This is a genomic window from Rhizobium sp. NLR10b, assembly GCF_019685435.1.
Classification (GTDB): Bacteria; Pseudomonadota; Alphaproteobacteria; order Rhizobiales; family Rhizobiaceae; genus Rhizobium.
In genome coordinates, this window is record NZ_JABDWV010000003.1 from 164,574 (window position 1) to 219,063 (window position 54,490).

Consider the following 54,490-nt stretch of genomic DNA (forward strand, 5'->3'; position numbering starts at 1 on the left):
TCAGCTGGCGTGACCAGGCCGTTGGCGCCCGGAACCACGGCGATCATGTTCTCGCCGTCGGCGCCGACCAGGATCAGCGCCGTGCCCGTGGGGCCGTCGACATGCTTCACGAGGGAGAGATCGGTTCCCGCCGCATCGAGCAGGGCAAGTGCATCGGCGGCAAAAGCATCCTTGCCGACGGCGCCGACCATGTGCACATAGCGGCCGGCGCGGCGGGCTGCCAGCGCCTGGTTGGCGCCCTTGCCGCCGGCAGCCGTGGCAAAACCGTTGCCGGCCACCGTCTCGCCGGGCTTCGGCAGTCGCTCGGTCGTGGCGATGAGATCCATGTTGATGGATCCGAAAACTGTGATCATCAGGCTGTCCCGTCTTTTAGAGCATGCGAATGACATCATGCCCCTGCTATTCCATGGGGCGAGACACTGCCCGAAGCGGTCACTCCTCGTCAACCACCCGAAGCTTGAGAAGGCCGGTACGGCTTTCCACCGATTTGGCCGGAGCCTCGCCATCGCGGGCGGGCTTGGCGTCACCGCCTGCCTCGAATTCCAGCGCCTCGATCTTGGCGCCGCGCCTGGTGAGCTTGTCGGCTGACGTGACCACCATGTCGATATCTTTCTGCGCCATGGCGAAGTGGCCCTGCAGCTTGCGCACCCGCTCGTCGAGGCGGCCGAGATCGTCCATCAGCAGTGCCACCTCGCCCTGGATCAGATGCGCCTGCGCCTGCATGCGCTGGTCTTTCAGCACCGCCTGGATGACCTGGATCGACAGCATCAGAAGTGATGGCGAGACGATGACGATGCGCGCTCGGTGTGCCTTCTGCACCAGCGGCTCGAAGTTCTCGTGGATCTCCGCGAAGATCGATTCCGACGGCACGAAGAGAAAGGCCGTCTCCTGGGTTTCCCCCTGAATCAGATATTTCTCCGAAATATCCCGGATATGGATCTCCATATCGCGGCGGAACTGCTGGCCGGCGATCTTGGCGGCCTCGGGGCTGCCGGCGTCACGGATGGCGTTCCAGGCTTCGAGCGGGAACTTCGCATCGATGACAAGCGGCGGCGCGCCGTTCGGCATGCGGATCGTGCAGTCCGGCCGCGAGCCGTTGGAGAGCGTCTGCTGGAAGGCATAGGCGCCCATCGGCAGGCCGTCGGCGACGATCGTCTCCATCCGCGACTGGCCAAAGGCGCCGCGCGTCTGCTTGTTCGAGAGAATCGCCTGCAGTCCGACGACGTCCTTGGCGAGCGTCTGGATATTGTTCTGCGCCGCATCGATGACCGCCAGCCGCTCCTGCAGCCGCTGCAGATTCTCATGCGTCGATTTCGTCTGCTCGGTGATCGTCGAGCTGACGCGCTGCGACATGCCGTCGAGACGTTGGCTGATTGCCTGATTGAGCTCGCTCTGACGCGCGCCGAAAACCTCGGCCATGGCCGTGATGCGGCCCTGCATCTCCGCCTGGATCTTCAAAAGCTCGGCCATGCGCGCCTCGCTTTCGCCAGCCCGCAGGCTCGCCTCCTCCGCCTGCTCGCGGCGGAGGCTGATGCCGCGCAAGAGAAGGATGATCACCAGAAGCACAAAGGCGATGAGAACGCCGCCGGCAAGCGCCAGCATGGCCGGACTGAGCGAGGCGACGGAGAGGGCGAGCGATTCGGGATGAACGGTCATGCCGCAACCATAACAGAAGATGGGGCAATATATAGATCAAAACGTGAACAAAATCGGCAATTCCCAATATCCTCTCTGTCGCTTTCCTCGCCGACGCGGAAAATCGCTGCCAGTTTAATCATTGCTCAACCATATTGGCCAAAATCTGTGCCAATGAATTCCCTCCCGCGCCGTTGCGCCAAGTACAGAGATTTCCATGACATCCCAGCAGACCGACAGTGCCCTCAGACAGCGTCTCGATTTCATCGAACTGGACGAGGCGACGCGCCGGTCGATGCGGGATATCAGCCCCGTCATATCAGAGCTGATCGGCGCTGCCCTCGACAAGTTTTATGCCAAGATCGCCAGGACCCCCGCCGTATCGGCTTTTTTCGCCGATAAGAACCATGTCGCCCACGCCAAGAAGCACCAGCAGGATCATTGGAGCAAGCTTGCCGGCGGCGCCTTCGACGAGAGCTATGTGGACGGCGTGACCGCGGTCGGCCGAACGCATGCCCGCATCGGGCTGGAGCCGCGCTGGTATGTCGGCGGCTACGCCCTTGTCATGTCCGAACTCGTCAAGGGCATCATGGAGAAGCAGTGGCCGTCGGTCTTCGCGCGCCAGCAGGGCAAACTGCTCGCCGAGAAGCTGTCGGCGGTCATCAAGGCGGGCATGCTCGACATGGATTATTCCATCTCGGTCTATCTCGAGACGCTTGAAGCCAAACGCCAGGCTCTTGAAGAGCAGCGCGCCCAAGCCCAATCCGACCAGGCGCTTGCGCTCGAGCAGCTGCGCCGCGGCCTGGAGGCGCTGTCGAACGGCGATCTCGAGGCTACCCTGCCGTCCGACCTGCCAGGTGATTTCCGGCAAATGGCCGAGGATTACAATCGTGCCGTCAAGGCGCTTCGCCAGTCCTTTGCATCGGTGCGGGACACGTCCGGCCATATCATGAACGGCGCCGACGTCATTTCCAATGCGACCAACGACCTGGCGTTGCGCACTGCCCAGCAGGCGGCGGGCGTCGAGGAGAGCTCGGCCGCCCTGCAGCAGCTTTCCGTCAGCGTCGGCCAGACGGCCGCCAATGCCGAGAAGGCTTCGGACGCCGTACGCGAGACGCAGCAGAAGGCGAAGAATTCGGGTGAGCTCGTCACCAGCGCCGTTTCGGCGATGGCCGGCATCGAGAAATCCTCGACGGAGATTTCCAAGATCATCGGCGTCATCGACGAAATCGCCTTCCAGACCAATCTTCTGGCGCTGAACGCCGGCGTCGAGGCAGCGCGCGCCGGCGATGCCGGCAAGGGTTTTGCCGTTGTCGCCCAGGAAGTGCGCCAACTTGCCCAGCGCACGGCCGAGGCTGCCAAGGAGATCAAGAACCTGATCTCGCAGAGCTCGACCCAGGTCAATGAGGGTGTCGGCATCGTCTCCAGCACTGGCGAAGCGCTGAACGACATGATCGGCCGCATCGACATCATCAACCGCTTCGTCGCCGATATCGCCGCCGCCGCTCGCGATCAGGCGACCGGCGTCAACGAGGTCAGCGTGGCAATCCGCAGCATGGGCGAGATCACCCAGCAGAATTCCGGCATGGTTGAGCGCACGTCGGCGGAAACCGGTCGCCTCAAGGACGAGGTGGACCAATTGATCGAATTGCTGCGCCGCTTCCGCGCCCGCTCGGAAGGCCCTGCCGTCGTCGCGGCTCGCCGGGTGGCGTGAGGCGAATATGGCGAAATTCCGGGCGGGGATGCAAAAAAGCGCCTTCCCCGCGCGCCGGATAATTCCATAGCGGGAAAAGATGGGTTATGGGAACGCCCATGACCATCAAGCCACTCATCATTCTTCCCGACCCCGTTCTTCGTCAGCTCTCCAAGCCGATCGAGCGTGTGGATGCCGACCTGCAGCGCCTTGCCGACGACATGCTGGAAACCATGTACGACGCGCCGGGCATCGGCCTTGCCGCAATCCAGATCGGCGTGCCGCGCCGCATGCTGGTCATCGACGTCTCCCGCGAGGGCGAGGAAAAGCAGCCGCAGGTCTTCATCAATCCGGAGATCGTCAAATCGTCCGACGAGCGCTCAGTCTATGAGGAAGGCTGCCTGTCGATTCCTGATTATTATGCCGAGGTCGAGCGGCCGGCTGCCGTCTCGGTCAAGTATCTCGACCGCAACGGCAAGGAACAGACAGTGGAAGCCGACGGGCTGCTCGCCACCTGCCTGCAGCACGAGATCGACCACTTGAACGGCGTGCTTTTCATCGACCATATCTCGCGGCTGAAGCGGGAGATGGTGATCAAGAAGTTCACCAAGGCTGCGAAATCCAAGGCGCTCTGATAACGCAATGAGAATTGGTCGGGAACGGCGCACTGCTCGCCACCCGCAGGACCAGAGATTTCGAGGGGCTTGATCTCAAGCTCGTAAACCCGTTTGAAGACGGCTGATCCTCAACTGGCGAGATAAAATGTCTCTTCGCATCATCTTCATGGGAACCCCGGAGTTCTCGGTTCCGACCCTGCGCCTGCTCGTCGATGCCGGCCATAGCATCGTCGCCGTCTATACGCAGCCGCCGCGGCCGGGGGGCCGGCGCGGGCTCGATCTGCAGAAATCGCCGGTGCATCAGGCGGCCGAACTGCTCGGTCTGCCGGTCTTCACGCCGGTCAATTTCAAGGATCCAGAGGAGCACGAGAAGTTTGCCGCGTTCAAGGCCGATGTCGCCGTTGTCGTCGCCTACGGGCTGCTGCTGCCGGAGGCGGTTTTGAACGGCACCCGCGAGGGCTGCTATAACGGCCATGCCTCGCTGCTGCCGCGCTGGCGGGGTGCCGCACCGATCCAGCGGGCGATCATGGCCGGCGATGCAAAGACCGGAATGATGGTGATGAAGATGGACAAGGGGCTCGACACCGGCGCTGTCGCGCTGACCCGCGAGGTCGAGATTGGCCCGAACATGACGGCAGGCGAACTGCACGACCGACTGATGCAGGTCGGCGCCAAGGCGATGGCGGAAGCCATGGTGAAGCTTGAAATGAACGACCTGCCACTGACGCCTCAGCCGGAAGACGGCGTGCTTTATGCCGCCAAGATCGACAAGGCCGAGACGCGCATCGACTTCGCCAGGCAGGCGCGGGATGTGCACAACCATATCCGCGGTTTGGCGCCGTTTCCGGGCGCCTGGTTCGAGCTTGAGATCGGCGGCAGGCCTGAACGGGTGAAGGTCCTGGGCTCAGAGCTGGCTGAGGGGCAGGGGACGGCCGGACAGTTGCTGACCGACGATCTGGTCGTCGCCTGCGCCTCTGGCGCAGTGCGGCTGACACGGCTGCAAAAAGCAGGCGGCAAGCCGCTCGCCGCGGCCGATTTCCTCAGGGGCACGCCGCTTGCGGCGGGCACGAGGCTTTCCTGATGCCGCGTTTCCGCATGACCGTCGAATATGACGGCGGCTCCTATGTCGGCTGGCAGCGGCAGGAGAATGGGCCCTCGGTGCAGGGGGCGATTGAGGCGGCAGTACTGTCGCTGACCGGCGAGACCGTGCCGATCCGCGGCGCCGGCCGCACCGATTCCGGCGTCCATGCCATGGGACAGGTGATCCATGCCGATCTTTCCAAGGCCTGGTCGCCTTACAAGCTGCAGAACGCGTTGAATGCGCATCTGAGGCTTGCCGGCGAGCGTGTCTCCATTCTCGACGTCGAGGCGGTTCCCGATTTTTTCGATGCCCGCTTTTCGGCGCTGCGGCGCCATTACCTCTATCGCATCGTCAGCCGCCGGGCGCCGCTGGCGCTCGAAGCCGGCAAGGCCTGGTGGGTGCCGAAGGCGCTCGATCACGAAGTCATGCACGCCGCCGCCCAGAAGCTGGTCGGCCGGCATGACTTCTCCACCTTCCGCTCCACCCATTGTCAGGCGAACAGCCCGGTGCGCACGCTCGACCGGCTTGATGTGACGCGCAGCGGCGAACTGATTGAAATCCGCGCCACCGCGCAGAGCTTCCTCCACAACCAGATCCGTTCCTTCGCCGGCACGCTGAAGCTCGCCGGCGAAGGCAAATGGACGCCCGAAGATGTGCAGGCAGCGCTGGAGGCGCGCGACCGCAAGGCCTGCGGCCCGGTGGCGCCGCCCGAAGGGCTCTATTTCATGCAGGTGGATTATCCCGAGGTGATCACCGACCGGCGCAGGCCCGCCGATGAAAACGACGATGATCTGTCGTAAAGCCTCCGCCGAGGCTGGTCAGGCCGGATAAATGCCGAGGAAGTGCTGCAGATATTCCGAAAGGATCATCGACGGCACCAGCAGCACCAGCGTCAGCGCCCCGACCATCAGCGCGTGATCGTGGCAGATCATTCTGAGAATGCGCGCCAAAGCGAAGACTTGCGCCAGCATGAAGGCGAGCAGCAGCAGCGAGACGAGGCCGACGGTGCCGGGCAGGAAGAACACCAGAGCCAGCAGCAGACCGTTGATATAGGAGAGCGGTACGCCGAGCCAGTTGACGCTGACGACGACGGGGGCGAAGCGCTCGCCCATGCGGAAGGCAAGCAGCAGCAGTCCGGCAAAGACCAGCGGCACGAACCAGTTGGCGACCTCGACGAGGCCGAGCCTGATGTAGAAGGCAAAGTCGACATCGGCCTCCGGCGGCATCGACCGCAGGAAGGCCTGTCGCCACCAGAGCCAGGAAATGCCCATCGGCGGCAGGCACCAGGCCATTGCCCAAAACGATCGGTTGACGCCGCGCTCCGACAGATCGAGGAAGCGGAAGCCGCGCGGATCCATCCGGATCAGCAGCCAGAGGCCGGCCAGGTAATACTGGACTTCCCTAAGACCCGGCATGGGCGAACCAGCGGTCGATGAAAGTCTCGTAGATCGCCGTCAGCGTCTCCAGATCGGCAACAGTGACGCGTTCGTCGACCATGTGCATCGTCTGGCCGACCAGGCCGAACTCGACGACCGGGCAATAGTCCTTGATGAAGCGCGCATCCGACGTGCCGCCGGTGGTCGAAAGCGCCGGGGACCGGCCGGCCACACTTTCGACGGCAGACGACAGCGAAGCGATCAGGGCGTTGTTGCGGGTCAGGAAGACATGGCTTGGCCGGTCGGCCCAGACGATATCGTATCTGACCGGCTCGCGGCCCGGACGCAACTGGCCATGGCCGGCGGCGGCTTCGAGTCGGCGCAGGATTTCGGCGCGCAGCGTTTCGACGGTCCAGCTGTCGTTGAAGCGGATGTTGAAGCTTGCCGATGCCTTGGCCGGAATGACGTTCGTCGCAGGATTGCCGACATCGACCGTCGTCACTTCGAGGTTCGACGGCTGGAAATCGTCGGTGCCGCCGTCGAAAGGCGGATCCATCAGCGCCTGCGTCAGCTGCAGCATGCCGCGCACAGGATTGTCGGCAAGGTGCGGGTAGGCGGCATGGCCCTGAACGCCGTGTACGATGATCCTGCCCGACAGCGAGCCGCGCCGGCCGATCTTGATCATGTCGCCGAGCCGGTCCGGATTGGTCGGTTCTCCCACAAGGCAGGCGTCCCAGCGTTCGCCGCGCTCCGCCGCCCATTGCAGCAGTTTGATCGTGCCGTTGATCGCCGGGCCTTCTTCGTCGCCGGTGATCAGGAAAGAGACCGAGCCGGCCGGCGGCCCGTGTTTTTCGATATGGCGGGCGACGGCGGCGACGAAACAGGCGATGCCGCCCTTCATGTCGACGGCGCCGCGTCCGAAGAGCTCGCCCTTTGATATCTCCGCGGCAAAAGGCGGGTGCGTCCAGGCAGCTTCATCGCCAACTGGCACGACATCGGTATGGCCGGCAAACATCAGATGCGGTCCGTCGCCGCCGAGGCGGGCATAGAGGTTCTCGATGTCGGGTGTTCCCTCTTCGCTCGCCTTCACTTTGTCGACGTTGAAGCCGAGCGGTGCGAGCATCGCTTCCAACGCCGTCAGCGCGCCGCCTTCGGCTGGTGTGACGGAGGGGCAGCGAATCAGCGTCTGCAGATTGGCGACGGGATCGGTAGCGGTCATGGCGGTCGAACTATCCGGCGGGAATGGCAAAGACATGGCAAGGCGAGGCCGCCTCGCCCAAAAAGACGTCGCCTGTTTACCGGATCAATGCCCCGGTGTCATCAATCTCTGAGCAGCTCGTTGATACCGGTCTTTGAGCGGGTCTGTTCGTCGACGCGCTTGACGATGACGGCGCAGTAGAGGTGTGGCGCCGGCTGGCCGTTTGCCATCGTCGCATTGGCCGAGGCCATCGAGCCGGCGACGACGACCGAATAGGGCGGCACCTCGCCGTACATCACCTCGCCGGTGGCGCGATCGACGATCTTGGTCGACTTGCCGATATAGACGCCCATGCCGAGCACCGAGCCTTCGCGGATGATGCAGCCTTCGACCACTTCGGAACGGGCGCCGATGAAGCAATTGTCCTCGATGATGGTCGGGCCGGCCTGCATCGGTTCCAGCACGCCGCCGATGCCGACGCCGCCGGAGAGATGCACGTGTTTGCCGATCTGCGCGCAGGAGCCGACCGTCGCCCAGGTGTCGACCATCGTGCCTTCGCCGACATAGGCGCCGAGATTGACGAAGGAGGGCATCAGGATCGCATTCGGGGCGATATAGGCCGAGCGGCGCACGACGCAATTAGGCACGGCGCGGAAGCCCGCGGCGCGGAACTGGTTTTCGCCCCAATTCTCGAACTTCGAGGGAACCTTGTCCCACCAGGTGGAGTTGCCGGAGCCGCCCTTGACCACCTCCATGTCGTTGAGGCGGAAGGACAAGAGCACCGCCTTTTTCAGCCACTGATTGACCGTCCAGGCACCGTCGGCGCCGCGGGTCGCGACGCGAGCCTTGCCGGAATCGAGCAGATCGAGGGCCGCTTCGACCGCATCACGAACCTCGCCCTTCGTCGACACGTTCACATTGTCGCGATTGTCGAAGGCCGCTTCGATGGTCTTTTCCAGGGATGCAAGGTCGGTGGCGCTCATGAGAATTCCTTAAACTTCGATCTTTATCGTGGAGACGGCGGAGTCTCCGGAGATGCGATCGGCGTGGGTTTGTCCTGCTCTACAGCATGCACCCGTAGAACGGAATGATTTTTCGAACAAGATCATACCTGGATTCAAGGCGTTATAGCGACATATCCGGTTTCACGGCCGGCAATACTGAAAGGCATTTCGACATGGCAAAGGGACGAAACGGCGGTTCGCGGCGCAAGGACGGCGTATGGGACCCGTTGAAGAGCAGCTCGACCGACAGGCAGCGCGCCGAAGCCGTGCCGAAGACGCCGCAGACGTTGTCGCCGGCCTATCGCCTCGCCTATGTCGACGAGGATTTCCTCTGCCGCGAGGAGTTGCGGCCGATCCGGCTGCAGCTGGAACTCTTGAAGACCGAGATGATGCTGACCGAACGCGGCATCCGCTCGACCGTCGTCATGTTCGGCGGTGCCCGCATTCCCGCTCCCGGCCAGAGCGCCTGGGCGGCGCGCAACGAGATCCAGCGCGCCAATCTGGAGGCGGCCTCCGTCTATTATGACGAAGCGCGCAAATTCGCCCGGCTCTGCTCGAAATATTCGGCGGGCTTCGATTTCCAGGAATATGTCATCGTCACCGGCGGCGGCCCCGGCGTCATGGAGGCGGGCAATCGCGGTGCGGCCGACGAGGGCGCACCCTCCATCGGTCTCAACATCGTGCTGCCGCACGAACAGGCTCCGAACGTCTATGTCACGCCGGAACTCAGCTTCAACTTCCACTATTTCGCCATTCGCAAGATGCATTTCATGGTGCGCGCCAAGGCAATCGCGGTCTTTCCCGGCGGCTTCGGAACGCTCGACGAATTCTTCGAATGCCTGACGCTGATCCAGACCGGCCGCATGGAACGTCTGCCGCTGATCCTTTTCGGCGAGGCCTTCTGGCGCCGCATCATCAATTTCGAGGCCTTGGCCGAATTCGGCACGATCGCACCCGACGATGTCAAGCTGATCAGCTTCGTCGACACCGCCGACGCCGCATGGAAGATCGTCCAGGATTTCTACGAACACTCGTAAGACACGTCTCTTTCCCCGTCGCAACGGGGAAAGAGCAAGGGCAATGGTTCGTCCGCCCTTACAGCAGCGGCCGATCCGGCATGTCGTCGATCGAGATGACGCCGTCCTTGTCGCGGTCCATCCGCGTAAACAGCTTGTCGAAGGCGGCGACCGCCTCCTGTTTGGAAATCTGGCCGTTTTCGTCGGTGTCGATCCGATGCATCATCATCGAGGCGTGCATGATGTTGCCGCCGTGGCGCATCCAGCGATGACCATCATGGCCGTCGCGCGGCGGCCGCCCGGATTCGCTGTCCGGCATGTCGGGCGCGGCGTTCGCGTCCTTCTCGTCGCCGGCGTCCTGCTTGTGCTGATCTCTCATCGCCTGCAGCTGCGTCTGGCGGTACTGGCGGATTTCGCCGGGCGTCAGCGACCCGTCATTGTTGGTGTCGATCGCAGCGAAGATCTTGTCGAGGCCGCTGCTCGCCTCCTCCTTGGAGACCTTTCCGTCCTTGTTCGCGTCGAACTCCTTGAGCATGCGGACATAGGTGATTTCAAGGAAGGCGTCGCGGCCCGGTCGGTCCATGCCGGCATGATGCGGGCGCGGTCCGTCGCCCGGTGCGGCAAAGCTTGCCCCGGCTGCGACGCCGAAGATAAGGACGGAGGAGAGCGCTGCCAGTATCGGCTTGTTGCGGTACATCGTATTTCCCTTTCGTAAGGTGTCCCCTCACGAAAGACGCTACGGCAGCGGGCCTCAAAGACCCAGTTAAACATCGGTAAGTTGGGTGAAACTTTCGTAACCTGGCGGTCAGCCGCCGGATCTGGTCACCTTGCCGAGAAATGCAACGAGGTCGTCGGTGACGAAATCGATGTGATCCTCGTCGCCGCTGGTCTTTTCCCACCATTCGACGACGGTCTCTTCCAGATTGCGCGGCACCAGCAGCACGGTCTGCATGCCAAGCGCCTTCGGCACGGTCAGATTGCGCGGCAGATCCTCGAACATCGCCGCCTTGTTCGTTTCGACGCGCTTTAGCGCCGCAAACTTGTCGTAGGTCGCCTGCGCCGGCTTCGGCACGTAATCGGCGGCGACGATGTCGAAGATATCGTCGAAATGCTCGAGAATGCCGAGCGCTCCGGCGGTCATTTCGGCATGTTTGACGCTGCCATTGGTGAAGATGAATTTGCGCCCCGGCAGCGCCTTGATCGCTTCTCCGAGTTCGGGCTGTGGCATCAGCGCCGAATAGTCGATCTCATGGGCCTTTTCGAGGAAGTCGTTCGGGTCGATGCCGTGATGGATCATCAGGCCCTGCAACGTCGTGCCGTGGTCGAGATAATACTGCTTCTGCAGCTTGCGCGCTTCTTCCCGTTCCATCTGTAACAGCGCCGCGACATAGGCGGTCATGTTCTTGTCGATCTGCGCGAAAAGATTGATGTGATGGGGATAGAGGGTGTTGTCGAGGTCGAACACCCAGTCTGTCACGTGTTCGAAATCGGCTTTTTCAGGCGTACGGTCGATCTTGGTCATGGCCGCCCTTATCGCACGGCTGCTCGCCCAAGGAAATCGACAAGAAAAAATAGACGCCCGATTTTCGGCGGACGCGGCCGGCGTTGGATGTTAGAAAGCGCACATGCTTTTCCAACGCCCCGACGACGATACGCTCTATGATGCCCTGATTGCGCGCAGCGCCGATTATGAGGGCCAAGCCTATGTCTGCGTGAAGACGACGGGCATCTTCTGCCGCCTGACCTGCCCGGCGCGCAAGCCGAAGCGGGAAAACACGCTCTTCCTCGAGACGATTGCCGCCTGCATGCATTCCGGCTTCCGCCCCTGCCGGCGCTGCAGGCCGCTGGAACAGCCCGGCAGGGAACCGGTCGTCGATCTGCTGCTTGCCGCGCTCGACGACGAGCCGGGGGTTCGCTGGAGTGAGGATGAGCTCGTGCGCCGGGGCCTTGATCCCTCGACCGTGCGGCGCGCCTTCAAGCGGGCGCTCGGCATGACCTTCCATGACATCGTCCGCTATATCAGGCTCGGAGAAGCGGCCCGGCAGCTGGCGGATGGGGCGCGTGTCATCGATGCCCAGATCGACGCCGGGTACGAATCGTCGAGCGGTTTCCGGTCGGCGTTCCAGCGGCTCGTCGGCAAGGCGCCGGCGCTCTCGCAGAATCGCGAGCTGCTCTTTGCCGATTGGTTCGATACGCCGCTCGGACCGATGATCGCGGTCGCCGACAAAACACACTTGCATCTTCTCGAATTTCACGATCGCAAGGCGCTGCCGAGCGAACTGGTAGTGCTGCAGAAGCGCGTCCGCTCCTCCGTCGCGATCGGCCGCACCCCGGTGATCGATCAGATCGAGGCGGATATCCGCGATTATTTCGAAGGTCGGCTGACCGTCTTCAGGACGCCTCTGGCGCTTGGCGGCACGCCCTTCGAAAAGCATGTCTGGGCAAGGCTGATGGAGATCCCCCTCGGGCAGACGCGCGCCTATGGCGATCTCGCCAGGGAGATGGAGAGGCCGGAGGTCGTGCGTGCAGTCGGCCGCGCCAATGGCGCCAACCAGCTTGCCATCATCGTGCCCTGTCACCGTATCCTCGGTGCCGATGGTTCCTTGACCGGTTACGGCGGCGGGCTCTGGCGCAAGCAATGGCTGCTGCGGCATGAAGAGAAGATCAGTACGCAAGCAAGGATGGAGGAGACAGCATGAACCAGACTGAAAAGGCCAAGGCATTCGCCGCGCTTCACCGGAAGGGCGATCCGATCGTGCTCTACAATATCTGGGACGCCGGCACGGCAAAGGCCATTGCCGATGCCGGCGCCAAGGCGCTTGCGACGGGAAGCTGGTCGGTCGCCGCCGCCCACGGCTTTGCCGACGGCGAGAAACTGCCGATGTCGGTGCTTGTGGAGACGGCCAAATCCATCTCCGATGCCGTCGACCTGCCGCTTTCGGTTGATTTCGAAGGCGCCTATTCCGCAGATCCTGACAGGGCGGCCGCCAATGTCGCCCAGCTGATGGAGGTCGGCGCCATCGGCATCAATTTCGAGGACCGTGTGGTCTCGGGCGACGGACTTTATCCTGTCGAGAGCCAGGCGGCCCGCATCCGCGCCATTCGCGCCATGGCCGACGGCAGGGACATCGCCTTCTTCATCAACGCCCGCACCGACCTTTTTCTGGCCGAGAGCGATCTCTCCAAACATGCCAGCCTGGTGGACGAGGCGATCGAGCGGGGCAGGGCCTATGCGGCAGCGGGCGGCAGCGGCTTCTTCGTGCCCGGCCTGATCGAGCCCGCCTTGATCGAAAAGATCTGCGCGGCATCGTCGCTGCCGGTCAACATCATGATGCGGGCAGGCGCCCCCGATGTGAAAACCCTGGCAAAGCTCGGCGTCGGCCGCATCAGCTATGGGCCGGGACCCTATCGGTCGATGATGGAAAAGCTGAAGCAGGAGGCGGCGGCGATTTATAGCCAGCTCTGAAGCCAATACGTTCGAGGGCCGCATCCGCACGAAAGGTTGCGGCTCGCAGCGACATCGCGTTTGCGCTCAGGAGCGGAAGCGCAGATTGCGCCGCGTCAGCTGGTCGACCGAGGTGCAGCCCATCAGCTTCATGTCGCGCTCGATCTCGGTGCGCATCGTCTCCAGCGCACGTTCGACGCCGGGCTGTCCGGCAGCGGCGAGGGGGAAGAGATAGTAGCGGCCGAGGCCGACGGCCTTCGCGCCGAGCGACAGGGCCTTCAGAACATGCGTTCCCCGCTGCACGCCGCCATCCATCATCACGTCGATGCGGTCGCCGACGGCATCGACGATCTCGGCGAGCTGGTCGAAGGCGCTGCGCGAGCCGTCGAGCTGGCGTCCGCCATGATTGGAAAGCACGATGCCGGTGCAGCCGATCTCGACCGCGCGCTTGGCGTCCACAACCGACATGATGCCCTTCAGGCAGAATTGCCCGCCCCAGGCCTGCACCATGTCAGCCACGTCGTTCCATGACATGGAGGGGTCGAGCATTTCGGTGAAGTAGCGGCTGATCGACAGCGCGCCGCCGTCCATCTTGACGTGGTTTTCGAGCTGCGGCAGCCGGAACGCCTCATGCGTCATCCAGTCGATCGCCCAGGACGGCTTGATGGCAAACTGCATCATGCCGGCGAGATTGAGCTTGAAGGGAATGGCAAAACCGGTGCGCTTGTCGCGCTCGCGGTTCCCGCCGGTGATGCTGTCGACCGTCAGCATCATCGCCTGCACACCGGCATTTTTCGCCCGCGCCATCATTTCGTGGTTCAGCCCGCGGTCCTTGTGGAAATAGAACTGATAGACCTGTGGCCCGTCGCTGATCTGCCTGGCCTCCTCCAGGCTGATCGTGCCGAGTGAGGAGACGCCGAACATCGTGCCGTGTTTTGCCGCTGCCGCCGCGACCGCCCGTTCCCCCTGGTGGTGAAACAGCCGCTGCAGCGCCGTCGGCGAGCAATAGACCGGCATGGCGAGCTTCTGCCCCATGACCGTCACCGACATGTCGACCTCGGCCACGCCTCTGAGAACGTCGGGCACCAGATCACAATTTTCGAAAGCCGCGCTATTGCGCCGATAGGTCACCTCGTCATCGGCGGCACCATCGATATAGTCGAAGATCGGCCCGGGAAGACGCTGTTTGGCCATGCGCCGGAAATCGTGGAAATTATAGCAGTCTGTAAGGCGCATCTCTTGCTCGACCCGTTTATATTTCGGGCCGCAACCTAAAGCACGATTCGAAATCTTGCCAAGGCTTCATTATACGATTTGCGACCTCTCGAACGGGATATCGTCATTTAGGGGCGATGGATCCGCGCGAAGATCGACAACCACGGCATCTTCCAACACCTCTATTCCGGCGCCGCATACATCTCATAGCCGCGGCATCGGGCAATCTCTTCATGGACGCGGCACCCACCAACCTCCCTCTGCTGAGGTGCGCAGGCCGAAGGCCGGAGCCTCGAAGGACACGCGCCAACGCCGCTCCTTGCATTCATCAATCGTCCGAGCACCCGCCTCGCCCTTCGAGGCCCCTTCGGGGGCCGGGGTGAGGCTCTCTTGGGCTTTGGCGCTTCATCTCCGACGCAGCCGATGCAGAAGCTACGCTACCTTGCTCCGGCAAATCCTATGCCGTCGGGTCACCGGATAAACGAGCGCGGGGAGGAGGGACGAGCTGGGCAGCCGCTGCGCCCGTGCGCGGCGTGTAAAAGATGCGCCCTTCGTTCCGCTGAGGGGCGCAGCCTTGATCAGGGAACGATCAGCGTTCCGATGCCGTGCTCGGTGAAAATCTCGAGCAGGACGGAATGGGCGGTCTTGCCGTTCAGGATGACGACGCCCTGGACGCCGGCCCTGATCGCATCGATGCAGGTCTCGACCTTCGGGATCATGCCGCCTGAGATCGTGCCGTCGGCGATCAGCGCATGCGCTTCGGCGACGGAAAGCTCCTTGATCAGCTGACCTTTCTTGTCGAGCACGCCGGGCACGTCGGTCAGGAACAGCAGACGGGTGGCGTTGAGCGCGCCGGCTATGGCGCCGGCGAAAGTGTCGGCGTTGATATTGTAGGTGGCTCCGTCGCGCCCCGGCGCCACGGGCGCGATGACCGGGATCATCTCGGAGCGGGCGAGCAGATCGAGCAGCGTGCGGTCAACCTCGACCACTTCGCCGACGAAGCCGAGATCAAGCACCCGCTCGATGTTGGAATCCGGATCTTTAATGGTCTTGCGCGCCTTTTCGGCGAAGACCATGTTGCCGTCCTTGCCGCAAAGGCCGATCGCCCATTCGCCGGTCTGGTTGATCAGCGCGACGATCTCCTTGTTGATCGAGCCAGCGAGCACCATCTCGACGATCTCGACCGTCTTCTGGTCGGTAACGCGAAGCCCGCCTTCGAATTTCGATTCGATGCCCATCTTGGTCAGCATGGCGCCGATCTGCGGGCCGCCGCCGTGAACGACGATCGGGTTGACGCCCGACTGCTTCAAAAGCGCGATATCGCTGGCAAAGGCCTTGCCGAGCTCGGGATTGCCCATCGCATGGCCGCCGTACTTCACCACGATCGTCTTGTTTTCATAACGCTGCATGAAAGGCAGCGCCTGGGCGAGAAGACGTGCCTGGATTTCGCTTTCGGACTCGTTCATGGGGACCCCGCAGGAGTTGATCGCGGGCCTTTTATCGCAAGTTTCTGACAGAGGGAATAATCCAGAGGGCAATAGTTTTTCGTATCTGGCGCGGAGCCGGTGGCCCTGACCGTCCGGCAAACGTGAGCATGATATGAGGAACTGCATGCAAGGCGATGAGATTGCAGACCTGATCGGCCGCGTCGCGCTTGGCGACCGCACGGCCTTTACGGCTCTCTACAACCAGACCGGACCGAAACTTTTTGCGATCTGCCTGCGCATCTTGAAGGATCGCATGGAAGCCGAGGAGGCCCTGCAGGAAGTCTATATCAGCATCTGGCAGAGGGCCCGAGGCTTCCAGGCAGCCGCGGGTTCGTCCTCGGCATGGCTCTCGGCGATTGCCCGCAACCGGTCGATCGATGCGCTGCGGGCGCGCAAGCCCGTCGCCGACGAAATCGACAGCGCCTACGATCTTGCCGATGCCGCACCCGACCCGGAAAGGCAGACGGTGACGAAGGATGAAGGAAGGCGGATTGACACCTGCATGGAAGAGTTGGAAGCTGATCGTGCGGTCGCGGTGAAACGGGCTTATGTCGAAGGGCTGAGCTATCAGGAACTGGCGGATCAGTTCGGCGTTCCGCTGAACACGATGCGGACCTGGCTCAGGCGCAGCCTCTTGAAACTGAGAGAGTGCATGGAACGATGACATCGCCCGACAAAAGCAAGGGAGACCGCTCCCGCGACGAGGTTCTCGCCGGCGAATATGTGCTTGGCGTCCTATCGCTGCAGGATCGCCGGGTGGTGGAAGAACGCATGCGCCACGATCGGCCCTTTGCCGCCATCGTCAGCCGCTGGGAAACCAACCTTTCCGCCTTCAACGACGAATATGACGGCGTCGCGCCGAGCCGGGAAACCTTCAAGCAGATCGAGTCTCGGTTGTTCGGCGATGCCGGAAAGCCCGGATCCTTTTCGCAGGGACTGTGGAATTCGGCGGTCTTCTGGCGCTCACTGGCCTTCGCCTGCATCGTCGTTGCCGTCAGCGCCGTCATCTTCGCCTCCGGCCTCGTACCCCAGCCGCAGGGGCCGGCACCGCTGGTCGCCGAACTTTCGGGCCAAAACAACGCCATCAATCTCCGCGCCTCCTACGAGATCCAGAGCGGTCGGCTGAAGATCGTGCCGGTCGCAGCCGGCAAGCCGGAGGAGAAGTCGCTGGAACTCTGGCTGGTGCCGGGCAGTGGCGTGCCGAAATCGCTCGGCGTCTTCCAGCCGGGCGAAAGCGGCGAGCTCGTCATTCCCGCCGAACTGCGCAAGAATCTTGCCGACGGCGCAAACCTTGCCGTCAGCCTCGAACCTTTCGGCGGTTCGCCGACGGGGCAGGCGACCGGTCCGGTCATCGCGAGCGGCACGGTGCACCGGCCATAACGCTGGCTAGAACGAAAATCATCTCTCCTGCCTGAAACTCTTCGGCGCTGCCTTTCGTAGTTCGAAATGTCGGGACGACGCTCAGGCATAAAGCCGGCGGACAGTGCCCGGCCAGAGGAGAAAATCATGACCAAGAATTTGTTGCGCGGCCTCACCTTCGCGGCTGCCATTTCAGCCGTGGCCTTCGCCGCTTATGCGAAGAACCCCAAGGTCGGCGGCGCTGCGATGTTCGAAACCAAAAACATCGTCGAAAATGCCGTAAACTCCAAGGATCACACGACGCTGGTCGCCGCCGTCAAGGCTGCCGGTCTCGTCGGCACACTCGAGAGCAAAGGGCCCTTCACCGTTTTTGCGCCGACCAACGAGGCTTTCGCCGCCTTGCCCAAGGGCACCGTCGATACTTTGCTGAAGCCGGAGAACAAGGCGACGCTCACAAAGGTTCTGACCTGCCACGTGGTGGCGGCCGACGCGATGGCGAGGACCGTCGCCAAGATGATCAAGGATGACGGCGGCGAACACGACATCAGGACGGTCGGCGGCTGCGTGATCAAAGCCAGGGAGGATATGGGCAAGATCACGTTGACCGACGAAAACGGCACTGTCGCCCATGTGACCATCGCCGATGTCAAGCAGTCGAACGGCGTCATCCACGTCGTCGACAAGGTTCTGCTGCCGAAGATGTAAGTGTGTGTATCGGCGGAGGGCGCGCTCTTCGGGCGCGCTCCAAACCACCTGCGAATGGTGCCCAGCGTCTAGCGGTTCCGCTAGCTAATGGAGCGGCGGCGCCGCTGATATAGCTATTGGGCCGCTTCGACTCTTGGGAACGCGAGCGAGACACTCATTCCCCTGCCGGGGGAAGAGCTGACTTCGACCTGGGCGCGGGCGTTCTGTTTCAGGGACTGGATGATCATGGCGCTCAGTTTTCCGGGGTTCGGCCAAGGCACATTCTCAGGAAGGCCGACCCCGTTATCGGCGACAGTGATCCTGCATCCGGTGTCGCTGACGACACAACGCAGCATGATCTCTCCGCCATCTCGCCCTACGAAGGCATGCTTGAATGTGTTGGTCAGGAGCTCGTTAACGACGAGTCCGGCAGGCATTGCCACGTTCACGGAAACCGGCCAGGTGTCCACCTTCATGTCGATTCGGATCCCTTCCACAGCGTGGGCGGCCATGACCGACGCGGCGATCTGGCTCACATAGCTGCCGAGATCGATCATCGCGCCTTTGTCTTCGTCCGACAGTGCGCGGTAAAGCAGAGCCAAGGCTTCGATCCGACCCGCAAGACGTGCAAACCGCTCGCTCTCCTCGTTCTTTTGAGCATTACGCGCTTCCATTCGGATCAGCGCCGTTATCATCTGCAGATTGTTCTTCACACGATGCTGAAGTTCTCGCAGAAGGACATCCTTCTCGGCCAGCAGCTCGCTGAAGCTCTGGCCACCCGTCACCTCGTTGCGGGCAGCGAAGGCGACCAGACGGAAAAGCGGGACGTCATCATCGTTGACGATCGTGTTCGACCACACGTCGATAGTCACATCGCTTTCCGGTTCTGCCACGAGCGAGAAGGCGCCAATATATTCCTCCGCCGTGGTCACAGCGGCTGCAAGCGTTGTCTCCCCGGAGACTGCACTGCAATTCACCTCGATGTCCGTCCAGCGTTTCCCCTCCACCTGTCTGGCGGTCAGCGCTGTCAGCCGTTCGAATTCGAGGTTTACGTAAATTAGCTTTTCACAGGTGCCGAGCTCGGAGACCGCCACTGCAAATGGGACATGATCGAGAAAGTGTCGAAACCGATCGTCATCGAGGGCTTCGGCAAGATGGGGCAGGTTGCCGACGCCTTCTGGCGAAAGGGCTTCGTCTTTGCTGTCAGTCATGGATGGTTTCTCGCGGACGCCGCTGCGCTTCAACAGCATGAGATCAAGCGTTGCTTCAAAAACTGCGATGGCGCAAGCACAATCGATGTCGCACGTCTAAACAGCCGGTGTTCAAATGCTGCAACTGTCAGGGATCTCGATGCTCTGCAGCTGCCGTGAACGCGGCGGTCGACGTTACTGGTCGGCAGGCCTCTGTTGGCCGCAAGATCATGCGTCAGCGTCGGTCGCGAGCTTACGCCCGGTCAAAAGTGAACGAGGTCAGTAGCGTGGTGACAAAATTGCTGGCCCTTTCTTTGACCAGAACTTCCGTCCACTCGTCCGTCCCGCGCAGCCGCAAATCCGTATAAATACTGTCTACGGCTGCCTCCTCTATGCGCTTGATATGCGACTTGAACGACGCCTCGCCGCCGCCATGATACATGTCTCGGATCACCATGCGCAAAATCTCCTGGATGGCGATCTGCCATGCTGTATTGATCGACTGGAGTTCCTTCGTATCCTCTGCCATTGCGGTGTCCTTTGATATGAGTGAACTGTCAGCACGGTTCTGCCCGTCCTGTTGCCGCTTTTTGAACCCGCGAATACTTCCTCTTGAAAGTTGCGTCGGACGGTGCGATGCGGTGCGGTTCGTGCGCGAGAACCGGCGCAGATCGGCATGTCTGCGGGTAGCCGCATAGGGCTCGCAGCGACCTTTTTCCGGTGATCAGAAGGCTTTGGCGCGTTTCGCAAGGAGAGCAGACATGGCCGAGGCGCGATCGTCGCGTTGCTTCGCCAGCCGTGCTTCCCGCAATCGCATCGTCTTTGCCTGTTGCGACTGGGCGTTGGATTCCAGCTCTTCCATCGCCTTGTTCTTCGCGAAAAACTGGGACTGGATGTTGCCGAAGGCGATCTCCGCCCGTTGACGCGATTTGCTGTATGTTTCTGTCATTTCTTCTCCGATATTGAAGGGCTCGACTGCGAGCGAAAACAAAAAGGCCAGGCAGATTGCCCGGCCTTAAATGAATCGGTGCTTCCGGCAGTGCCAGTACATCCGTGGTCAAAGGGAAGCAGATACCGATTTAAGCCTTCTGGAGATTGCAAGCGGACATTTTGCCCGACTTGTGGTCTCGCTCGAGATCGAAGCCGATCTTCTGGCCTTCGATGAGTTCGCGCATTCCAGCGCGCTCGACGGCGGAGATATGAACGAAGGCGTCAGCACCGCCATTGTCGGGCTGAATGAAGCCGAAGCCCTTGGTGGAGTTGAACCATTTAACTGTGCCAGTGGTCATGATGAACCCTTTCATAGCAATATTGAGAAACCGCAAGGCGTCAACGCGATGCGGATGGTGGTAACGATTTTTGAAAGGAAGTTCGTTCAGGCCGCGGTGCTAATCGCGCGATAACCAAGCCAGCAAGCAAAATTCGATAAGCACTATATAGGTCGCCTATTCCGGCGCGTCAACCTTTAGTTTTTCTGTTTGATGGTAAAATAAACTTTTAGCTGTTTCAGCGAGTGCATGGAGGTCGGATCGTTATTTCCAGTTTGCTATCCCGACAGTTTCCGCGATCGCCTGGCGTAAATCATCGAGTCCGTCGCCCTTTTCGGACGAGGTGGACAGCACATAGGGATAGGCGGCCGGGCGCTTGCGGATCTTCTCCGCCGTTTCAGCAAGAAGCTTCGGCACGGCCGGCGCCTTGATCTTGTCGGTCTTGGTCAGCACCACCTGGTAGGAGACGGCCGCTTTGTCGAGCAGATCAAGCACGTCATCATCGTTCTTCTTGATGCCGTGGCGGCTGTCGATCAGCACGTAGACGCGCTTCAGCGTCGCGCGCCCGCGCAGATATTCGAAGACGAGTTTGGTCCACTTGTCGACCTGCTCCTTCGGCGCCTGCGCGTAACCATAGCCCGGCATGTCGACGATCGCCGTCGGCGGCAGGTCGCCGGCCTCGCCGGAATAACCGTCCGGAACGAAATAGTTGAGCTCCTGCGTGCGCCCCGGCGTGTTCGATGTGCGCGCCAGGCCCTTCTGGCCGACCAGCGCATTGATCAACGACGACTTGCCGACATTCGAGCGTCCGGCGAAGGCGACTTCAGGCGGTCCTTCCGGCGGCAGGAAGTTGAGCGACGGGACGCCGCGGATAAAGATCCATGGGTGGCCGAAGAGCGGCTTTTCGGTTTCGGGCATGCGGGCTCGGCAATCTCGGGGTTCGGTCTTCTGTCGGCTTCGTGGTTTTACGGGCGGATGTCAAGCTTTCAGGCGGGCAGCGTCTTGCGTACGAGGCGGCCGGAAATGAAAAGCCCCGCCGGAGCGGGGCTTGTGGGCATCATTTCGACGGCGCCGTCTTTCGTCGGAACAGACCCTTCAGATTGTCGAAGAGTTCGATCTTCACGCCGTGGCGCTTCATGATCACCGACTGCTGGATCACCGAGAGCGTGTTGTTCCAGGCCCAGTAGATGACGAGACCGGCCGGGAAGCTTGCCAACATGAACATGAACACCAGCGGCATCCAGTTGAAGATCATTGCCTGCGTCGGATCGGGTGGCGTCGGGTTCATGCGCATCTGCAGGAACATGGTGACGCCCATGATCAGCGGCCAGACACCGAGATGCAGGAAGGTCGGCGCCTCGAAGGGCAGCAGGCCGAACAGATTGACGATCGTCGTCGGATCGGGCGCCGAAAGGTCCTTGATCCAGCCGAAGAAAGGCGCGTGCCGCATCTCGATGGTGATGTAGATCACCTTGTAGAGCGAGAAGAAGATCGGGATCTGCAGCGCCACCGGCCAGCAGCCGGCGATGGGGTTGATCTTCTCGTCCTTGTAGAGCTGCATCGTCGCCTGCTGCAACGCCATGCGGTCGTCGCCGAATTTCGCCTTCAGCTCCTCCATCTTCGGCTGCATGCGCTTCATGTTCGCCATCGAAGCGTACTGCTTGCTGGCGAGCGGGAAAAACAGCGCCTTGACGACGATCGTGGTGCACAGGATCGCCACGCCGAAATTGCCGAAGAAGCGATAGAAGAAGTCCATCAGCTTGAACATCGGCTTGGTGATGAAATAGAACCAGCCCCAGTCGATCAGCCGGTCAAACTTGGGGATCGAATAGGAGGCCTCGTAGCCGTCGATAACAGGCACTTCCTTGGCGCCGGCGAAAACGAGGTTCTTGAGCTCGATCGACTGACCTGGCGCAACTGTGAAGGCGTCATCTTTGTAGTCGGCCTGATAACGCGGCTGACCGTCAGAAAAATAAGAGAATTTCGCCTCATATGCAGCGCTCTGCGGCGGAACGATCGTCGCCGCCCAGTATTTGTCGGTAATGCCAAGCCAGCCGCCGGTGGATTTCGCCGGCGACACGGCTTCTTTCTCGACGGCGCTATACTTGCTTTCGATCAGGCCGTCGTCGCCGATGACGCCGATAAAGCCCTCATGCAGGACGTAGACGGACGGCGTCGTCGGCTTGTTGTAGCGCATCACGCGGCCGTAGGAGGAGAGCGAGGCGGGCGCCTGGCCGGTATTTTCGATCTTGTCGACGACGGTGAACATGTAGCGCTCGTCGACGGAAATCGTGCGGGTGAAGGTCAGGCCCTTGTCATTGGTATAGGAGAGCGTCACCGGTGTCTTCTCGGTGAGTTTGGCGCCCTCCGGAGCCGTCCACAGCGTCGACGGACCAGGGACGGTGCCCGTGGCGTCGCTGCCGATATAGCCGAGCTCCGTGAAGTAACCATCCTTGGTTTCGGCCGGGCTGAACAGCGTGATGGTCGGGCTCGAGTCGTCGACGGTCTCGTGATAGCCCTTGAGCTTCAGATCGTCGAGCCGGGCGCCGGCAAGGTTGATCGAGCCGGAAAGCGCAGCAGTATCGATGGCGATGCGCGGCGTCTTTTCGAGCGCCTGCTCGCGCGTCGCCGTCGCGGCCGCCTGGCCGGACGGGGCCGCGCCGGTCGTCTGGGCAGGTGCCTGGCCGCCGCCTGCCGCAGGCTGCTGCGTCTGCTCGGTCTGCTGTTGCGCCTTCTGGGCTTCCTGCGTCTTGCGCTGGGCTTCGATGCGCGGATTCATATAGAGAAACTGCCAGCCGAGGACGATCAGCACCGAGAGAGCGATCGCAATGAAATAATTGCGGTTGTTTTCCATCATACGTTCCTGGGGCGTCCGTCTCCGGAGCGCCGGTGTTTCGGCCTGGTTTCCACGCGAAGCTTCAGCTCCGCGGCCAATTCCTGGAAGGACGCATCAAGTACGTCCCTGCGCGCGACAACCACATAGTCGTGTCCGGGCTGCATTGCAAATCCCGCATGAAGCCGCACCGCCTCTTTCAGGCGGCGGCGCATACGGTTCCGTTCGACCGCGTTGCCATGTTTTTTGGTGACTGTAAAACCGACGCGCGCCTGGCTGTCGGGTTCCTTCCGGTCGAGCACTTCGAGCAGGAAGAGGCCGCCGCGGCGTTTTTCGCCTTCGCGCGCGGCAAGAAACTGCGGGCGGCTTTTCAGCCGCCCGACAGTGTGTTTCTTCTCACTGGTCGTCAATTCGCCCGCCATCTCTTCTCGGGCAACCCGGCCTTAAGCCGAGAGACGCTTGCGGCCCTGCGCGCGGCGGGCAGCGATGACCTTGCGGCCACCCTTCGTGGACATGCGCGCACGGAAGCCGTGGCGACGCTTGCGAACAAGCTTGGATGGTTGATAGGTACGCTTCATTTATTTAAACACCGCGGAGTGCGGCCCTTCTTGAATTTGCATGATGCAAGGAGCGTTGTTTTTCGAACGGGCGGGCCATGAAGGCCTTGGGTGACCGGACGTGCGGCGGCTTATACGGATGAAGGCCGCCAAAGTCAATTATATCAGATCATTTCACTGGTAATGCTGATCGGCGCTTGGTTTTCGCACGCAAGTGTTAACAAGTTTGCTTTGCTCTGACAGGTTGTACTTTGTCGCAGCCGCGATAGAAAATCATGATTTTCAGCGACTTGCGTTCGGGGCGGGCGCCGGCATCGCTCATTCTCAGTGACATAATCGTAAATATTAGAAATCCAACTTTAAGGAATTTCGCCGATAGTCGGCTCATCGGCTGGGAATTTGCTTTCCAGGCAGTTTGGGGTAGCTAGGAGGCACTGCATTGAAGATCCGCGGGAAAATTAATTTGCTGGTTTGCGTGATGGGCGCGGTGGCGCTTCTGATCGGCGCAACGGCATTGTCGGCCATGCACGAATACAGCCGCAACCTCACGGCCTACGAGCAGGCCGCCGCCCGCGCCTATGCCGGCGAGCGCCTCAACCGTTTCGTTACCGCGGTCGTCATGGAATCGCGCGGCATCTATGCGGCCAAGACGATCAAGGATACGCCGAATTTCGCCAAGGGCATCACGGCCGCTCTCGACGAGATCGATAAGGTCATCGCCGGCTGGGCGCCGCTCGTTCCCGAAAGCGAGAAGGCCGATTTCGCCAAGCTCGTCTCCCGCGCCGCCGAATTCCGCACCTTCCGCACGGAAACGGCCCGCCTCGGCACGGAAGTCGGGCCCGAGGCCGCCAGCCAGCAGGGCAACAATGAGGCCAATCGCGCCAACCGCAAGGCCTTCCAGGCTGAAATCGACGCGGTCGTCGCGACCGACAAGGCAGCGCTCGAAGCCGTCAACGCCGAGATCGAAAGTTTCCGCTCCTGGGTCCTGATGCTCGTGCTCAGCATTACCGGCATCGGTATCGCGGTCGGCATCGGCATGGGCTTTTATATCGGCACCAGCCATCTGAGCCGCCCGATCAAGCGTGTCACCCACGCGATCAAGGAGGTCGCCAACGGCAATTTCGACGCCGAGGTTCCCTTTGCCGGCCGCAAGGACGAAATCGGCGAGATGGCCGCCGCGGTGGCGGTCTTCAAGGAGAACGGCCTTGCCGTCAAGCGCCTGAACGCCCAAGAGGCGGCGATGCGCGCCAAGAGCGATGACCTGCAGTCGAGCATGTCCGTCGTCGTGGCCGCGGCTGCGGCCGGCGATTTCAGCCATCGCATCGACAAGGATTATCAGGACGAGAACCTCAATCAGTTCGCCGGCAATATCAACACGCTGCTGTCGAGCGTCGATGCCGGCATCGGCGAGACCCGGCGCGTCATCGCAAGCCTTGCCGAAGGCGACCTCACCCAGACGATGAACGGCAATTTCCAGGGCGCCTTCGCCGAGCTGCAGCAGAACGTCAACAACAGCTTCGTAACGCTGCAGGCGACGATGCGCGAAGTGCGCGAGACGACCGAAGCGATGAACGGCAACACCGCCGAGTTGCGCAATGCCAGCGACGACCTCTCGAAGCGCACCGAGCAGCAGGCGGCAGCGCTCGAACAGACCTCTGCGGCACTCGACGAGATTACCGCCGTCGTCCAGAACTCGACCGAGCGGGCGCATGAAGCAACCGTCATGGTGTCCGAAGCCAAGGAAAATGCCGGCCGCTCCGGCGTCGTCGTCCGCAACGCCGTCGAGGCCATGGGCCGCATCGAGCAGGCCTCGCGCGAAATCAGCCAGATCATCAACGTCATTGATGAGATCGCCTTCCAGACCAACCTCCTGGCACTGAACGCCGGCGTCGAAGCCGCCCGCGCCGGCGAGGCCGGCAAGGGCTTCGCGGTGGTCGCGCAGGAAGTGCGCGAACTCGCCCAGCGTTCGGCGACGGCCGCCAAGGACATCAAGGCGCTGATCACCAAGTCCGGCGACGAGGTGCAGGTCGGCGTCAAGCTCGTCCAGGCGACCGGTGAGGCTCTGTCCGAAATCGGCACCCGCGTCATCGCCATCAACGACCATATCCATTCGATCGCCACGGCCGCGGTCGAACAGTCGACCGGCCTCAAGGAGGTCAACACCGCCGTCAACCAGATGGATCAGGTGACCCAGCAGAATGCCGCGATGGTGGAGGAAACCTCTGCCGCCACGCACCGGCTTTCGGCCGAAGCCAATGGGCTGGTACATCTCATCGCCCGCTTCAAGCTGTCGGATGCGGCGGCGCCCGTGGCGCTTGTGCGCAACGAGCCGCACAGGCAGCCGGTTGCCTCGCCCGCCCGCCGGGCGATCGCCAAGGTCGCCCGCGCCTTCGGCGGCAGTTCCGCCCCGGCCGAACAGAGCTGGGAAGAGTTCTGATTTTCCATAATAGAAGACTTTTCCAATGCCTGGCTTTTGCCCCTCACCCTCACCCTCGCCCTCTCCCCGTAAAATGGGGCGAGGGGACGTGCCCCACGAGAGGTTGGCGACGGACGGAGAGATCACGGCATATTCCCTTCGCCCCGCGAGTGGGGAGAAGGTGCCGGCAGGCGGATGAGGGGCTGCCCCTTGCGCCAACCAGAGAGCTACTGCACCAACATAACGAAAGCACGACGCCGCCCCCGGGCGGCGTTTTGTTGTGACGAGGTGACGCTGCTCGCAAAGATTTGAAAGCGGAGCGTCTTGGTCTAATATAAGAACCCTACGGTGAGGGCGGCGAGCGCTGCCGATCGGGCGAGATGACCATGCCGGTTCGAGACCAGGGCGAAGATCCTTCGGCTGACATCCCGGCGGCCGGCGAGGCTGCCAAGGGGCGGTGTCCGTCCGGCTTGTTCGGCGGGCTGTCTGGCAAGCTGCTCTGGCTCACCGTCGTCTTCATCATGCTCGCCGAGATCCTGATTTTCTTTCCCTCGGTCGCCAGCATGCGGATGCGCTGGCTGCAGGACAGGCTGAACACGGCCGCCGCCGCCGCCATCGTCATCGACGGGCTGCAGCCGATCGAGCTGCCGCGCGCCCTGCAGAAGGAAACGCTGGAGGCGACCGGCACCAAGGCGATCGTGCTGCGCAAGGAGGGCACTTCGCGGCTGCTGGCGACGACCGACATGCCGACCTCCGTCGACGAATCCTACGATCTCACCGACGTGCCGCCGCTGACGGCGATCCGCGACGCGCTCGATACCCTGATCTTCGGCGGCAGCAGGATGATCCGCGTTTACGGCCCCGTCGGCGAAAACAAGGTCGGCGTCGAGGTTGTCATGAAGGACCGGCCGCTGCGCACGGCGATGTTTGCTTATTCCCGCAACGTGCTGCTGCTTTCGGTGCTGATTTCGCTCTTCACGGCGACGCTGATCTTCTTTGCGATCAACCGCATTCTCATCGGCCCGATTCGCCGGCTAACCGGCAGCATGCAGCAATTCTCCTCCGATCCCGAGAACCCGGCCCACATCTATATCGGAGACGGCGGCCGTGACGAGCTGGCGGTGGCCGGCCGCAATCTCACCTCGATGCAGATGGAGCTGCAGAAGACGCTGAAGCAGCAGAAGAACCTTGCCGCTCTTGGCCTCGCCGTTTCCAAGATCAATCACGATATGCGCAATATCCTGGCTTCCGCGCAGCTGATGTCGGACCGGCTCGTCGATGTCGATGATCCGATGGTCAAGAGCTTCGCGCCGAAGCTGCTGCGCACCATCGACCGCGCCGTCGGCTATACGACGGAGGTGCTGTCCTACGGCAAGGCGAGCGAATCGGCGCCGCGCCGCCGCCATGTTCGGCTGTTGGCACTCACGCAGGACGTCAGGGACATGCTGGCGATCGATCCGCAAAGCGGCATCGAGTTTGTCGAACAGTTCGCTGCCGATCTCGAGATCGATGCCGACGGCGAGCAGCTTTTCCGGGTCATTCACAATCTCTGCCGCAACGCCCTGCAGGCGCTGACATCACCGGGCGAGGGCGGCCCCGGCGCCATCAGGCGCATCACCGTCTCCGCCCAGCGTGTCGGCAGCGTCGTCAGCATCACCGTGGACGATACCGGCCCCGGCATGCCGCTGAAGGCGCGCCAGAACCTCTTTGCCGCCTTCCGCGGCTCGGCCCGTTCCGGCGGCACCGGCCTCGGCCTGACCATCGCCCGCGAACTGGTGCTCGCCCATGGCGGCACGATCGCGCTGGTGGAAAAGCCGACGGTCGGCACCCAATTCCGCATCGAGATCCCCGATCGCCCGGTTTCGCTGGACGATTACCGCAACCGGACGCATGGCGAGAAGTGACGGAATTTCAGCCGGCGCGGCCGCAAGCAGGCAAAGACGCGATTTTTTTCGAAATGCTCTTGCAATGTCCGAAAGGACCCTTTAGAGGATCGCCCACGCAAGCGGCACCGCCGCAATTTGCACGCACCCGTAGCTCAGCTGGATAGAGCACCAGACTACGAATCTGGGGGTCAGGAGTTCGAATCTCTTCGGGTGCGCCATTCTTCCCAAATGCATCAGCAAAGTTCCAGGCGCCCGAAATCGGTGCCGCTCCAATCAGCGCTTCGCTCCTCGCCTCGCCTCCTTGGAGGCGTGAACAATAGCTGGGGCGGCCGCCTCATTCCTTGATGGGAATCCCGGCTTCGATCGCAGCCTCGATGAACGCCTGCCGCGCCTCTTCCCGGCTTCGTTTCCCAGATATGACATCGGCGCAAACCGCACACGCTCTGTCGAGCGCAGGGCCCTCTTCGGTCGGCCAGTCTTCGATCAGCGCCCATGTTGCGGCCTGGGTCGTCTGGATGACCACCCATTGATCCGGCCCTTCAAGGGCAAGCGTCACCGGCTTCTTCCATAGGGTTTGCATAATGCAGGATCTCCGCTGCGCCTTCTCGGCCACCTGCTCGCCTAAGGCAATTGTTCCGGCGTGTCGAGATGCCGTCTGAACGAGACGTTTTCCGGAGCAGTGAGCTGCTTACTGAAACGCCGGCATATTTATTTCCGGCCGCCGCTTCTCGTCGGCCGCTGCCGTCTTTGCCGCAAGGCAGCAAGGCAAAGCTATTGAGCGTTCGGATGCTCTCTCTCATAGGCTTCCCTTTCTTCCTTCCCGAACACGGCGGAGTAAAAGCCGCTGCAAACCAGATATGAGCACGCATCCGGGTTGCCCGTTTGCCATCCGGGCTGGCAGAGGACGACGCGATGGAATTTGGCATTGCAAAGCCCGTGGTTTGCCAGAAGCCGCGGATCGTTTCCGAAATACGCGCTTATGGCTTGCTCGCGAGTCCATGCAGGAACGACCTTCCAATCAGCGGCGCCGCCCTCAGCGCTCACATTGCCGGTCGCGCAGAACGACCAATTCGATATCGTGATCGGTTGATCGCAGGGAAACGCCTGGACGGCGCTTCCCAGCAAGAGCGAAATCAATGCCAGCAATCGGCTGCTGTAACCCACCATGAACTTTTCCCCCATGCAGATCATTCGCATCCTGCCCTCCAAACGGTGATCGGGTCTAATCCGAATCCTAAGATTATTTTCCTAGTTCTTGAAACGTTCTTACGCTAGATTGCACGCTGTTGCAACCATGGAATGTTGAATGTCAAAGAATTTTGTAGCGATTGGCGCAGTGGGCGCTTGGGCGGGTCTTTCCCTCTGCATGCGGGAAAAAACCAGTTCTTCTGCTGCTTGCCGGAAGGACGTGCTCGCAGCCGGGGCGAGGGGCTGATGGCGGAATTCAACTCTCGTGACAAGAGCCGCACCAGTTCCGGCAAGACGCGATCGCTGGTGCGCAAACACACCGCGCCGCCGAGCGCCAGCGATGACGGCAGCCTGCGATGGCAATGGTTGACGATCCAGCTACTGGAATCGGCGGCATTTACCACCTTGAGTGCGAATGCCTGCCGCGCCTTCTTCCGCATCGTCATCGAGCACCTCTCGCATGCCGCGTTGCAGAATGGCAGGCTTGTCGTGACGCATCACCAGTTCGTCTCCTACGGCGTCACCGGAGAATATGTCGCCGATGCGCTCGACGAGCTTGAATATAAGGGGCTCGTAAAGGTCCGCCGCGGCCGGGCCGGAAGTGGGGTCGCCCATCCCAACCTGTTCACGCTCACCTTCGTCGGCGACCTTGAAGGCGCGCCGCCGACCGACGAGTGGAAGCGGTGCACGGCGGAAAGGTGCCGGAAATGGTCCGAGACCGACCGCAAAATCGCCGCCGACAAACGCGGCCGCCTCGGCCGGAAGAAAAAAACCTCGCTTCGGGATCCCGAAATCCGTCCGCTTCGGGATTCCGAAATTCGCCGCGCTTCGTAAGCTTTTCGGCTGAGCGGAAACGCAATGATTTCAACGCCGCGGCCTATTTCGGGATTCCGAGGTGCTATATAGATTTTGGTGGGGGTTCCCGCGGTGGAGCGTGACGACCGTCCTCGGTCGGCAGCGGCATTGGTTTTCCCGCATGCTTAGCTTCGCGCAACCTTCCTGATGTATTCGCAGGCCTGATGATCTCGGAGGAATGCATGACGGTGGGAATTTTTCGGGTCCTGGCGATCCTCGCGACGATAGCCGCCCTTGCCGGCTGCATCGACCATGCCAACGAGCCGGTGCTGCTGGCAGTCGGCTTACCGGTCAATCCGCCGTCCGTTGCGCACAGCCTTTGCATGACTGACGGCAATGCCATGTATGGCGAGGCGAAGCGCCAGTATGAGCTGCGCGCCCAGTTGACCGGATATGCGCAGGCCGATGCGTTCGAAGCGGAAACCGTGGCGCGCGCCGCCGCCCATCGCCAGTATGTCGCCTGTCTCTCGGCCCAAGGTTACCGGGCATTATACGCGAATTGAAAACAGAGAATTCGCATTCTTGACCAGCGCCGGATCGCGCCATTCTGCTGTTACAGCTTTCACGTTTTCTCGCGAAAAACTCACGCCGGATCGCCTGCAATCACGAGTTTTGGAAGTTTCGCACGCGCTGGGAAGCGCGCCCTTCGTGTCGGCATTTTCTCAGGTTAAATCCACGAAGGAGGGTTTAACATGAAGATCTTCAATTTGTCCGTTCCGCCATTGCGTTCAGTGTACTTCTCGCCCTTGCGCCGATCGGCCAAGCTGAAGCCGCTCCCGTTCAAACGGTTCGACCGCCCGATATTTCCGAAGCAAAAACCGTGCAATATAAGCCGCATGCCGGTCTCTGGCAGGGCTATAGAGGTTTCCGAACGGAGCGCCCCGGCACCCACCGTCACTCCGATGGCTACTGGTACCCGCTTGCCGCCTTCGGCGATGAGGCCGGCGCCACCGACTCCATCGTCCGCCAACCCGTCGACAGGCCGGTGGCTCCGACGATGTGCAACCCTACGTTTTCGGGGTCGATCGGTCCAGCATGCCCTGTGATAACGGCTATTGAGCCGGCAAATGAAAAAGGCGGCGCGTGCTGCCTTTTTCCTGTTCGGGCGCCGCTCACATGTTCGTGACCTCTATTGCGTCGCGGTAGATTGTGACAAATCCGCTTCCTACCTCCTCGGCGTAAATCACCCGATCCTCCCAAGGAGATGACAATATGACGACGTTCAAGAGCGGCCTGGCCGCCGCGGTCCTCGGTGCGATGCTTGGCCTTGCCACCTTCGCGGCGCAAGCGGCTCCCCTCCAGTCGAGCGCGACGCAGCAGGGTTCGGTCAAGCAGCAGGTTGTCGAGCATGAGACCCGCCTGCAGCACGACAGGAGCACGACCGGTTCGATCGGTGAAGGCAACCCGAAGGGCATGGCCTCGCCCTCCATGATGAACCCGAAGAAGCCGCTGAACATGGATTGCAAGCTCGGCTTCAATCCGACCAGCAGTTCCGGCTGCAACTATTAACGCGGCGCTTTGCGGTGGCGACCAGGCCATCGCGGTGAGGGGCGGCTTCCCGGCCGCCCTTTTTGCCGCAGACGAGGGCGCTCGCTATGTCATAGCTGCATAGATGCAAAAATGCCGGACGCCAGTGGGAAAAGAGGTGGGAAATGCCGGCTCACAAGGGCGATTGACGTCTCTGCCTTGGAATTGCCATGCTAGCCGCGATGGTCGCATTCATAATCAATTGAATTTCAGACAGGTGGGACAGTCATGACCGCAAAGGCTGCATGCTCGGATTTCCTGCATTTTTTCCGCTCCTGGATTAGCAATCCGCTTCGGGTGGCCGCCATCGCGCCGTCGGGTGATTCACTTGCCAGGATCATGACCAGCGAAATTGCGGCGCTCGACGGGCCGATCATCGAGCTCGGCCCCGGCACGGGCGTCTTCACCCGGGCGCTGCTTGCCCGCGGCATCAGCGAGACGGATCTGACGCTGATCGAATACGGCCCGGAATTCATCGATGCGCTGCAGGCGCGGTTCCCGGCGGCGCGCATATTACAGATGGACGCGGCCCACCTTGCCCAGGCCGATATTTTCGAAGGCGAACCGGTCGGCGCCGTCATCAGCGGGCTGCCGCTTCTGTCGATGTCGCCGCGCAAGATCGCCTCGATCCTTGCCGGCGTCTTCACCTATATGCGCCCGGGCGGAGCCGTCTATCAATTCACCTATGGTCCGCGCTGCCCGGTGCCGCGGCCGATCCTCGATCGCCTCGGCCTGAAGGCGGTGCGCATCGGCGGTACGGTTCGCAACCTCCCGCCAGCCTCCGTCTACCGGATCTCGCGCCGCAAGCCGCTGGAACTCTCGCGCGAGCGCCTGAGATACCGCGAGGCGGACATCGAAGTCGCCGCCTTTTCCGGCGAATCGGCCGGCTGAACGCGGCAACGGCTGAGCGGAAGCGACAGGCTTCGTCGCAGCCCGGCCGATATTCCGGCGCACCGCAGCGGCGCCGGTCGAAGGACGATGTTTTCGGCCCCTCCCTGTTATCCCGTCGGGGTCGTCCTATATGTGCAAGCGTCGCCACGGCCGCATGTCCGATATCGCCGCGGCGGCCGGGTCATCACCATGCCGGGCATCACCAGACCCGGCAGACATTCAGAACTGGATCCATCCTCGCCAGCCCGGCATCCCGGCCCTGGCGAAGCGGGCGGCTTCGGCCATTTCATCGACATTGAATGATTTTAGTGACGAAGGGAGGAAAGATCATGTTCAGTCACAACGCAGCCAAGTCAGGAACCTTCAGGATCGGCGGCGAGATCGAGGTCAATCGTCTCGGCTTCGGCGCCATGCGCGTTACCGGCAAGGGGATCTGGGGCGAGCCCGATGACCATGCCGAGTCCATGCGGACGCTGAAGCGCCTGCCGGAGCTTGGCGTCAATTTCATCGATACGGCCGATTCCTACGGCCCCGATGTCTCCGAATGGCTGATCAAGGAGGCGCTGCATCCCTATGACGCGGGATCCGTCATCGCCACCAAGGGCGGCCTCACCCGCCACGGTCCCGACATCTGGCTGCCCGTCGGCCGTCCGGAATATCTGATCCAGCAGGCGCATAAGAGCCTGCGCAATCTCGGCGTCGAGCAGATCGATCTGTGGCAGCTTCACCGCATCGATCCGAAGGTGCCTGCCAAGGAGCAGTTTGACGCGATCAGATCGCTGCTCGATGCCGGCCTCATCCGCCATGCGGGCTTGAGCGAAGTCTCCGTCGCCGAGATCGAGGCGGCCTCGAAGCACTTCAAGGTCGCCACCGTCCAGAACCGCTACAACCTCGTCGATCGCACCAGCGAAGACGTGCTCGATTATTGCGCCAAGCACAATATCGGCTTCATCCCCTGGTATCCGCTCGCCGCCGGCGATCTTGCCAAATCAGGCTCGCTGCTCGATACGATCGCCAGGAAGCACAATGCCGCCCCCAGCCAGGTCGCGCTCGCCTGGGTGCTGAAGCGCAGCCCGGTGATGCTGCCGATCCCCGGCACCTCGAAGGTCAGGCACCTGGAAGAAAACGTCGCGGCGGTGGACATCACGCTATCCGATGAGGAGTTTACCGCGCTGGACGCCGAGGGCAGGAAGGTCTTCAAGGCCGCTTGAGGAGTGATGCAAGCGGCGGCCCCCTCACCCTAACCCTCTCTCCGCTCGCGGGGCGAGGGGACGTGCCCTGGGAAAGGTTGGCGAGGGACGGAGAGGTTGCCGCATATCCCTTCGCCCCGTTTACGGGGGTCCGAAGGACGGGACGAGACCCGCGGCTCGACCCAGGCAGAGGTGCCGGCAGGCGGATGAGGGGCTGCCGCCACTGCCACATCTTTCAGCAAATTTTGACCACCCGGTCAAAGATGCCGCAAAATGAGGCGCGCACTGCCGCTTGAAGTGGCGAGCATTGCGCTCATTGCATTGCTGCATTGCGGTAATTTCGCTATTCCCGATCAAATGAATGGGGTATCACTATCTTCGTAAGCAGCGCACTCCTCCTCCCAAGCGCTCTTACATCGGACCGGCAACACTCCTCCTCCCAGTTGTCGGTCAGGATCAAGAGCCTGGCGCACCTCCTCCCGCGCCAGGCTCTTTTCTTTTCCCCTCATGCCATTTCGCCGGCGCTGCTTTGCCGTGCACAATTTGACTCGACAGCCTTCGCCGGACTATTTGAACCTGTGCCGTCTGTCCGGCGCGTGAACCGGTTGGAGTTAGTCATGATCGGCAGATGGCGCGGCTCGCATGCGGCTCTGACAGGGCTTCTGGTTGCAACGATGGTGCTCGCCGGCTGCGGCGGCCGACCGGTTGGGGTGATGCAGGCGGCCGGCACCGTGCCTCCGGGCACGTCGAAGGTCGATCTCCTGGTGGCGACGACGCGCGCTGCCGATGACAACCCGGCCGTGCTTTTCTCCGGCGAACGCGGCACGGGGCTTGCCGTTAACGCCGTCGATGTCTCGATTCCGCCGGAAGCCAACCGCACGGTCGGCCAGGTGCAATGGCCGAAGCGCCTGCCGGCCGATCCGCTCCGTGACTTCGTCACCGTTTCCGTCGATCCGCTCGAGGGCGAGCGGGCAGGCGAGAGCTGGCTGAAAACCCATATGCCGAAGAGCCGCCGCGTGCTCGTCTTCGTGCACGGCTTCAACAACCGTTATGAAGACGCGGTCTATCGTTTCGCGCAGATCGTCCACGATTCGCATGCCGACGTTGCGCCCGTCGTCTTCACCTGGCCGTCGCGCGCCAGCATCTTCGATTACAATTACGACAAGGAAAGCACCAACTATTCCCGCGATGCGCTGGAAGAGCTGCTGACCCGCACCGCCGCCAATCCCGCCGTCAGCGACGTCACCGTCATGGCCCATTCGATGGGCACCTGGCTGACTGTCGAAGCACTCCGGCAGATGGCGATCCGCAACGGTCACGTCGCTTCGAAGATTAACAATGTCATCCTTGCCTCGCCGGATCTCGATGTCGATGTCTTCGGCCGGCAGTTCATGAGCCTCGGCAAGGACCGGCCGCATTTCACCATCTTCGTCTCCAGGGATGATCGGGCGCTGGCGCTGTCGCGGCGCATCTCCGGCAATATCGACCGGCTCGGCCAGATCGATCCTTCCGCCGAGCCTTACCGCAGCAAGCTGGAAGCGGCCGGCATCACCGTGCTCGATCTCACCAAGCTCAAGGGCGGCGACCGGCTGAACCACGGCAAATTCGCCGAAAGCCCCGAAGTGGTGAAGCTGATCGGCGACCGGCTGATTGCCGGCCAGACGATCACCGATTCCAATGTCGGCCTCGGCGAGGCCGTCGGCGCGGTGGCGATGGGGGCGGCTCAGACGGCCGGAAGTGCGGTCAGCGTCGCCGTCAGCACGCCGATCGCAATCTTCGATCCGCGCACCCGGCGCAACTACGATGCGCAGCTGAAGCGGCTCGGCCAGTCGATGGACAACACCGTCGGTTCGGTCGGTGACAGTGTCGGCGCCGGCCTGCCCGAAAGCCAGTAAGAATTCCGCGGAGCAATTCCAGCAAAAGTGCACGGCGGTTTCGCGTTTCGGAATTGCGTAAATCCAAAAGGTTAGAGCGGTTCCGCGTTTCCGTGAAAAGCTGAACCGCTCTAGGCAGCATCGCTGATCTGATATATCAGGTTTGCGAACGGCGATACTGTATGCCGTGCGGGTGGGTTGATCGCATGACGGATGAGACGAAGAAGAAGGTGGCTGTCGTCGGCGCGGGCGTGATCGGCGCCTCGATCGCTTTCGATTTGCAGCGGCGCGGATTTCAGGTCACGCTGGTCGACAAGGGTGAGCCCGGACGCGGCACCTCTTTCGGCAATATGGCGAGCATCGCGCTCGATTTCGCCGCCGGCTCCGGCCCTTCGACCTGGAAGAAGATCCCCGGCTGGCTGCTCGACCCCGAAGGCCCGGTCTGGCTGCGGCCGTCCTATGCCGCCAAGATGCTGCCCTGGTTCCTGCGCTTCCTCGCCGCCGGCCGGCCTTCGCGCTTGAGGGAGATCGAGGATGCCGGCATGAGCCTGTCGCTGCGGGCGCTCGCCGATTTCCGCGAAATGCTGAAGGCGATCGGCGCATCCGATCTGCTGACCGAGGAAGGTTGCCTGGCGATCTACGAGACGGAGGCTGAGTTTACCGCCGATCGCGGCCACCTCGCCATGATGCAGCGCTACGGCCTCGAATTCGAGGTGTTGAGCAACGGCGCCATCCAATATTATGAGCCCGCCCTGTCGTCTGTCATCGCCAAAGCGGTGCTGCTCCCCGACAATAAGTCGGTCCGCGATCCCTACAAGCTGGTGGTCAAACTGACCGACGCCGCCCTGGCGGCCGGCGCAACCTTCGTCTCCGGCACCGTGAGGAATATCGAGCGCAAGGGCGATGGCAGCGTCGTCGTCCTCCTCGACAATGGCAGCCGTGTCGAGGCGGCTTCCGTTGTGCTTGCCGCCGGCGTCCACACCCGTTTCCTGGCGGCCAAGCTCGGCGAACCGATCCCGCTGGAGACCGAGCGCGGTTATCACACGCAGATCATGAAGCCCGGCATTTCCATGCGTTACTCGCTGATCTGGCCGCATCGCGCCTTCATGGTGACGCCGACTGCCGGCGGCATCCGCGTCGGCGGCAATGTCGAGCTGGCCGGGCTTGACGCCGCTCCCGATTTCCGCCGTCCGCGGGTGCTGGTGCGCCACGCCCAGCGCGCGCTTCCCGGGCTGAAGGCCGAGGAGACGACGGAATGGATGGGTCACCGCCCGGCCTTGCCCGATACGATCCCGATCATTTCGCCGTCCTCGAAGATGTCGGGGGTTTTTTATGCCACCGGCCATGGCCATCTCGGCCTGACATATGCCGCGACGACAGCGCGGTTGATCGGCGATATGGTGAGCGGAGCAAAACCGTCGGTCGACATGACCCCTTTCCGGATAGACCGATACTGAGCAATTCCAGGAAAAGTGTGAAGCGGTTTTCCGTTCGGAATTGCGTTAAAACAAGTTAGAACCGCGTCGGCGGCATCAGCCGTCACGTCCGAACTGGAGTTTCGAGATGAGATGGAAGCGCACGATCCAGCTGCTGGACGTTCATGCCGAGGGCGAGATCGGTCGCGTCGCGATCGGCGGCGTTCCGAAGATCCCCGGCGATACCATCGCCGCCCAGCTGCATTGGCTGAACACCGATCCGAAGGGTGACGAGCTTCGCCGCTTTCTCTGCCTGGAGCCGCGCGGTGCTCCGATCGGCTCGGTCAACCTGCTGCTCCCGGCGAGGCACCCCGACGCCGACGCTGCTTTCATCATCCTGCAGCCCGACCAGGCACATGCGAGCTCCGGCTCGAACTCGATCTGCGTGACGACGGCCTTGCTCGAATCCGGCATCGTCGAAATGAAGGAGCCGGAGACGATCGTGACGCTGGAGACCGCGGCCGGTCTCGTCAAGGCGGTGGCGACCTGCCGCGACGGGCGCTGCGAGAAGGTGAAGCTCACCATGGTGCCCTCCTTCGTCCATGAGCTCGACATCGGGATCGACACGCCCCATTGGGGAAAGATCAAAGCCGATCTCTGCTATGGCGGTATCTTCTATGCCCTCGTCGATGTCGGCCAGATCAATCTCACGATCGAGAAGGCCAATGCGGCCGGCCTCGTCCAGGCCGGCATGATCCTGAAAGAGCTGATCAACCGCGACATTAAGGTCGTCCATCCCGAAATCCCGGCGATTTCAGGCGTCGCCTATGTGATGTTCCGCGATATCGAGCCGGACGGCACGGTGCGCACCTGCACCACCATGTGGCCAGGCCGGGCCGACCGCTCCCCCTGCGGCACCGGCAATTCCGCCAATCTCGCCACCCTTTATGCCCGCGGCAAGGCCAAGGTCGGAGACGTCTTCACCTCGAAGTCGATCATTGGCTCGGAATTCGAGGTCGGCCTGCAGGCAGTGACCGAAGTCGCCGGCCGCCCGGCGGTCATCCCCACCATCACCGGCCGCGGCTTCACCTTCGGCCTCACCCAGGTCGCGCTCGATCCCTTCGACCCGCACCCCGGCGGCTTTGCTTTGACGGATGTCTGGGGGCCGCAAGCTGGGGAGATTTGAGCGGCGTCGAACCGAGGAGATTGGGCAAGCCGGCCCCTCATCCGGCTGCCGCCACCTTCTCCCTGTAAACGGGGCGAAGGGACCATGCCGCGACCTCTCCGTTCCCCACCAACCTCTCGCAGGGCATGTCCCCTCGCCCCGTTTACGGGGGTCCGCAGGACGGGTCGAGACCAGTGGCTCGACCCAGGTAAGGGTTAGGGTGAGTGGCAGCCATTATGCGCAACCGGACCGCAATGACCTTGGACCGAGGCTCCCAGCTTGATTTAAGTCCGGCCGCTTGGACGGCCCTGGAAATGCTCGACCGTTTCCGCAAGCTGCACCCATCCATGTTTCGATTGCTCGAATACCGATAGTTCAGGCGGCGCAAAGGCCGGGTCGGCAAGTGACCCGATCGCCACCCCGATCCAAAGTGGCGCGGCATCGGCCTTCCAATAGACGGTCGACCCACACGTTGGACAGAAATGCATGCGGACCTGACGACCGCTGTCGGCGGTCCGAATGAATTCCGTAGACGTTCCAGATATTTCGACACAGTCAATCGAGTAGAACGCATTGGCGCTGAACGGTGCACCGGTTCGCCGCTGGCAGGCATAACAGTGACACAGCGCGGTCAATCGTGGTGGTTCGCTAAGCTTCAATTGGAGAGCGCCACAGGCGCATTGGGCATCGGCCATGGAAACTCCTTCCGCTTGCGCGGTGAGATACGTTGACATTGTGGGCTGAGGAGCAGGCCGGAACCGAGACTCACTGCGGTCGGCGTTGCGCAAGGGCCGAGACCTGATGCAGTTTCAGGCTCGCGAATACCAGCGTAAATCGGCAAACTGCCGAAGTCTAGAGCATGTCGCGCAATTGCGTGCAGCGGTCTTGCGCTGAAGACAGGCGAAAACAGAAGATGTGCAGCATGACACGCGAGCCCACCTGACCATTTGTTTAATACTGGCCGCTCGTCTTTCGAAACAGTGCGACAAGACTTCCAAGCCAGCCTCGACGACCCGTCGGCGCATCAGCGACGTTGCGCTATCCTGGCGCTGACCTGATCTGCGGCAAGGCTCTCGGCCGGCGCCGGCCTGCCAAGCAGGTAACCTTGGCCGATATCGCAGCCGAGATCCTGAAGCCGTTGAAGTTGGCTTTCCTCTTCGATGCCTTCGGCCGTTATCGTCACGCCGAGGCCCGCGCCGAGAGCGATAATGGCCTTGATCACCTTGTCCTGCTTGTCGTTGGTTTGGAACGAAGCGACGAAACTCCGGTCGATCTTGATCTTGTCGAACCGGTAGTTCGAGAGCTGCGAGAGGCTGGAATAGCCCGTGCCGAAGTCGTCGAGAGCAATCCGGACGCCGGCGTTCACCAGATCGTCGAGGACGATTCGTGCGGTGACGGCATCCTGGATGATGGCGCTCTCCGTCACCTCCAGCTCGATCCTGTGCGCGGGCAGGCCGACATCGCCCAATATTTTCAGAATCCTGAGGCCCAGCAACCGGTCGCTCAGCTGGATCGGAGACAGGTTGAACGACAGAACCAGATGATTTGGCCAGGAAAGCGCATCGCCACAGGCGCGGCGCAGCAGTTGGTCCGTCAGGTCGACGATCAGACCGGCCTCTTCCGCCACGGGAATGAACTCGTTCGGCGGGATGAATTCGCCGGATGCCGTCTTCCAGCGCGCCAGCGCTTCGAAGCCGATAATTTCCTTCGTCTTCAGGTCGACGAGAGGTTGGTAATAAGGAACGATCTCAGCGTTCTTGATGGCGGCTCGCAGATTCGCTTCCACCCGGATCCGCTTCGCCAACTCCTCCTGCATCGAAGGGACGAAGGGCTTCACCAGATTGCGCCCCTGCTTTTTCGCCACATACATCGCACAGTCCGAATGGCGAATGACCTGGCTTAGATCGTCGCCGTTTTCAGGATGGAGCGCGAGTCCGACACTGGCGCCGAGATCGACGGCGACGCCATTGAATGTGAAGGGCTTGCTGATCGCGTTCACGATGCGGTTCCCCAAAGCGACGAGATCGGCATTTCCGGTGCGCCGCGCCAGAACGACGAACTCGTCGCCACCGAGGCGGAAAACGCGCTCACGCGGAAAGAGGGAAGAAAGCCGCTGAGCGACGGCCTTCAGCACCGCATCGCCGTGATCGTGCCCGAGGAGGTCGTTGATCTTCTTGAAGCCGTCGAGATCGATGCTGAACACGGCATAGCTTTCGGGCGCCCGTTGATCGATCATCGATTGCGCGCAGACGGACTCCAGAAATCTGCGGTTAGGCAATTCGGTCAGCGTGTCGTGACAGGCAATCCAGTCCACGTTCTTTTCGGCCTGCAGCCTGCGGTTAACCTCTATCGAGAGATCCCGGATCCTCAGCGCCGAGTAGATCAGCCCGAGAAAGCCGGACATGTTGAGGGCAAGCAGCGCGTGGTCCAGCGGAAAGTCATCATGCTTCTCGATGAACTCATCCAGCCCCTCATGCCATTGGAAGCGCCAGGACAGGCAGAAGAGAAGCAGGAAGATCAGGAGCCAGGCCAATATCTCCATCTGCGGTCTGGTGGGTCGGATGCGAGGCATATGAACAGGCTCCTGGTGTGTGAAGAGCCATCATGGCCAGCCAGCAGACCGCATCGTCCGCGACAGTTTTCCATCGGCAACCCCGTCGCCGTAGGACGGCATCGACGGGATAGAAGGCCGCCACAACTCATTTGGGCGGAGTGAAAGCGTCGGCAATTCGATATCGGTTAGCTGCGCGGCATCGAAAAGTCCGGAATATCAGTGTGGTCTTCGAAGGTTAACCGCGCGTTTCCGGGTCCGAGACGTGGACGGTTCGCTGCGCGCAACGGATATCTTCGTCGCAAATTGGACGCGGCTCATTGCGCTCGACGCCGAAACCGACGTGCTACATCTTGGCCATCAAAGGCCCGTCGGGGAGAGGGGGGTGATCCGGCTCGCCGAATTCAGGCGGCATCCCGAATGTCGAAGCGGGTCACCTTGCCGTCCCGGAACCGGAACATGTGCCCGACCGTCTTCTGTCCTTGAAGGGGTTGGCCTTGCAGGTCACGGACCGACTGCCGGACGTCGGCGATGATTGCGCCGTCCGCTGTCCGGTGAAAACCGAAGGGCTCGACGTGGGGATCAATCATCGACCACTGACGCGTCCAATATTCCCGCACCGCCTCGCGCCCATGGACGTGGCCGCCATCCATGCCGTTGGCCCAGACGACATCTTCGGCCAGCGCTGCCAGCACGGCGTCTATGTCCCGTGAGTTGAAGCGCTCGTAGATGTGTTGAAGAATTTTGACATCGCCGTCCATTGCTCTCTCCTTTCAGAGGTGCGGGGTTGCGTTTCGAGCCCGCTTCGCGACGAACCATCTCCTTCATTTTGCTCTAAGCGGTCAACCGGTTCAAAGCTCCGCCTCGCGCAGCAGCCCGTTCAGGCGGACCGCCCATTCCGTGTTGCCAGCTCTGAACGGACCGAGCGCATCGCCGGCTGGTTCGGGAAGATCGCTTGCCGCGGCGGCAAAGCGGTGCGCCTGCTGGCGATCTCCCAAGGCCCGGTGGCAGCACGCCTGAATGCGCAGCAGCGCCGGCCAGTCAGGCCGCGCCTTCAGCGCCGTACGCCCGGTCTCGAGCGCGCCGTCGACGTCGCCGGAAAAGAACCGTGCGAGCATCAGCAGGCTGAACCAGACGCCGTTCTGCGGATCGTGCGGGTTGAGTTCGAGGCCGTGCGCCAAGGGCTTCAGCGCGCCGGCCGCATCGCCGCAAAACAGGCGAGCCATGCCGAGGACGAGATGCCCCAGGGCGAAGCTCGAACCGAGCTCGATCGCCCGTTCCGCCGCCAGGATCGCCTGCTCGGGTCTGCCCGTGTAAACCGACACGATCGCCAGCGCATAGTGTGAGTACGGATTTCGCGCGTCGAGATAGATGGCCCGCAGCGCCGCATCCAATCCTTCCTTGCCGTCTTCCGCAGGGTTATCAGTCCAGCCGTAGGCGATCAGGCCGGCATTCACCCGCGCCCGCCAGATCTGCGCTTCCGGAAGCATGGGGTCGAGCCCAGCCGCGTCGCGGAAGAAACGGCGTGCGAGAAGGTGGGTGGGCTGCGTGACCTTGTGAAAATTGAACGTGCCTTGCCGCACGAGATCCCAGGCCGTGATGTTGCCGGTATGGGGAGCAACCGGAAGCCCGTGGCGCAGCAGCAGCTCGGGTTCGACCGCCGCTGCAATCCGCTCGGCGATGGCGTCCTGCACGGCGAAGAGCTCGGCCAGCTGAAGATCGTAATGTTCGGACCAGATCGTGGCGCCTTTCGCGGTCTCGGCGAGGTGCACCGATATGCGGATCCGATTGCCGCTCTGGCGGATCGCCCCATCCACCAGGAAATCGACGCCGAGGTCGCGCGCGACAGACTGCGGATCCTTCGAGCCATTCCTCCTGCTGAAACTCGCCCCCCGTGAAGCGACGCGGAACCATCTGAACCGGGCAAGCGCCATGATCAGGTCGTCGGCGACACCGTCGGCGAGATATTGTCTTTCAGCATCGCCGCCCAGATTTTCGAACGGCAGGACGGCAATTCCCGGGATCGGACCGGCCTCGGCATGCCGGCCGCTATCGGCGCCGTCAGTGCGGCTCTCCACCTCACCGGAAAATCTGTAGCCGACCCGAGGGACCGTGACGATCCATTCGCCGCCGTCCGATGTGGGTCCGAGCAGCTTGCGAAGGGCGGCAATCTGAACGGAAAGATTGCTTTCCTCGACGGCCAATCCCGGCCAAACGGCGTCCATCAGGGCGGACTTCGAGACCACACCGCCCTGTGCCGAAAGCAGTGCGGCGAGCAGCGAGGCGCCGCGGGCGCCGATGGCGACAGGCCTGTTGTCGCGGAGAAGACATCCGTTCTCGGCAATGAACCTGAGGTGACCGAATGCAAGGGGCTGCGTGTTCATGGCCGCAATGATACGCCGATTTCGCAGCTTTTCGGAATTTTTCGGCTCTGCTTCAGGACTTGCGCCGGCTGAGCGCGCAGAGTGGCGCCATCGCAGCGGTCGAAGTGGTGAGAGCGATGACGAACCAGGCAACGCAATCGAAGAAATCCGAACCATTCCTTGCGAGCGTCGTGCGCGCCGGCGGCAGCCATGTCGCCAGGCAGGGATCGGTCTATTGTTCCGGCGTCTCGGCTGAAAGCACCGGCTCAACCATGCTGTGGCTCGGGACGATTTCGCTGCCCGCGGGGCGGCGAACCGGCGCCCACCGCCATGAGGGACACGAGACGGCGCTTTTGATGACCGCCGGTCGGCAGATCGAGATCTGGTCGGGAGCAGCGCTGGAACGGTGTGAAACGGTTCGCCCCGGCGATTACCTGTTCATTCCGGCCGGCGTTCCGCATGTCGCCGTCAACCGCAGCAGCGAAGACGCCGAATTTCTCGGCGCTCGCAACGACCCCGCAGCCAATGAGAGCGTCGTTCTCATGCCGGAGCTCGACACGATCGTCCCCTGATGCATGTCGCCCGGAACCCTGCAACGGCTCCGGGGCGCAAAACCGCCGCAGGCTTTTGCGCGGCATGCTCCAACCACACCGGGAGGTGCATTATGGCCATCATCGAACAACGTCTGGCCGAAATGGGTCTGGAATTGCCCGAGCCTTTGAAGGTTCGCGAGGGGCTGCGTTTGCCCTTCGCCTGGGTTCGCCTGCGCGGCACGCGCGCTTACATTTCCGGTCATGTCGCGTGCAACCGCGATGGAACACTGGCAAATCCCCTTGGCAAGGTGGGCGCCGAGGTTTCGCCGGAGGAGGGCTACGCGTCGGCGCGGCTCGTTGCGCTCGCCCATCTCGCCAGCCTCAAGCGGGTCCTCGGAGACCTCGATCGGGTCACGGCATGGCTTCGCGTCTTCGCCATGGTGAACGTTGCTTCTGACTTCAACGAAACGCCGCTGGTCACCAACGGCTATTCGGATCTGATCCTGGCGCTGTACGGGCCTGATGTCGGCGCCCATGCCCGCTCGTCCATCGGCATGGCCATCCCCTTGAATGCGCCGGTGAACTGCGAAGCGGAAGTCGAAATCGACGGGTGACGGAAGCGCACCGACGCTTTAGTAGACGAACGGATCGACCTCGCCCGGCTGGGCGCCTGCCTCCTTCGGATAGATCACCCCCTTGCGCAGGATGATGTTGGCATAGAGCCTGGGCTCGCTGGTCTGGATCAGCGCATGGGCGGCCCGCACCCGACCGTAGAAATCCTGGCCGACCAGCGGCACCACCTGGCGATGCGGCTCGTGGCGGGCGCAGCAGTCGATCATCTCCTCATGCACCGGATCGAGCTTGTCGCGCTCGGCCTTGACAGTCGAGCGGAAGATCGCTTCCGGCACGAAATCGTCGATCGGCAGCACGCTGAGCACGGCGTCGAGCACCGGGATGAGGTGGTGGCCGTCGAGCCGGATCAGCCGGCGGGCATCTTCGACTCCGGGATAATTGCCGTCGACGATGGCGATTTCGTCGCCGTGGCCCATGGCCCGAAGTGTGAAAAGCAATTCCGGGCTCAAGAGCGGATCAAGTCCCTTCAGCATGGTCTACCTCCTTGAAGAGTACGTTCTGGTCGGTGAGATAGCGCGCAAAGATCGGCAGGCTGGCGCCGCCGATGGCGCGTGCCTGCGCGCCGACCGCGCCCTCGATGATTTCGGGCATGACGACGCCCTGCAGGTCGAGCTTGGCGGCTTCGTCGATCGTCGCCTGCACGATGCGGCTGCGCACCCAATGGGGAAAGCCGCCGTCGATGACGGCGGCGCTGAAATCGACGATCGAGGCGGCGGCGACGATCGCCTGCGCGAGCGCCTTGGCGGTGTCCTGGATCCATGCCTCCATCGGCTCGCCGAAATCCACCCAGTCGTCGGCCGAATACCAGAGCGGCTCGGGATCGATGCCGCGCTCACGCAGCATGTTTTCCAGCACGAAGATCGAGGCGATTTCGAGCAATTGCTTGGTTTCGCCGTTCCTGTCGCGCACCGGCAGCGGCCCGATCGCGCCCGCCGTGCCGGTACGGCCGGAAAAGATCGCCGAATTCAGGACGATGCCGCCGCCGATGAAGGAGCCGATGAAGAAATAGACGAAGTCGGGATAGGACGGGCCGACGCCGAAGACGAGTTCGGCGCCACAGGCGCTGGTCGCATCATTCTGCAGGAAGACGGGATGGGAGACGCGCGCGGCGATATCGGCCTGCAGGTCGACATCCCGCCAGACCTCCATGGCGCCCGGCGGCGCTCCGACCTCATCGGCCCAGTTCCAGAGTTCGAAAGGCGCGGCGATGCCGAGGCCGGCAATGCGGCCGCGCTGCTTTTCGTCGAGCTGGTCTTCGATCTCGCGGATGCCCGAGGTGACGAAGGCGAGGATTTCATGCGGCAGCGGATAGGCATAGGTCCGGTGCAGCTGCATCCGGATGCGGCCGACGAAATCCATCAGCACCAGATCGGCGCTGCGCCGACCGATCTTCAGGCCGAAGGAATAGACGGCGTCGGGATTGAGATGCATCGGGATCGACGGCTGGCCGACCCGGCCGCGCACCGGCGCCCCGCGCGACAGCAGCCCTTCCTTTTCCAGGACCCGCATGATGACCGAGACGGTCTGGGCCGAAAGCCCGCTGCGGCGCGCGATATCGGCCTTCGACAGCGCGCCGTAAAGGCGCACCAGCGACAGCACGAGCCGTTCGTTATAGGCGCGCACCCTGACCTGGTTAGCACCACCGGCCGGATTTAAAATTGGCGGCGGGACCGGTGTGTGTTCCGGTCCATCCAAAGACGACATGGCCGCTCCTCCCGAGCGTTCGCCTCCTTCTCCTCATCGAAGGCGATTTAAAAACATGCAGCAGCTCAAGGCGGTACAGCGTCCTTCGCGTCTGAAACGCGCTGCGCTCGCTGTGCACCCTAATTCGGTCGAGCATGCCACATCGAATTAATAATTCAATTGGATTTATTTATTGACAAGCGGATTTCTTTCGCTCTTAATTGCCATCGTCAAGGGCACGGGCGGCTTTGGAGCGACAGCGACTGAGCGAAGTGTCATATTTTGAAAATTCCGGCCCGCAGAGGCGGCGCCGGCAAACTCTGGGAGGAGTTCATGAAGAAATCAGTTCTCGCTTTTGGCGCGCTCGCGCTCGGTGTCGCTTTTTCTGCTCCGGCGATGGCGGCTGACGTTTCCGCCTGCCTCATCACCAAGACCGACACCAATCCCTTTTTCGTCAAGATGAAGGAAGGTGCGACGGCCAAGGCCAAGGAACTCGGCGTTTCGCTGAAGTCCTACGCCGGCAAGATCGACGGTGACAGCGAAAGCCAGGTCGCAGCGATCGAAAGCTGCATCGCCGACGGCGCCAAGGGTATTCTGCTGACGGCCTCCGACACCAAGGGCATCGTGCCTGCGGTCAAGAAGGCCCGCGACGCCGGCCTGCTGGTGATCGCGCTCGACACGCCGCTCGAGCCGGCCGATGCCGCCGACGCCACCTTCGCCACCGACAACCTGCTCGCCGGCAAGCTGATCGGCCAGTGGGCCAAGGAAACGCTCGGCGACAAAGCCAAGGACGCCAAGGTCGGCTTCCTCGACCTGACGCCGTCGCAGCCGACGGTCGACGTCCTGCGTGACCAGGGCTTCATGATGGGCTTCGGCATCGATCCGAAGAACCCGGACAAGATCGGCGACGAAGACGACAAGCGCATCGTCGGCCATGACGTGACGAACGGCAACGAGGAAGGCGGCCGCAAGGCCATGGAAAACCTTCTGCAGAAGGATCCGAGCATCAACGTCATCCACACGATCAACGAGCCGGCCGCTGTCGGCGCCTACCAGGCGCTGAAGGCCGTCGGCATGGAAAAGAACGTGCTGATCGTCTCGGTCGACGGCGGCTGCCCGGGCGTCAAGTCGGTCAAGGAAGGCGTCATCGGCGCCACCTCGCAGCAATATCCGCTGCTGATGGCATCGCTCGGCATCGAGGCGATCAAGAAGTTCGCCGACTCGGGTGAAAAGCCGAAGCCGACCGAAGGCAAGTCCTTCTTCGACACCGGCGTCTCGCTCGTGACCGACAAGCCGGTTTCCGGCCTCAAGTCGATCGACACCAAGGAAGGCACCGACAAGTGCTGGGGCTGAGCCCGATCTATTGAAAGAGCAGACGGCCGGGGCTTGATCCCCGGCCGTTTTGGACGGACGATGTGCCGTCGCCCACCGGCTAAGCAACGAACGGATGAACAGGGGTGACGGCCTCCGCGCGGGTTCGGCGCGCGGATGCGGAGGAGGAACCATGACCGGAGCACAGGAATTCGAACGCGTCCTCGACGGCAGCGACAAGAACGTCGCCTCCTTCGAGCACCAGGGCGTCCCGCTGATCAAGCGCGCCCAGCATTTTCTGCACTCGACACCGGCCGCCGTGCCGCTGATCGTATTGGTGCTGGCGATCATCATCTTCGGGGTAGCGCTCGGCGGACGTTTCTTCTCGTCCTATACGCTGACGCTGATCCTGCAGCAGATCGCCATCGTCGGCATTCTTGGCGCCGCCCAGACGCTGGTCATCCTGACGGCCGGCATCGACCTTTCGATCGGCGTCATCATGGTGATCTCGGCCGTCATCATGGGCAATGTCGCCATCACCTACGGCATACCGACGCCGATCGCGGTGATTGGAGGCCTGCTGGTCGGCGGCCTGTGCGGCCTGCTGAACGGCTTCCTCGTCGCCTTCATGAAGCTGCCGCCCTTCATCGTCACGCTCGGCACCTGGAATATCGTCATGGCGACGAATTTTATCTATTCCGCCAATGAGACGATCCGCGACACCGATGTCGACGAACAGGCGCCGCTGCTGCATCTTTTCGCCGCGAGCTTCAAGGTAGGCAGCGCCGTGCTCACCCTCGGCGTTATTGCCATGGTGCTGCTCGTGCTGCTGCTCTGGTATGTGCTCAACCACACCGCCTGGGGCCGGCATGTCTATGCGGTCGGCGACGATCCGGAAGCCGCCAAGCTCTCCGGTATCCAGACGAAGAGGGTGCTGCTCACCGTCTATACACTGTCGGGCGTCATCGCCGCCTTCGCTGCCTGGGTCTCGATTGGCCGCAACGGCTCGATTTCGCCGTCCTCGGCGGTGACCGATTATAACCTCCAGGCGATCACCGCCACCGTGATCGGCGGCATCTCGCTCTTCGGCGGCCGCGGTTCCATTCTCGGCACGCTATTCGGGGCCATGATCGTCGGCGTCGTGTCGATGGGCCTCAACATGCTCGGCGCCGATCCGCAATGGAAAGTCCTTTTGACCGGCGTGCTGATCATCGCCGCCGTCGCCATCGATCAGTGGATCAGAAAGGTTTCGGTATGACCATGGCTGTCGAACCCATTCTCACCGCCCGCGGCCTCGTCAAGCGTTATGGACGCGTGACCGCGCTCGACAATGCCGATTTCGACCTCTACCCGGGTGAAATCCTTGCCGTCATCGGCGATAACGGCGCCGGCAAGTCGTCGCTCATCAAGGCCATTTCAGGTGCGGTCACCCCCGACGAGGGCGTGATTACGCTCGAAGGCCGGCAGGTGCAGTTCCGCTCACCGATGGAGGCGCGCGAAGCCGGCATCGAAACCGTCTACCAGAACCTTGCTCTGTCGCCAGCGCTGTCGATCGCCGACAACATGTTCCTCGGCCGCGAGATCCGCAAAAAGGGTCCGCTCGGCTCGCTGTTCCGCATGCTCGACCGGCCGGCCATGGAAAAGCTGGCGCGCAACAAGCTCTCCGAACTCGGCCTGATGACCATCCAGAACATCAACCAGGCGGTGGAGACGCTGTCCGGCGGTCAGCGCCAGGGTGTCGCCGTCGCCCGCGCCGCAGCCTTCGGCTCGAAGGTCATCATCATGGACGAACCGACGGCCGCGCTCGGCGTCAAGGAAAGCCGGCGCGTGCTGGAGCTGATCCTCGACGTGCGCGCCCGCGGCCTGCCGATCGTGCTGATCTCGCACAATATGCCGCATGTCTTCGAGGTCGCCGACCGGATCCATATCCACCGTCTCGGCCGGCGCCTGACGGTGATCAATCCGAAGGAGTACACCATGTCCGACGCCGTCGCCTTCATGACCGGCGCCAAGGCGGTGCCGACGGAGCCCGTTGCGGCATGAGCGTACGCATCGACGACATCGCCGGCGAGGTGCTTTCCCGCGCCGGCGATGCCAAGCGTTTCCTGATCGCCGTCGCCGGGCCGCCGGGGGCGGGTAAATCGACCATGGCCGACAATCTGGCGGCGGCGCTGAAAGCCAAGGGCGAAAGCGCCGCAGTCCTGCCGATGGACGGCTTCCACATGGACAATGCCATCCTGATCGAGCGCGGCCTCTTGGCGCGCAAGGGCATTCCCGAGACCTTCGATGTCAGAGGCTTCCTCGATATCATCCGCGCCGTCCGCCGGGCCGACCAGGAGGTTCTGGCGCCGGTCTTCGACCGTTCCCGGGAACTCGCCATCGCCTCGGCCCGGCCGATCGATCCCAAGGACCGTTTCATCATCGTCGAGGGCAATTATCTGCTCTTCACGCAGGGCAAATGGGCCGAGCTCGACGGCATCTTCGATTTTTCGATCATGCTGGCGCCGCCGATCGCGGTGCTCGAGGAGCGGCTCTGGGCACGCTGGCGCGGTTACAACCTCGATGAGGAGGCCGCCAGCGCCAAGGTTTACGGCAACGACCTACCGAACGGCCGGCTGATCCTCGAAAATCGCCGCCCGGCCGATGTGACGCTGGAGATCGCGCTGGCATAATGTCGCGGCGATCGGCTTGACGACCATGCCGGCCGAACTTGTGCAGCGGTGGGATGGCGACATGCAGGAAATTGCGTTGGAGCGCCTCGCATGAATCAATTTCAATGCGACGCGCTTTAGTGCTATCAGGCCGCAGACGCATCGCTTCGGAGGCCTGCCATGCAATCGATCACCATCCGCCGTCCCGACGACTGGCACCTGCATCTGCGCGACGGCGCCATGCTGGAAGGCGTGATCGCCGATACGAGCCGCACCTTCGCCCGCGCCATCATCATGCCCAATCTGGTGCCGCCGGTCGTCACCACCGCGGATGCGAAGGCCTATCGCGAGCGCATCCTCAAGGCGTTGCCGGACGGCCACCGCTTTCAGCCGCTGATGACGCTTTATCTGACCGAACACACCAGCCCCGACGATGTGGCGGAGGGTGCGAAGAGCGGCCTCATCACCGCCGTCAAGCTTTATCCCGCCGGCGCCACCACCAATTCGCATGGCGGCGTGCGTGACATGGAGAAGGCGATGCCGGTGCTGGAGCGCATGGCTGCGATCGGTCTGCCGCTCTGCGTCCATGGCGAGGTGACGACGCCCGATGTCGATATTTTCGACCGTGAGGCCGTCTTCATCGACACCGTGCTCGATCCGCTGCGCCGGCGCCTGCCCGAATTGAGGGTGACGATGGAGCATGTGACGACCGCAGACGGCATCGATTACATCAAGGCGGCCAAATCAAACCTCGCCGGCTCGATCACCACCCACCATCTGATCATCAACCGCAACACGATCCTCGTCGGCGGCATCCGCCCGCATTATTACTGTCTGCCGGTCGCCAAGCGCGAGAACCACCGGCTGGCGCTGCGCGCCGCCGCCGTCAGCGGCGACAAACGCTTCTTCCTCGGCACCGATTCCGCCCCGCATGTCGATCCGCTGAAGGAATGCGCCTGCGGCTGCGCCGGCATCTACACCTCGATCAATACGATGAGCTGCCTTGCCCATGTCTTCGAGGAGGAGGGTGCGCTCGACAGGCTCGAAGCCTTCGCCTCGCTGAACGGGCCGGCCTGGTACGGGCTTCAGCCGAACGAGGAACGGATCACGCTGTCGAAGCAGGCCGAGCCGGTCGTCTTTCCCGCCAAGATAGAAACCGGCGCCGGCCCGGTAACGGTCTTCGATCCGATGTTTCCCCTGCATTGGCAGGTAGTGACGTAGGAGGTGCTTCCGCCTTTTTCTATTTTAAATAGAATATTCATGTTAAGTGGCGCGCAGACGTTAGACGCCTAACATTTTCATTGTGCAATGCATCATTTGTTAACGGGTGCATAAGACATTTCTCTCCGCGGAACCCCACGTTGCCAATTATCTGGCGCGCCACCGCTGCGGAGACTGAAGAAGCATGATGCTTGACTACAACTCCCTTTTGCTGGCGCTCGGCGTCTCCGCGGCCTGCCTTGCCGTCACATTGATGGGAAGCTGGCTGGTGCGCCGGGCCGAAACCGTGCTGCTCACCGCCACCATCGGTCTGGTCCTGGTCGTCAGCGGCATTTTCGTCTACAGCGCCTATGTGAGCAGGCCTGATACAGGTTTCGCCATTGGCAGTTTCATGCTGTTCCATGCCGGCTTCGCCACCATCTGGGGCGCGGGCAAACAGTTCCTTACCGGCCGCCTGTCGATCGTTGCCACTGCCATCCGGGCCCTGGCGGCGATGACCTTCTCGATCGTGCCGATGGTTTCCGGATATGACGGTTTAGCCTTCATCGCCGACAATCTCGCCATCGCCCTGCTGCTCTTTGCCACCGCCCGGCAATATTGGCTCGCCCGCGCCGAAGCCCCGGCGCCGCTGCTCGGCATCGCGGCGCTCTATACGCTGACGGCAATTTCCTTCGTTCTCTGCGCCGCCGTGCTGATTGCCGATGGCAAGCTGGTGCTCGGCAAGGCGCCCAGCAACTGGGCGGAGGATCTGAGCCTTGCCGTCTGCATCGCCGGCATGACCGGCATCGGCGCGCTGTCGCTGGCGCTGCATCAATGGCGGCTCGCCGCCCGCCATCGCCTCGAGGCGATCACCGATCCGCTGACCGGCCTGCTCAACCGCCGCGCCGTCTTCGACGAGTACGGCACGCGCCCAATGGGATCGACCACCGCCATCATCGTCTTCGATATCGACCATTTCAAATCCGTCAACGACCGCTATGGCCATGCGAGCGGCGACCGCGTGATCACCGTCTTCGCCGAGGAACTCGCCGCCAATTGCCGCCCTGGCGATACCGCCGCGAGGCTCGGGGGCGAAGAATTTGCGCTGGTGCTGAAACAGGTCATGCCAGGCCGGGCCGAACTGACGGCTGAGCGGATCCGCAGGGCCTTCGAGGCGCGAGAGATTCCGATCGACGGTGAGGTGTTGAGATGCACAGTGAGCGTCGGCGTTGCGCCCGGCCGCTCGCAGCCACTGGATTTCGACACCATGCTGAGTGCCGCCGATAAGGCGCTTTACGCCGCCAAGCGCGCCGGCCGCAACCGCGTCGAGCTTGCCGCCCACCTGCAGGCGGTGCCCCTCGAGGCATCGCGCACGGCGTCTTGATCCGGGACGACGCGTCTCATACGATCGCCCTTGGCCGGATGCGGCCAGCCGCCCGCGACGCATCAGCGTTATGGTGAATGCATCCAGAGATATCCTTCACATCCCTTGCCGTTTGGCGATCGATGGCGAACGGGTCAGCAGACGCGGGCACTGATCGTCCTGTTTGCCGCCGACGGAAGGATTCACTATGCGCGATTTTCGCGATGCCAAGCTCATGGCAAAGACATTGCGGCAAGCCCTTGCCGACCGCAATATTTCTCTCACCCACAGCGAGACGCTCGAAATCGTCGCCCGGCAATTCGGGCTCGAGCAATGGAATATCCTCTCGGCCAAGATCGATGCGGCGGGTTCAGGCCGCGCCGCCATCGGCATCGAGCCGCCGATGCCGATCTTCCGTATCTTCTCGGTCGAAAAGGCGATGGAATTCTATTGCGGTTTCCTCGGCTTCACGCTCGACTGGGAACATCGCTTCGGCGAAAACTTCCCGCTCTATTGCCAGGTGTCGCGTGAGGGTATGGCGCTGCACTTGAGCGAACATTCCGGCGACGCCAGCCCCGGCGCCAAGGCCTTCGTCCGCGTCGCCAATGTGCGCGCCTATCACGCCGAACTCATCGGCAAGGATTACCGCTATATGAAGCCCGGCGTCGAGGAAGCGCCCTGGGGGCTGGAGATGACCGTCATCGATCCCTTTAGTAATCGCATCGTCTTTTGCGAGCAGAAATAACCGAGGAGACAGTCGGTCAACTCCTCTTTCGGAATGCTCGAACTGTTTGAAGGCTGACCGTTGCAGAATGTATCTGTGGCGACGGTCACCACACGCGATGCCGTTGCCGCGAAGTCATGCCATATCCGCACCCTCCAACGTCCTCATCCTCGAGGCTCTCGGATGAGGCCTGCGCCCCTGCTAAATCATCATCAGCGCCCGCACAAAAGCGACCGAGGCAAGCAGCGAGGCGATGGTGCGTACATGGTTCCACCACGTCCAGTCCCGGAGATAGGCCGTCCAAAGCGCCGCCGCTTCCGCGCCGCCGCCGCTGACCTTTTCCAGTGCGTCGTTCATCGGCACGTTGAAGATGATCGTCGAGAGGAAGGAGGCAAAGACATAGAGGGCTGCACCCCCCAGCATCAGCGCGGACGCCCCGCCGCGCCAGTTGATCAGCGCCAGCACAGCAATGACCAGGCAGAGGATCGCCGTCGGTACGAACAGCGCCATGAAGGGCGAGCGGACGATCGTCACGTTGATCGAATTCATCGCGGCAATGCCCTGTTCCGCCGGAATGCGCGAGAAGGCGGTCATGATGAAGGTGGAGAAGGCGAAGAAGATGCCGGCGACCAAGCCGCTGCCGATCGCCGCGGCGACGAGGGAAAGAATGAGGACCATCTGCATGTCGAAACTCCTTCCTGATGAAACAAGAGAAACTCTCTTGTTTGTAAAAACGGATAAACTCTCTTATTTTCTTTGTCAACAGGCAAAGGAGAGAACATGTCGGGGCAGCCGGCGGCAACGCGCAGACGTCACCAGGAGCATAGCGGCCAGCCGCGACGCATTCCGCGCCAGCAGCGCGGCCGCGAGCGTTTCGAAAAAATCCTCGCCGTCGCCGCCGAACTGATCGAAAGTCATGGCAGCGACGGCCTGAAGATGAGCGAGATCGTCGAAAAGGCGGGCCTTTCCTTCGGCGCCCTCTACCAGTATTTCCCCGACAAGAGCGCCATCATCCGGACATTGGCCGAACGCTTCAACGAGGAGGGCCGGCGCTGTGTCGAGGCGGAACTGGCGAAGGTCGTCGACGCCGCGGCCCTGCCAGGCGCGCTCGCGAGGATCGTCGACGAATATTACGCCTTCTTCCGCCGCGAGCCCGTGATGCGTGACATCTGGCACGCGACCCATACCGACAAGCTGCTGCAGCAGGTCGACGCCGAAGATATGGAATTCCATGCTCAGGCGTTTCTCGCCGTGCTCGTGCGCCTCTGGCCGGATCGGGACCGCAGCGAACTTCAGGCGATCGCCCGGCTGACGATGCAGCTGCTTGCCGCCGCCGTGCGTTATGCCGTTTCGCTGGATGCCGAGGAGGGGGCCCGAACCATCGCCCTGTTCAAGACGATGCAAGGGCCCGAT

56 protein-coding genes, 1 tRNA gene and 2 pseudogenes (2 of these 59 only partly in view) are annotated in these 54,490 nt (G+C 62.2%); 33 read left to right on the forward strand and 26 right to left on the reverse strand.

What is annotated here, in order from left to right:
- On the reverse strand, positions 1 to 353 hold the start of the coding sequence (locus HJB91_RS05715) for a ribokinase (RefSeq protein WP_210629423.1). The gene continues 547 nt to the left of window position 1, outside the view; only the first 353 of its 900 coding nucleotides appear in the window; its start codon is at positions 351 to 353; its stop codon lies beyond the left edge, outside the window.
- A gap of 79 nt (positions 354 to 432) precedes the next feature.
- Positions 433 to 1,656, reverse strand: a complete 1,224-nt coding sequence (locus HJB91_RS05720; protein WP_221145816.1) for a DNA recombination protein RmuC — start codon at positions 1,654 to 1,656, stop codon at positions 433 to 435.
- Between the two features lie 196 nt (positions 1,657 to 1,852).
- On the opposite strand from HJB91_RS05720, the gene HJB91_RS05725 reads away from it, so the two are divergent.
- From HJB91_RS05725 to truA, 5 genes and pseudogenes are all read left to right on the forward strand, one after another.
- The gene (locus HJB91_RS05725; protein ID WP_221153744.1) at positions 1,853 to 3,349 is read left to right on the forward strand and encodes a globin-coupled sensor protein; all 1,497 of its coding nucleotides are present in this window, start codon (positions 1,853 to 1,855) and stop codon (positions 3,347 to 3,349) included.
- Positions 3,350 to 3,447: 98 nt separating this feature from the next.
- Positions 3,448 to 3,963, forward strand: a complete 516-nt coding sequence (gene def, locus HJB91_RS05730; RefSeq protein ID WP_088390317.1) for a peptide deformylase — start codon at positions 3,448 to 3,450, stop codon at positions 3,961 to 3,963.
- A gap of 17 nt (positions 3,964 to 3,980) precedes the next feature.
- Positions 3,981 to 4,070 (forward strand): annotated as a pseudogene (locus HJB91_RS05735) (type II toxin-antitoxin system VapC family toxin); the annotation flags it as partial.
- Between the two features lie 20 nt (positions 4,071 to 4,090).
- Positions 4,091 to 5,026, forward strand: a complete 936-nt coding sequence (fmt, locus tag HJB91_RS05740) for a methionyl-tRNA formyltransferase (RefSeq protein ID WP_210629420.1) — start codon at positions 4,091 to 4,093, stop codon at positions 5,024 to 5,026.
- Entirely contained in the window at positions 5,026 to 5,826 is an 801-nt protein-coding gene (gene truA, locus HJB91_RS05745) for a tRNA pseudouridine(38-40) synthase TruA (protein WP_221153754.1), read from the forward strand. Before fmt ends, truA begins: the two co-directional genes overlap by 1 nt.
- A gap of 18 nt (positions 5,827 to 5,844) precedes the next feature.
- Here the strand turns inward: truA and HJB91_RS05750 are convergent, their stop codons facing one another.
- The 3 genes from HJB91_RS05750 to dapD all read right to left on the reverse strand — a co-directional run bounded on the left by HJB91_RS05750 (position 5,845) and on the right by dapD (position 8,583).
- Positions 5,845 to 6,441, reverse strand: a complete 597-nt coding sequence (locus tag HJB91_RS05750) for a hypothetical protein (RefSeq protein WP_210629418.1) — start codon at positions 6,439 to 6,441, stop codon at positions 5,845 to 5,847.
- A complete protein-coding gene (gene dapE / locus HJB91_RS05755) occupies positions 6,428 to 7,621 on the reverse strand; it encodes a succinyl-diaminopimelate desuccinylase (RefSeq protein ID WP_210631702.1) in 1,194 nt (397 codons plus the stop codon). Before dapE ends, HJB91_RS05750 begins: the two co-directional genes overlap by 14 nt.
- Positions 7,622 to 7,722: 101 nt before the next feature.
- Positions 7,723 to 8,583, reverse strand: coding sequence for a 2,3,4,5-tetrahydropyridine-2,6-dicarboxylate N-succinyltransferase (gene dapD, locus HJB91_RS05760; RefSeq protein WP_085776755.1), 861 nt, complete (start codon positions 8,581 to 8,583; stop codon positions 7,723 to 7,725).
- A gap of 194 nt (positions 8,584 to 8,777) precedes the next feature.
- Here dapD and HJB91_RS05765 point away from each other — a divergent pair, with 194 nt between their 5' ends.
- On the forward strand, positions 8,778 to 9,641 hold the full coding sequence (locus HJB91_RS05765; protein ID WP_221153756.1) for an LOG family protein: 864 nt from the start codon (positions 8,778 to 8,780) through the stop codon (positions 9,639 to 9,641).
- 58 nt (positions 9,642 to 9,699) lie between these two features.
- Here the strand turns inward: HJB91_RS05765 and HJB91_RS05770 are convergent, their stop codons facing one another.
- Together HJB91_RS05770 and HJB91_RS05775 are read right to left on the reverse strand one after the other, a co-directional pair.
- Positions 9,700 to 10,317, reverse strand: a complete 618-nt coding sequence (locus HJB91_RS05770; RefSeq protein ID WP_210629416.1) for an EF-hand domain-containing protein — start codon at positions 10,315 to 10,317, stop codon at positions 9,700 to 9,702.
- A 108-nt stretch (positions 10,318 to 10,425) separates the two neighbouring features.
- The gene (locus tag HJB91_RS05775; RefSeq protein WP_210629415.1) at positions 10,426 to 11,142 is read right to left on the reverse strand and encodes a pyrimidine 5'-nucleotidase; all 717 of its coding nucleotides are present in this window, start codon (positions 11,140 to 11,142) and stop codon (positions 10,426 to 10,428) included.
- 103 nt (positions 11,143 to 11,245) lie between these two features.
- Between HJB91_RS05775 and HJB91_RS05780 the strand changes: the two genes are divergently transcribed.
- Both HJB91_RS05780 and HJB91_RS05785 read left to right on the forward strand, forming a co-directional pair.
- A complete protein-coding gene (locus HJB91_RS05780; RefSeq protein ID WP_221153766.1) occupies positions 11,246 to 12,319 on the forward strand; it encodes a bifunctional transcriptional activator/DNA repair enzyme AdaA in 1,074 nt (357 codons plus the stop codon).
- On the forward strand, positions 12,316 to 13,086 hold the full coding sequence (locus HJB91_RS05785) for an isocitrate lyase/phosphoenolpyruvate mutase family protein (protein WP_221153776.1): 771 nt from the start codon (positions 12,316 to 12,318) through the stop codon (positions 13,084 to 13,086). Before HJB91_RS05780 ends, HJB91_RS05785 begins: the two co-directional genes overlap by 4 nt.
- A gap of 66 nt (positions 13,087 to 13,152) precedes the next feature.
- Here HJB91_RS05785 and HJB91_RS05790 read toward each other — a convergent pair whose 3' ends face one another.
- Positions 13,153 to 14,301: an alpha-hydroxy acid oxidase gene (locus HJB91_RS05790; protein WP_221153777.1), complete on the reverse strand. Its 1,149-nt coding sequence runs from the start codon at positions 14,299 to 14,301 to the stop codon at positions 13,153 to 13,155.
- A gap of 557 nt (positions 14,302 to 14,858) precedes the next feature.
- Entirely contained in the window at positions 14,859 to 15,746 is an 888-nt protein-coding gene (gene argB, locus HJB91_RS05795; RefSeq protein WP_210629409.1) for an acetylglutamate kinase, read from the reverse strand.
- A 145-nt stretch (positions 15,747 to 15,891) separates the two neighbouring features.
- On the opposite strand from argB, the gene HJB91_RS05800 reads away from it, so the two are divergent.
- The 3 genes from HJB91_RS05800 to HJB91_RS05810 all read left to right on the forward strand — a co-directional run bounded on the left by HJB91_RS05800 (position 15,892) and on the right by HJB91_RS05810 (position 17,831).
- Positions 15,892 to 16,431, forward strand: coding sequence for a sigma-70 family RNA polymerase sigma factor (locus HJB91_RS05800; protein WP_210629408.1), 540 nt, complete (start codon positions 15,892 to 15,894; stop codon positions 16,429 to 16,431).
- Positions 16,428 to 17,147: an anti-sigma factor domain-containing protein gene (locus tag HJB91_RS05805; RefSeq protein ID WP_210629407.1), complete on the forward strand. Its 720-nt coding sequence runs from the start codon at positions 16,428 to 16,430 to the stop codon at positions 17,145 to 17,147. The genes HJB91_RS05800 and HJB91_RS05805 overlap by 4 nt, the downstream gene beginning before the upstream one ends.
- Before the next feature lie 126 nt (positions 17,148 to 17,273).
- Positions 17,274 to 17,831 carry a fasciclin domain-containing protein gene (locus tag HJB91_RS05810; protein ID WP_210629406.1) on the forward strand — a complete coding sequence of 186 codons (558 nt, stop codon included), beginning with the start codon at positions 17,274 to 17,276 and terminating at the stop codon, positions 17,829 to 17,831.
- Positions 17,832 to 17,944: 113 nt separating this feature from the next.
- Here the strand turns inward: HJB91_RS05810 and HJB91_RS05815 are convergent, their stop codons facing one another.
- The 8 genes from HJB91_RS05815 to rpmH form a co-directional block, all read right to left on the reverse strand.
- Complete coding sequence (locus HJB91_RS05815; RefSeq protein WP_210631701.1) at positions 17,945 to 19,021, reverse strand: sensor histidine kinase; 1,077 nt, start codon at positions 19,019 to 19,021, stop codon at positions 17,945 to 17,947.
- A gap of 232 nt (positions 19,022 to 19,253) precedes the next feature.
- Positions 19,254 to 19,529: a hypothetical protein gene (locus tag HJB91_RS05820; protein WP_210629405.1), complete on the reverse strand. Its 276-nt coding sequence runs from the start codon at positions 19,527 to 19,529 to the stop codon at positions 19,254 to 19,256.
- Positions 19,530 to 19,724: 195 nt separating this feature from the next.
- Positions 19,725 to 19,949 carry a hypothetical protein gene (locus HJB91_RS05825; protein ID WP_210629404.1) on the reverse strand — a complete coding sequence of 75 codons (225 nt, stop codon included), beginning with the start codon at positions 19,947 to 19,949 and terminating at the stop codon, positions 19,725 to 19,727.
- Positions 19,950 to 20,079: 130 nt separating this feature from the next.
- Positions 20,080 to 20,289 (reverse strand): cold-shock protein, encoded by a 210-nt coding sequence (locus tag HJB91_RS05830; RefSeq protein WP_210629403.1) that lies wholly within the window; start codon positions 20,287 to 20,289, stop codon positions 20,080 to 20,082.
- Between the two features lie 243 nt (positions 20,290 to 20,532).
- Positions 20,533 to 21,186 (reverse strand): ribosome biogenesis GTP-binding protein YihA/YsxC, encoded by a 654-nt coding sequence (gene yihA / locus HJB91_RS05835; RefSeq protein ID WP_221153796.1) that lies wholly within the window; start codon positions 21,184 to 21,186, stop codon positions 20,533 to 20,535.
- A 139-nt stretch (positions 21,187 to 21,325) separates the two neighbouring features.
- Complete coding sequence (gene yidC, locus HJB91_RS05840) at positions 21,326 to 23,122, reverse strand: membrane protein insertase YidC (RefSeq protein ID WP_210629401.1); 1,797 nt, start codon at positions 23,120 to 23,122, stop codon at positions 21,326 to 21,328.
- Complete coding sequence (rnpA, locus tag HJB91_RS05845) at positions 23,122 to 23,523, reverse strand: ribonuclease P protein component (RefSeq protein ID WP_210629400.1); 402 nt, start codon at positions 23,521 to 23,523, stop codon at positions 23,122 to 23,124. Before rnpA ends, yidC begins: the two co-directional genes overlap by 1 nt.
- A 21-nt stretch (positions 23,524 to 23,544) precedes the next feature.
- Positions 23,545 to 23,679: a 50S ribosomal protein L34 gene (rpmH, locus tag HJB91_RS05850; protein ID WP_008524438.1), complete on the reverse strand. Its 135-nt coding sequence runs from the start codon at positions 23,677 to 23,679 to the stop codon at positions 23,545 to 23,547.
- Positions 23,680 to 24,097: 418 nt separating this feature from the next.
- Here rpmH and HJB91_RS05855 point away from each other — a divergent pair, with 418 nt between their 5' ends.
- From HJB91_RS05855 to HJB91_RS05865, 3 genes are all read left to right on the forward strand, one after another.
- Positions 24,098 to 26,095, forward strand: coding sequence for a methyl-accepting chemotaxis protein (locus HJB91_RS05855; RefSeq protein ID WP_210629399.1), 1,998 nt, complete (start codon positions 24,098 to 24,100; stop codon positions 26,093 to 26,095).
- Positions 26,096 to 26,460: 365 nt separating this feature from the next.
- On the forward strand, positions 26,461 to 27,978 hold the full coding sequence (locus HJB91_RS05860) for an ATP-binding protein (RefSeq protein WP_210629398.1): 1,518 nt from the start codon (positions 26,461 to 26,463) through the stop codon (positions 27,976 to 27,978).
- A gap of 123 nt (positions 27,979 to 28,101) precedes the next feature.
- Positions 28,102 to 28,178, forward strand: a tRNA-Arg gene (locus HJB91_RS05865).
- A gap of 116 nt (positions 28,179 to 28,294) precedes the next feature.
- On the opposite strand, the gene HJB91_RS05870 is transcribed toward HJB91_RS05865, so the two are convergent.
- Positions 28,295 to 28,540 (reverse strand): DUF982 domain-containing protein, encoded by a 246-nt coding sequence (locus HJB91_RS05870; protein ID WP_064707810.1) that lies wholly within the window; start codon positions 28,538 to 28,540, stop codon positions 28,295 to 28,297.
- Positions 28,541 to 28,731: 191 nt separating this feature from the next.
- Positions 28,732 to 29,157 (reverse strand): hypothetical protein, encoded by a 426-nt coding sequence (locus HJB91_RS05875; RefSeq protein ID WP_210629396.1) that lies wholly within the window; start codon positions 29,155 to 29,157, stop codon positions 28,732 to 28,734.
- Between the two features lie 237 nt (positions 29,158 to 29,394).
- On the opposite strand from HJB91_RS05875, the gene HJB91_RS05880 reads away from it, so the two are divergent.
- The 9 genes and pseudogenes from HJB91_RS05880 (at position 29,395) to HJB91_RS05915 (ending at position 38,086) form a co-directional block, all read left to right on the forward strand.
- Positions 29,395 to 29,982, forward strand: a complete 588-nt coding sequence (locus HJB91_RS05880) for a hypothetical protein (protein ID WP_210629395.1) — start codon at positions 29,395 to 29,397, stop codon at positions 29,980 to 29,982.
- A gap of 203 nt (positions 29,983 to 30,185) precedes the next feature.
- On the forward strand, positions 30,186 to 30,506 hold the full coding sequence (locus tag HJB91_RS05885) for a hypothetical protein (protein WP_210629394.1): 321 nt from the start codon (positions 30,186 to 30,188) through the stop codon (positions 30,504 to 30,506).
- Positions 30,507 to 30,695: 189 nt separating this feature from the next.
- Positions 30,696 to 31,062, forward strand: a pseudogene (locus HJB91_RS30585) (cell surface protein).
- Between the two features lie 153 nt (positions 31,063 to 31,215).
- Positions 31,216 to 31,512: a hypothetical protein gene (locus HJB91_RS05890; RefSeq protein WP_210629393.1), complete on the forward strand. Its 297-nt coding sequence runs from the start codon at positions 31,216 to 31,218 to the stop codon at positions 31,510 to 31,512.
- A 246-nt stretch (positions 31,513 to 31,758) separates the two neighbouring features.
- Complete coding sequence (locus HJB91_RS05895) at positions 31,759 to 32,421, forward strand: class I SAM-dependent methyltransferase (protein WP_210629392.1); 663 nt, start codon at positions 31,759 to 31,761, stop codon at positions 32,419 to 32,421.
- Positions 32,422 to 32,750: 329 nt separating this feature from the next.
- Positions 32,751 to 33,632, forward strand: a complete 882-nt coding sequence (locus HJB91_RS05900; RefSeq protein WP_210629391.1) for an aldo/keto reductase — start codon at positions 32,751 to 32,753, stop codon at positions 33,630 to 33,632.
- A gap of 596 nt (positions 33,633 to 34,228) precedes the next feature.
- Positions 34,229 to 35,506: an alpha/beta hydrolase gene (locus HJB91_RS05905; protein WP_210629390.1), complete on the forward strand. Its 1,278-nt coding sequence runs from the start codon at positions 34,229 to 34,231 to the stop codon at positions 35,504 to 35,506.
- Positions 35,507 to 35,691: 185 nt separating this feature from the next.
- Entirely contained in the window at positions 35,692 to 36,942 is a 1,251-nt protein-coding gene (locus tag HJB91_RS05910; protein WP_221153808.1) for an FAD-binding oxidoreductase, read from the forward strand.
- A gap of 106 nt (positions 36,943 to 37,048) precedes the next feature.
- Positions 37,049 to 38,086, forward strand: coding sequence for a proline racemase family protein (locus tag HJB91_RS05915; protein ID WP_221153826.1), 1,038 nt, complete (start codon positions 37,049 to 37,051; stop codon positions 38,084 to 38,086).
- A gap of 263 nt (positions 38,087 to 38,349) precedes the next feature.
- Here HJB91_RS05915 and HJB91_RS05920 read toward each other — a convergent pair whose 3' ends face one another.
- The 4 genes from HJB91_RS05920 to HJB91_RS05935 all read right to left on the reverse strand — a co-directional run bounded on the left by HJB91_RS05920 (position 38,350) and on the right by HJB91_RS05935 (position 43,000).
- Positions 38,350 to 38,760: a GFA family protein gene (locus tag HJB91_RS05920; protein ID WP_210629387.1), complete on the reverse strand. Its 411-nt coding sequence runs from the start codon at positions 38,758 to 38,760 to the stop codon at positions 38,350 to 38,352.
- 329 nt (positions 38,761 to 39,089) lie between these two features.
- Positions 39,090 to 40,637 (reverse strand): bifunctional diguanylate cyclase/phosphodiesterase, encoded by a 1,548-nt coding sequence (locus tag HJB91_RS05925; RefSeq protein ID WP_221124282.1) that lies wholly within the window; start codon positions 40,635 to 40,637, stop codon positions 39,090 to 39,092.
- Positions 40,638 to 41,020: 383 nt separating this feature from the next.
- On the reverse strand, positions 41,021 to 41,377 hold the full coding sequence (locus tag HJB91_RS05930) for a nuclear transport factor 2 family protein (protein ID WP_210629385.1): 357 nt from the start codon (positions 41,375 to 41,377) through the stop codon (positions 41,021 to 41,023).
- Between the two features lie 90 nt (positions 41,378 to 41,467).
- Complete coding sequence (locus HJB91_RS05935) at positions 41,468 to 43,000, reverse strand: winged helix-turn-helix domain-containing protein (protein ID WP_221153832.1); 1,533 nt, start codon at positions 42,998 to 43,000, stop codon at positions 41,468 to 41,470.
- 116 nt (positions 43,001 to 43,116) lie between these two features.
- Here HJB91_RS05935 and HJB91_RS05940 point away from each other — a divergent pair, with 116 nt between their 5' ends.
- A complete protein-coding gene (locus tag HJB91_RS05940; RefSeq protein WP_210629383.1) occupies positions 43,117 to 43,551 on the forward strand; it encodes a cupin domain-containing protein in 435 nt (144 codons plus the stop codon).
- Between the two features lie 92 nt (positions 43,552 to 43,643).
- Entirely contained in the window at positions 43,644 to 44,126 is a 483-nt protein-coding gene (locus HJB91_RS05945) for a RidA family protein (protein WP_210629382.1), read from the forward strand.
- An 18-nt stretch (positions 44,127 to 44,144) separates the two neighbouring features.
- Here the strand turns inward: HJB91_RS05945 and HJB91_RS05950 are convergent, their stop codons facing one another.
- A complete protein-coding gene (locus tag HJB91_RS05950) occupies positions 44,145 to 44,618 on the reverse strand; it encodes an RbsD/FucU family protein (protein WP_210629381.1) in 474 nt (157 codons plus the stop codon).
- On the reverse strand, positions 44,602 to 45,849 hold the full coding sequence (locus tag HJB91_RS05955; protein WP_210629380.1) for an ROK family transcriptional regulator: 1,248 nt from the start codon (positions 45,847 to 45,849) through the stop codon (positions 44,602 to 44,604). The genes HJB91_RS05950 and HJB91_RS05955 overlap by 17 nt, the downstream gene beginning before the upstream one ends.
- 312 nt (positions 45,850 to 46,161) lie before the next feature.
- On the opposite strand from HJB91_RS05955, the gene HJB91_RS05960 reads away from it, so the two are divergent.
- The 7 genes from HJB91_RS05960 to HJB91_RS05990 all read left to right on the forward strand — a co-directional run bounded on the left by HJB91_RS05960 (position 46,162) and on the right by HJB91_RS05990 (position 53,098).
- Positions 46,162 to 47,181 (forward strand): sugar ABC transporter substrate-binding protein, encoded by a 1,020-nt coding sequence (locus HJB91_RS05960; protein WP_184460047.1) that lies wholly within the window; start codon positions 46,162 to 46,164, stop codon positions 47,179 to 47,181.
- A 151-nt stretch (positions 47,182 to 47,332) separates the two neighbouring features.
- Positions 47,333 to 48,397, forward strand: coding sequence for an ABC transporter permease (locus tag HJB91_RS05965; RefSeq protein ID WP_221153833.1), 1,065 nt, complete (start codon positions 47,333 to 47,335; stop codon positions 48,395 to 48,397).
- 2 nt (positions 48,398 to 48,399) lie between these two features.
- Positions 48,400 to 49,182 (forward strand): ATP-binding cassette domain-containing protein, encoded by a 783-nt coding sequence (locus HJB91_RS05970; protein WP_210631700.1) that lies wholly within the window; start codon positions 48,400 to 48,402, stop codon positions 49,180 to 49,182.
- Positions 49,179 to 49,811, forward strand: coding sequence for a nucleoside triphosphate hydrolase (locus HJB91_RS05975; protein ID WP_210629378.1), 633 nt, complete (start codon positions 49,179 to 49,181; stop codon positions 49,809 to 49,811). Before HJB91_RS05970 ends, HJB91_RS05975 begins: the two co-directional genes overlap by 4 nt.
- A 159-nt stretch (positions 49,812 to 49,970) precedes the next feature.
- The gene (pyrC, locus tag HJB91_RS05980; protein ID WP_210629377.1) at positions 49,971 to 51,011 is read left to right on the forward strand and encodes a dihydroorotase; all 1,041 of its coding nucleotides are present in this window, start codon (positions 49,971 to 49,973) and stop codon (positions 51,009 to 51,011) included.
- A 184-nt stretch (positions 51,012 to 51,195) separates the two neighbouring features.
- The gene (locus tag HJB91_RS05985) at positions 51,196 to 52,374 is read left to right on the forward strand and encodes a GGDEF domain-containing protein (protein WP_210629376.1); all 1,179 of its coding nucleotides are present in this window, start codon (positions 51,196 to 51,198) and stop codon (positions 52,372 to 52,374) included.
- Positions 52,375 to 52,561: 187 nt separating this feature from the next.
- A complete protein-coding gene (locus HJB91_RS05990) occupies positions 52,562 to 53,098 on the forward strand; it encodes a glyoxalase superfamily protein (protein WP_210629375.1) in 537 nt (178 codons plus the stop codon).
- Positions 53,099 to 53,278: 180 nt separating this feature from the next.
- Here the strand turns inward: HJB91_RS05990 and HJB91_RS05995 are convergent, their stop codons facing one another.
- The gene (locus HJB91_RS05995) at positions 53,279 to 53,761 is read right to left on the reverse strand and encodes a DUF1772 domain-containing protein (RefSeq protein ID WP_210629374.1); all 483 of its coding nucleotides are present in this window, start codon (positions 53,759 to 53,761) and stop codon (positions 53,279 to 53,281) included.
- A gap of 96 nt (positions 53,762 to 53,857) precedes the next feature.
- On the opposite strand from HJB91_RS05995, the gene HJB91_RS06000 reads away from it, so the two are divergent.
- A protein-coding gene (locus HJB91_RS06000; protein ID WP_221153834.1) for a TetR/AcrR family transcriptional regulator crosses the window boundary here: on the forward strand, positions 53,858 to 54,490 show its 5' portion. The gene runs 24 nt beyond the window's last position; 633 of the gene's 657 nt are visible here — the first part of the coding sequence; it begins with the start codon at positions 53,858 to 53,860; the stop codon falls past the right edge of the window.

Excerpts from the sequence above, each read along its gene's own strand:
- HJB91_RS05720 (WP_221145816.1), bottom strand. The coding sequence starts at position 1,656 with ATGACCGTTCATCCCGAATCGCTCGCCCTCTCCGTCGCCTCGCTCAGT.
- HJB91_RS05725 (WP_221153744.1), top strand. The coding sequence starts at position 1,853 with ATGACATCCCAGCAGACCGACAGTGCCCTCAGACAGCGTCTCGATTTC.
- def (WP_088390317.1), top strand. The coding sequence starts at position 3,448 with ATGACCATCAAGCCACTCATCATTCTTCCCGACCCCGTTCTTCGTCAG.
- fmt (WP_210629420.1), top strand. The coding sequence starts at position 4,091 with ATGTCTCTTCGCATCATCTTCATGGGAACCCCGGAGTTCTCGGTTCCG.
- truA (WP_221153754.1), top strand. The coding sequence starts at position 5,026 with ATGCCGCGTTTCCGCATGACCGTCGAATATGACGGCGGCTCCTATGTC.
- HJB91_RS05750 (WP_210629418.1), bottom strand. The coding sequence starts at position 6,441 with ATGCCGGGTCTTAGGGAAGTCCAGTATTACCTGGCCGGCCTCTGGCTG.
- dapE (WP_210631702.1), bottom strand. The coding sequence starts at position 7,621 with ATGACCGCTACCGATCCCGTCGCCAATCTGCAGACGCTGATTCGCTGC.
- dapD (WP_085776755.1), bottom strand. The coding sequence starts at position 8,583 with ATGAGCGCCACCGACCTTGCATCCCTGGAAAAGACCATCGAAGCGGCC.
- HJB91_RS05765 (WP_221153756.1), top strand. The coding sequence starts at position 8,778 with ATGGCAAAGGGACGAAACGGCGGTTCGCGGCGCAAGGACGGCGTATGG.
- HJB91_RS05770 (WP_210629416.1), bottom strand. The coding sequence starts at position 10,317 with ATGTACCGCAACAAGCCGATACTGGCAGCGCTCTCCTCCGTCCTTATC.
- HJB91_RS05775 (WP_210629415.1), bottom strand. The coding sequence starts at position 11,142 with ATGACCAAGATCGACCGTACGCCTGAAAAAGCCGATTTCGAACACGTG.
- HJB91_RS05780 (WP_221153766.1), top strand. The coding sequence starts at position 11,246 with ATGCTTTTCCAACGCCCCGACGACGATACGCTCTATGATGCCCTGATT.
- HJB91_RS05785 (WP_221153776.1), top strand. The coding sequence starts at position 12,316 with ATGAACCAGACTGAAAAGGCCAAGGCATTCGCCGCGCTTCACCGGAAG.
- HJB91_RS05790 (WP_221153777.1), bottom strand. The coding sequence starts at position 14,301 with ATGCGCCTTACAGACTGCTATAATTTCCACGATTTCCGGCGCATGGCC.
- argB (WP_210629409.1), bottom strand. The coding sequence starts at position 15,746 with ATGAACGAGTCCGAAAGCGAAATCCAGGCACGTCTTCTCGCCCAGGCG.
- HJB91_RS05800 (WP_210629408.1), top strand. The coding sequence starts at position 15,892 with ATGCAAGGCGATGAGATTGCAGACCTGATCGGCCGCGTCGCGCTTGGC.
- HJB91_RS05805 (WP_210629407.1), top strand. The coding sequence starts at position 16,428 with ATGACATCGCCCGACAAAAGCAAGGGAGACCGCTCCCGCGACGAGGTT.
- HJB91_RS05810 (WP_210629406.1), top strand. The coding sequence starts at position 17,274 with ATGACCAAGAATTTGTTGCGCGGCCTCACCTTCGCGGCTGCCATTTCA.
- HJB91_RS05815 (WP_210631701.1), bottom strand. The coding sequence starts at position 19,021 with ATGACTGACAGCAAAGACGAAGCCCTTTCGCCAGAAGGCGTCGGCAAC.
- HJB91_RS05820 (WP_210629405.1), bottom strand. The coding sequence starts at position 19,529 with ATGGCAGAGGATACGAAGGAACTCCAGTCGATCAATACAGCATGGCAG.
- HJB91_RS05825 (WP_210629404.1), bottom strand. The coding sequence starts at position 19,949 with ATGACAGAAACATACAGCAAATCGCGTCAACGGGCGGAGATCGCCTTC.
- HJB91_RS05830 (WP_210629403.1), bottom strand. The coding sequence starts at position 20,289 with ATGACCACTGGCACAGTTAAATGGTTCAACTCCACCAAGGGCTTCGGC.
- yihA (WP_221153796.1), bottom strand. The coding sequence starts at position 21,186 with ATGCCCGAAACCGAAAAGCCGCTCTTCGGCCACCCATGGATCTTTATC.
- yidC (WP_210629401.1), bottom strand. The coding sequence starts at position 23,122 with ATGGAAAACAACCGCAATTATTTCATTGCGATCGCTCTCTCGGTGCTG.
- rnpA (WP_210629400.1), bottom strand. The coding sequence starts at position 23,523 with ATGGCGGGCGAATTGACGACCAGTGAGAAGAAACACACTGTCGGGCGG.
- rpmH (WP_008524438.1), bottom strand. The coding sequence starts at position 23,679 with ATGAAGCGTACCTATCAACCATCCAAGCTTGTTCGCAAGCGTCGCCAC.
- HJB91_RS05860 (WP_210629398.1), top strand. The coding sequence starts at position 26,461 with ATGCCGGTTCGAGACCAGGGCGAAGATCCTTCGGCTGACATCCCGGCG.
- HJB91_RS05870 (WP_064707810.1), bottom strand. The coding sequence starts at position 28,540 with ATGCAAACCCTATGGAAGAAGCCGGTGACGCTTGCCCTTGAAGGGCCG.
- HJB91_RS05875 (WP_210629396.1), bottom strand. The coding sequence starts at position 29,157 with ATGCGAATGATCTGCATGGGGGAAAAGTTCATGGTGGGTTACAGCAGC.
- HJB91_RS05880 (WP_210629395.1), top strand. The coding sequence starts at position 29,395 with ATGGCGGAATTCAACTCTCGTGACAAGAGCCGCACCAGTTCCGGCAAG.
- HJB91_RS05885 (WP_210629394.1), top strand. The coding sequence starts at position 30,186 with ATGACGGTGGGAATTTTTCGGGTCCTGGCGATCCTCGCGACGATAGCC.
- HJB91_RS05890 (WP_210629393.1), top strand. The coding sequence starts at position 31,216 with ATGACGACGTTCAAGAGCGGCCTGGCCGCCGCGGTCCTCGGTGCGATG.
- HJB91_RS05895 (WP_210629392.1), top strand. The coding sequence starts at position 31,759 with ATGACCGCAAAGGCTGCATGCTCGGATTTCCTGCATTTTTTCCGCTCC.
- HJB91_RS05900 (WP_210629391.1), top strand. The coding sequence starts at position 32,751 with ATGTTCAGTCACAACGCAGCCAAGTCAGGAACCTTCAGGATCGGCGGC.
- HJB91_RS05905 (WP_210629390.1), top strand. The coding sequence starts at position 34,229 with ATGATCGGCAGATGGCGCGGCTCGCATGCGGCTCTGACAGGGCTTCTG.
- HJB91_RS05910 (WP_221153808.1), top strand. The coding sequence starts at position 35,692 with ATGACGGATGAGACGAAGAAGAAGGTGGCTGTCGTCGGCGCGGGCGTG.
- HJB91_RS05915 (WP_221153826.1), top strand. The coding sequence starts at position 37,049 with ATGAGATGGAAGCGCACGATCCAGCTGCTGGACGTTCATGCCGAGGGC.
- HJB91_RS05920 (WP_210629387.1), bottom strand. The coding sequence starts at position 38,760 with ATGGCCGATGCCCAATGCGCCTGTGGCGCTCTCCAATTGAAGCTTAGC.
- HJB91_RS05925 (WP_221124282.1), bottom strand. The coding sequence starts at position 40,637 with ATGCCTCGCATCCGACCCACCAGACCGCAGATGGAGATATTGGCCTGG.
- HJB91_RS05930 (WP_210629385.1), bottom strand. The coding sequence starts at position 41,377 with ATGGACGGCGATGTCAAAATTCTTCAACACATCTACGAGCGCTTCAAC.
- HJB91_RS05935 (WP_221153832.1), bottom strand. The coding sequence starts at position 43,000 with ATGAACACGCAGCCCCTTGCATTCGGTCACCTCAGGTTCATTGCCGAG.
- HJB91_RS05940 (WP_210629383.1), top strand. The coding sequence starts at position 43,117 with ATGACGAACCAGGCAACGCAATCGAAGAAATCCGAACCATTCCTTGCG.
- HJB91_RS05945 (WP_210629382.1), top strand. The coding sequence starts at position 43,644 with ATGGCCATCATCGAACAACGTCTGGCCGAAATGGGTCTGGAATTGCCC.
- HJB91_RS05950 (WP_210629381.1), bottom strand. The coding sequence starts at position 44,618 with ATGCTGAAGGGACTTGATCCGCTCTTGAGCCCGGAATTGCTTTTCACA.
- HJB91_RS05955 (WP_210629380.1), bottom strand. The coding sequence starts at position 45,849 with ATGTCGTCTTTGGATGGACCGGAACACACACCGGTCCCGCCGCCAATT.
- HJB91_RS05960 (WP_184460047.1), top strand. The coding sequence starts at position 46,162 with ATGAAGAAATCAGTTCTCGCTTTTGGCGCGCTCGCGCTCGGTGTCGCT.
- HJB91_RS05965 (WP_221153833.1), top strand. The coding sequence starts at position 47,333 with ATGACCGGAGCACAGGAATTCGAACGCGTCCTCGACGGCAGCGACAAG.
- HJB91_RS05970 (WP_210631700.1), top strand. The coding sequence starts at position 48,400 with ATGGCTGTCGAACCCATTCTCACCGCCCGCGGCCTCGTCAAGCGTTAT.
- HJB91_RS05975 (WP_210629378.1), top strand. The coding sequence starts at position 49,179 with ATGAGCGTACGCATCGACGACATCGCCGGCGAGGTGCTTTCCCGCGCC.
- pyrC (WP_210629377.1), top strand. The coding sequence starts at position 49,971 with ATGCAATCGATCACCATCCGCCGTCCCGACGACTGGCACCTGCATCTG.
- HJB91_RS05985 (WP_210629376.1), top strand. The coding sequence starts at position 51,196 with ATGATGCTTGACTACAACTCCCTTTTGCTGGCGCTCGGCGTCTCCGCG.
- HJB91_RS05990 (WP_210629375.1), top strand. The coding sequence starts at position 52,562 with ATGCGCGATTTTCGCGATGCCAAGCTCATGGCAAAGACATTGCGGCAA.
- HJB91_RS05995 (WP_210629374.1), bottom strand. The coding sequence starts at position 53,761 with ATGCAGATGGTCCTCATTCTTTCCCTCGTCGCCGCGGCGATCGGCAGC.